This window comes from Rhodococcus sp. KRD175, from assembly GCF_017168275.1.
GTDB lineage: Bacteria > Actinomycetota > Actinomycetes > Mycobacteriales > Mycobacteriaceae > Rhodococcoides > Rhodococcoides fascians.
In genome coordinates this window covers 115,344-173,014 of the sequence record NZ_JABFAQ010000002.1, presented here as the reverse complement: position 1 = coordinate 173,014, position 57,671 = coordinate 115,344, and the positions used below count along the sequence as shown (strand labels likewise).

Genomic DNA, 57,671 nt, shown 5'->3' with positions numbered 1-57,671 from the left:
GATCCGTGACCGCCCCTGCTAGCGTCGTCGAGTCGTTCTCCCTCGGGCCAACGCCGAGACGATCGGGTATCCCACGAGGATGCCCAGCGATCCCCACGCGATACCACCGAGTTCGACCGATCCGACGGAGAGCGTCAGGTCGCCGATTCCGGCGACGAGTGCGGCGGCGACGACGGTGAGGTTCACGGGATCGGTGAAATCCACCTTGGCATCGGTCCAGATTCGAACGCCGAGCAGTCCGATGAGGCCGTAGAGCACGAGTGTCGCTCCACCGATGACACCGTCCGGGACGGTGAAGATCAGCGCACCGAACTTGGGCGAGAACGCCAACACGATCGCGGTGATCGCGGCAACCCAGTACGCGGCGGTCGAGTACACGCGGGTAGCGGCCATGACGCCGATGTTCTCCGCGTACGTGGTGGTTCCCGATCCACCGGCGGCCCCGGCGAGGGTGGTCGCCAACCCATCGGCGATCAGAGCGTCACCGGCAACGTCGTCGAGGTTCTTTCCGGTCATCGCCGCGACGGCTTTGACGTGTCCGACGTTCTCGGCGACGAGGACGATCACCACCGGCAGCGCCACCAGAATCACCGACAGCTGGAAGGACGGGCCACGGAACTCGGGTAACCCGATCCAGCTCGCGGCGCTCAGAGCATCGAGTCGTGGTTGCGCGATACCGCCGGTGACGGCAGCGAATACCCAGCCCACGACGACGCCGAGCAGGATTCCGAGCCGACCCACCAGACCGGGACCGACGGCCGTCGCGAGGAGAATCGCCACCAGGGTGACGGCCGCGACGAGCGGTTGCGCCTCGAACGAGGTCGTCGCGGCAGGGGCCAGATTGAGCCCGATCAATACGACCACCGCACCGGTGACGACGGGCGGCATCGCTGCGTCGAGTACCCGCGCTCCGGCGAACTTCACGACGAAGCCGATCGCAGCCAGCACGACGCCGACACACAGAACGGCACCGAGCTGCGCGGCGGGTCCGTCGGCTGCGGTCGCACCGAGCGGCGCCAGGAAGGCGAACGACGACCCGAGGTAGCTCGGCACCCGCCCGCGCGTGATGATCAGGAACAGCGCAGTACCGATGCCCGAGAACAGCAGCGTCGTCGAGACCGGGAACCCGGTGATGGTCGGAACCAAGAGTGTCGCCCCGAACATCGCGACGACGTGCTGCATCCCGATGCCGACAGTGCGTGGCCACGACAAGCGTTCGTCCGGTGCGACCACCGCCCCCGCGTCGACGGTTCGTCCGTTTCCGTGCAGCGTCCAACCCATAGTTCTCATGATGGGAAGAGACTATTGCGTCAGCCCAGGATCGCGCTCACTGCCTCACGGGCTGCGGCGGTGCTGTCGGTCTTCAGTGCAGCGGCAGCTGCGGCCTTGCACTGATCGAGGGTCACGGTCGCCAACTTGGACCCGACGTGGGCGACGGCGGCGGAGGCCGCGGACAACGACGTGATGCCCATTCCTACCAGCACACAGGCCAGCAGGGGGTCGGCGGCAGCCTCGCCGCAGACACCGACGGGCTTGCCCACCTTCGCGCCGGCCGCGGCCGTGTGCGCCACCAGTGCGAGCACGGCCGGTTGCCACGGATCGGTCAGACCGGCCAGCTGGGCCGACATCCTGTCGGCGGCCATCGTGTACTGAGCCAGGTCGTTGGTACCGATGGACAGAAAGTCCACGTGCTCGAGGATGTGCTCGGCGAGCAGAGCGGCAGCGGGAATCTCGATCATGACGCCCGGGGTCAGTCCGCGTTCGCGCACATCCGCGGCGAAGTCCTGTGCTTCCTGCGCGGTGGCAATCATCGGTGCCATCACCCACGGGGACGAATCGGTCGCCTTCGCTGCCGCGGCGATGCCGTCGAGCTGGCGGTACAGAATGCCGCGGTCGGCTTCGGCGATACGGATACCGCGGATGCCGAGCGCCGGATTGGCCTCGTCGGGGTGGTTGGCGAAGCGAAGTGGTTTGTCCGAGCCGGCGTCCAGGGTGCGGACGACGACCTTCTTACCTGCGAAGGCGTCGAGGACCTGGCCGTAGATCTCGGCTTGCTCGTCGACGGTCGGTTCGGAATCGCGGTCCAGGAAGCACAGTTCGGTGCGGAACAATCCCACCCCGTCGGCTGCGCTGGAGCGCGCTGCGCGGGCACCGGCACCGTCCTGGACGTTGGCGAGGATATCGACGGAATGTCCGTCGGAGGTCGCGCCCGGCCCGGTCCACCGAGACACTCGGTCCAATTCGTCCCTGGCCGAGACGACTGCTGCGCGGGCGGTGTCGGCATCCGGTTCCAGTTCGATGCGTCCACTGGTTCCGTCCACGGATGCATGCGTGCCGGCGGCGATGTCGTCGAGGCCTGCGACGGCCACGATGCAGGGAATCCCCAGCTGTCGCGCGATGATCGCGGTGTGACTGGTCGGACCGCCCAGTGAGGTGGCGAGGCCGACGATGAGGGTGGGGTCGAGGCCCGCCGTGTCGGCGGGTGCCAGGTCGTCGGCGAACAATACCGCCGGTTCGGCCGGCACGGGAACACCCGGCTCGGGCACACCGAGAATTTCGGCGATGACGCGATCGCGAATGTCGCGCAGATCGGTCACTCGTTCGGCCATCAATCCGCCGAGCTGGGTGAACATGGCGGCGAACTTCTCGGTCGCGGCAGCAGTGGCGGTGACGGCGGTGCTGCCCTTGGCGATCGAGGATCGTGCGGCCCCGAGCCAACCACGGTCCGATGCCATGGCCGCATTCGCCGACAGCACCTCCGACGCTGCCCCGGTCGCCAGCTCCGCGCGTCCGCGCAATCGAGTGGCGACGGCGTTCGCCGCTGCATCGAACACAGCCTTCTCGGACTCCCGATCGGCCTCGGCCACCTCACCGGTGTCGGCCGGGATGGCCGGACGTGCCCCGGGACGGATGACGGGTCCGTAGCCGACTCCGGGCACGACGGGTGTGCCGCGCAGTGTCGTGGACTCCGCTCCGATCGACGACGTCCCATCTGCAGCAGGTGCTGCATCGGTGTGTCCGGTCGATGCGGTGCTGACCGATCCCGTCATGTGGTCCTCCTCGGATCCTGCGTGTACGTCTGTCGTCCCGAATGTCAGATGAGTGTGCCGCACCTGGCTTCCCGATGATGTTGTGACCGAGATTACTCCAAACCCTTGACATGTCAACACACACGGGCGTAAAACAACATAAAGCAACATCAACCGGGAAGGAGACGCAGGTGTACGCAGAAGAAAGACAGCACGCCATCGCTGAGCTGATCAGCACGCAAGGACGCGTCTCCGTCAACGACCTGGCCGCCAACTACGGCGTCACCACCGAGACCGTGCGACGCGATCTGGCCACCCTCGATCGACTGGGAGTGGTACGCCGCGTGCACGGTGGAGCGGTACCCGCCTCGGCGCTGACCACACTCGAGCCGGGCGTTTCGGAGCGGGAATTCACCCGCGCAGACCAGAAGGACGCGATCGCAGCTGCAGCGTTGTCGTTCCTCCCACCCGTCGGCGGCAGCGCCGTCTTCGATGCAGGCACCACCACCGGCCGCCTGGCGGGACTGCTACCGCACGATCGCGAACTCACCATGGTCACCAACTCCGTACCGATCGCAGCCCGGGCCGCAACCATGCCGAGCATCAGTCTTCGATTGCTCGGCGGGCGTGTTCGAGGAACGACACAGGCCGCTGTGGGCGACGAGGCACTGCGCGCCCTCGAATGGCTACGGGTGGACGTTGCGTTCATCGGAACCAACGCCATCAGCGTCGGACACGGACTGTCCACCCCCGACAGCGACGAAGCCGCGGTCAAGCGCGCCATGGTCGACGCCGCGAACCATGTTGTCGTGCTGGCAGATTCGTCGAAGATCGGCCGCGAGCACCTGGTGAGTTTCGCCCGAGTAGACACCATCGACGTCATCGTCACCGACAGCGACATCTCGAACGAAGACCGTAAACAACTCAGCAACAAAGGAATCGAGGTGGTGATCGCATGATGGTCACGCTCACGGCCAACCCGAGCATGGACCGCACGGTCACGCTCGAGACGCCACTGACCCGCGGCGGAGTGCACCGGGCGTCGTCCTCGGCCGTCGACCCGGGCGGCAAGGGCGTCAACGTCGCTCGCGTCATCGGCGGATCGGGAGTAGAGGCGCTGGCCGTCCTGCCGGCCAACGTCGGCGATCCATTACTCGACGCGATGTCCGCCAAAGGCGTTCGATACTCCGCAGTTCCGACGTCCGGACCGGCGCGCACCAACATCACCGTCAGCGAAATCGGTGGCACGACCACCAAGATCAACGAGCCGGGTGCAACGGTGTCGGAGCAGACACGCGCCGAGCTGCGAGACCGGATTCTCACGCTTGCTGTCGATGCCGAGTGGGTGGTGCTGTCGGGTTCGCTTCCTCCCGGCCTGCCCGTCGAGTGGTACGCGGAACTGGTTGTCGCCCTTCGCGCTACCACGGCCAAAGTTGCGGTGGACACCTCCGACGAGCCGCTGCTCGCTCTCGCGGATCGGTTTCCGGAATCGGCACCCGACCTGATCAAGCCCAATTCGGAGGAACTCGCCCAGCTCACCGGGTACGATTCCGTGGAGCTGGAAAGCGCTGCGGCACAGGGTGATCCATCGGCCGCTGTCGCCGCCGCAACGATTCTTCTCGGCCGAGGAGTAGGTGCCGTACTGGCGACGCTCGGCAGCGCCGGAGCAGTCCTGGTCACCCAGGGCGGTGCCTGGTACGCCAGCCCACCTACGATCACCGCCGTCAGCACCGTCGGCGCAGGAGACTCCTCGCTGGCCGGCTACATTCTGGCCGACGTCGAGAACTGTTCCGACGCAGACAAACTTCGCCGCGCCGTCGCCTACGGAACGGCAGCCACCGCACTTCCAGGCACCACGCTTCCCCTGCCCGAGCAGACCCATCCGACTTCGGTGACGGTTCGCGCGCTCGACATCTCCACGTCCGTCACCCCGTCCACGCTCTCCCCTTCTTCGAACCGTCTCTAGGAGCCCCCATGTCCACCCCCACCGAAGATCAGCCGATCATCGCCGAGGATCTGATCCTCCTCGACGCCGATCTGGGCGAATCCAAAGCTGCCGTCATCGAACGCCTCGCAGGCGTGCTGGCCCACGCGGGTCGCGCAACCGACACCGACGCCCTGCGCGACGCAGCCCTTGCGCGCGAAGCCCAGTCGGCCACCGGCCTGCCCGGCGGCATCGCAATTCCGCACTGCCGTTCCGAGGCGGTCACGAGCGCCTCGCTCGGCTTCGCCCGCCTGAACCCCAAGGTCGACTTCGGCGCCCCCGACGGCCCCGCCGACCTCGTCTTCCTCATCGCTGCACCGGCCGGAGCCGGTTCGGCGCACATGAAGCTGCTCTCCAGCCTGGCTCGGGCACTGGTCAAGCCCGAATTCGTCACCTCACTGCGCAACGCGTCCTCGCCCGCCGAGATCGTCTCGCTGGTCGACGGAGTCATCAACCCGGCCGCCAAGCCGGTTGCCGCAACCGCTGCAGCTGCGCCGGTCGACACCGCGAAGCACAGTGCGCCTGCAGCCACCCCCGAGACGGCAACATCCGCCTCGCCCAAGCACATCGTGGCAATCACCGCCTGCCCCACCGGAATTGCGCACACCTACATGGCTGCCGATTCACTCGTCGCCGCAGGCGAGCGCGCGGGTGTCACGGTGCACGTGGAGACTCAGGGCTCGAGCGGCAGCACGCCCCTCGACCCCGCACTCATCGCCGGTGCCGAGGCCGTCATCTTCGCCACCGACGTGGGCGTCAAGGGCCGTGAGCGATTCGCCGGTAAGCCCGTCATCTCTTCCGGCGTCAAGCGCGCCATCAACGAGCCCGACGTCATGGTCACCGAAGCGCTCCGCGCAGCTCTCAATCCGGATGCTGCTCGCGTCGGCGGCACCGCTGTCGCGGCCGGCTCCACCGACTCTGCCGGTGAGCTCGGATGGGGCACCCGCCTGCGTCAGATCCTGCTGACCGGTGTCAGCTACATGATTCCGTTCGTCGCCGCCGGTGGACTCCTGATCGCCCTCGGATTCCTGCTCGGTGGGTACGAAATCAAGGATGTCGCCGAGGACATCGTCGTCAACAACTCCATCACTTCGCTGCCCGACGGCGGAATCGCCGCCTACCTCGGTGCCGTGCTGTTCCAGATCGGCGCGCTGTCCTTCAGCTTCCTGGTGCCCGCGCTGGCCGGTTACATTTCCTATGCCATAGCCGACAGACCAGGTCTGGCACCAGGTTTCACCGCCGGCGCAGTGGCCGTGTTGGTGGGCGCAGGCTTCATCGGCGGTCTCGTCGGTGGCCTGATCGCCGGCTTCGTCGCACTGTGGATCAGCAAGTGGAAGATCCCCGCGGTTCTGCGTGGCCTGATGCCGGTTGTCATCATCCCGCTGTTCGCCACCCTCATCGTCGGCGCGATCATGTTCCTGCTGCTCGGCAAGCCGCTCGCCGCGATCACCAGTGGACTGACCGACTGGCTCAACGGACTCAGCGGTTCCTCGGTCATCATCCTCGGCATCATTCTCGGCCTGATGATGTGCTTCGACCTCGGCGGACCGGTCAACAAGGCGGCCTACGCCTTCGCCACTGCAGGCCTGTCGGTCACCGACACCGCCTCACTGCGCATCATGGCAGCGGTCATGGCGGCCGGAATGGTGCCGCCCCTGGCCATGGCACTGGCCTCGACCGTTCGTTCGCGTCTGTTCACCGAGGCCGAGCGCGAGAACGGTAAGGCTGCATGGTTCCTCGGAGCAGCATTCATCTCCGAGGGTGCCATCCCGTTCGCCGCGGCCGATCCGTTCCGCGTCATCCCCTCGATGATGGCCGGCGGCGCAGTCACCGGTGCCATGATCATGGCCTTCAACGTCACCCTCAGCGCGCCCCACGGCGGGATCTTCGTGTTCTTCGCCATCGGAAACATCCTGTGGTTCATCGTCTCGCTGGCCGTGGGCACCATCGTCTCCGCATTCCTGGTGGTCTCCGCCAAGCAGTTCATCAAGGGCAAGAACGCACCGACCGACGCCGAACTCGACCCGGCACTCGCCACCGTCTGACGCTCGATACGATCCAACGAACCCACTACGCAAGGAGCAGCACATGCCCAGCACCACAGTCGCAGTCGGATCCTCGATCGGCCTGCACGCCCGCCCCGCAGCACTGATCGCCGATGCCGTCGCCGAAGCCGGAGTCGACGTCACGCTGGCAACAGCGGACTCCGAGCCGGTGGACGCCGGTTCGGCCCTGATGATCATGACGCTCGGCGCCACCAAGGGCACCGAAGTCACCGTCACCAGCGACGACCAAGCAGCACTCGACAAGGTTGCAGCACTCGTCGAAGCAGACCTGGACGCCTAACCAGAGCGCATCGATCGCCGGACGGTGAATCCCACCGCTCCGGCGATCAGCACCACCCCGGCAGCGACGGCAGCTCGGAATTCCCATTCCGAGTCCGTCGCTGTCGTCGTCTGTGCGGGTGCCGCAGGAGCAGCAGGATCGAGGGTCGGCGACGCCGGCGCAACCGCGGCGGACGATGGTGTCGACAGCTCCACCGACGTCATGTTCGGGATCTTCAGAATGGGCGGCAGCGTTCCGTCGGTCGGTCCGAACCCGGCTTCCGACGCGAGCAGAAGGGAACCGTCGTCCAGGAACGTCGCCGCCTCGCCCTGCGGCTGAGCCGGTAGCGCGACGACGGCTCGGGGTGAGGTGGGGTCGACCAGCGCCGACGCGACGTCCCCGTCGGGCGGACGGAACACATACGCATCGGTGTACGTGCGCACCACGGCGGTCGATCCGTCTGCACTCACCGCTCCCCCGGTCGCCAGGATCGAGCCGACCACGAACGGCGGCCCACCGGCCGTCTCGGTGGCCGTGAAAGCCAGCTCGCCGACCTTGCGTAGCGGCGTCGGGCCCGGACTGCTCAGATCGGTGACGGATTCGTCTCCGGTCGGTACGTACACCCCGCTGACACCCGAGAGTTCCTTGGTGACGATCACCGGCCGACCGCCGGGTTCGATGAGCAGTGTCTCGGCGTCGTGTGCGCCGTCCGGGTAGGTCAGTCGATACAGCTCCCCCGCGCCTGTTTCAGGGTCCATTCGCGTCAGTGCCACAGTGTCGCGGCGCAACTGATTGTCGCCGATGTCGGCCAACCACAGTGAGCCGTCGTACGACGCCATGTCCTCCACGTCGTACGGGTCGACGGGAACGTCGATCCAACGCTGCACCGCACAGTTCGCGTCGAGCACCGCGACCCGATCGTCGGCACCGCTGTCGCCGATCCCGTACACGGTGCCGTCGAGCACCGTCGCACCGGACAGCTCTTCGAGTCCGGGATCGGTTGGTAGACAGTAGGTTACAACGTCGACCGGCGCGGCCAGGGCGGTCGAAGCACAAGTCAGCACGATCGCCGTGCCGACCACGGCCGCGGCGCCACCACGCACCACTGCGCGCGGATTCACCGAACTCAGGCGCTGGGTACGGTCGCGGTGAACTCGACGAGGGCGGCCGCAAGTGATTGCGGCACACGAGCTTCGACGCGCGTGCCGTCCGCCTCGTGCGTCGACGACACTATTCGGCCATCGGTGTGGATCCTGGCGACCAGGTCGCCGCGGGTGTACGGGACGAGAACGTCGACCAACACATCGGGCTCGGACAGTATGTCGCCGAGGTGATCCCGCAGCGCATCGATGCCTTCACCGGTCTTGGCCGAGACGAATCGTGCGCCGTCGAGCAGGCCACGCAACTGCGTCAGCTGGACCGGATCTGCGGCGTCGATCTTGTTGACCACCAACAACTCCGGTGGCATCTTCGCGTCCTGCTCGCGGACCACCTCGGTGATCACTTCGCGTACTGCTTTGATTTGATCGATCGGTAGCGGATCGGAACCGTCGACCACGTGCAGCAACAGGTCGGCGTCGGTCACTTCCTCCAGCGTGGAGCGGAAGGCCTCGACCAGCTGGGTCGGCAAATGCCGGACGAATCCGACGGTATCGGTCAGCACGATCGCGCGGCCGTCTTCGAGCGTCGACTTCCGCGTCGTCGGATCGAGGGTTGCAAACAGCGCATTCTGAACCAGCACACCGGAACCGGTCAGCGCGTTCAACAGACTCGACTTGCCCGCATTGGTGTATCCGACGATCGCGATCGACGGCACCGTGCCACTGAGCCGCTGCTCGCGTTTGGTGTCGCGAGCCTGCTTCATGCCTTTGATCTCACGGCGGAGCTTGGCCATGCGCTCACGGATGCGTCGGCGATCGGTCTCGATCTTCGTCTCACCCGGTCCACGAAGACCCACGCCGCCGTTGCTACCGGCGCGTCCGCCGGCCTGACGCGACATGGATTCACCCCAGCCGCGGAGCCTGGGCAACATGTATTCCATCTGGGCGAAGGCGACCTGTGCCTTGCCTTCTCGTGACGTCGCGTGCTGCGCGAAGATGTCGAGGATCAGTGCGGTTCGATCGATAACCTTGACCTTGACGACCTTTTCCAGCGCATTGAGCTGGGCGGGCGTCAGTTCGCCGTCGCAGATCACGGTATCGGCCCCGGTCGCAAGCACGATGTCGCGCAGTTCCTTGGCTTTGCCCGAGCCGATGTAGGTTGCCGCGTCGGGTTTGTCCCGACGCTGCATCAGCGCCTCGAGTACTTCGGAGCCTGCAGTCTCGGCGAGCGCGGCCAGTTCGGTCATGCTGGATTCGGCCTGTGCCGCAGTACCGGTGGTCCATACTCCGACCAGTACGACGCGTTCGAGGCGCAACTGCCGGTACTCGACCTCGGTGACGTCGGCGAGCTCGGTCGACAGTCCGGCGACTCGTCGCAGCGCAGTCCGCTCCTCGAGTTGCATATCGCCCGAGGACGGGGAGTCGTCGTCGAGGGGTGAGCGCGCCATCCGCCTCGACCATGCGTCGGACTCCTCGCGGGTCCATGCAGATGCGGTATCGGGTGAACCGTCGGCATCATGGTCGACCGGTTCGCCCGCAGGTGATGTTTCATGTGAGTTCGTCATACAACTCCCATGATCCACGAAAAGCCCAGCGTGTGCACGCGGGTTTCGCTCGAAGCCGGTGCGACGGTCAGGACTGACCGGCGAACCAATGGTCGTCGACCTCTCCCCGGGCGAGCAGTACCGACGGTCCGCGCAGGGTTGCACCGACGTGGTCGATGGCCACTCGGACCCGACCGCCGAGCACACCGACACTCACGTCTCCGGTCTCGAGCCCCTCGTAACTGAGCGCGGCAGCGGCGGCAGCGACGGTTCCGGTGCCACACGAGCGTGTCTCTCCGACGCCGCGTTCGAAGACGCGCATCTCGACTGCACCGTCGTCGAGCCGGGTCAGAATCTCGACGTTCGCACCGTGGGGAAAGAACTCGGAATCGAGAGTCGGCGGAGCGGTGAAGTCCAGCGCCCGCAACGCGGTGCGGTTCATTGTGGGATCGACGCAGGCCAGATGCGGGTTCCCGACATCGACACCGATCCCCTCGTACGCTGCACCGGCCAGGGTCGTCGCGCTCGAACCCAGCAGGGTGACGTCGCCCATGGCCACGGTCACGTCGGCATCGGTCTCGTCGTACGAGTGCACCGTCACCGCACGTGCGCCTGCGCGAGAGCCGACCACGAACTGATCGCGCTGCTCGAGATCGTGGACTCGCAGGTAGTGCGCGAAGACTCGGACCCCGTTTCCGCACATCTCGGCGATGGTGCCGTCACCGTTGCGGTAGTCCATGAACCAGTCGTCGGCCTCGACACCGGCCGGGATTCGATCGAGTACACCCGCGTCCCGCAGCACCCCAGCGCGCGCGACACGCAGTACCCCGTCGGCGCCGATCCCCTGCCGTCGATCACACAGCACCGTGACCGCCGACCTGGTGAGTTGTAGCTCGGCACCGGGATCCGGCAGCACGACGAAATCGTTCTGCGTTCCGTGGCCCTTGGCGAATTCCATGTCGGCGAGTCTACGGGGACCGACCTAGCCGAGTTCGATCGCGGACAGCGCATCCGACCGCAGGGTGGGCGATGCGCCGTCGAGCCACCGCACTCGTTCGTCGCGGCGGAACCACGACCGCTGGCGGCGCACATAGCGCCTGGTGCCGATGAACGTCCGCTCACGTGCATGGTCGACGTCGTACTCCCCGGCCAGCACATCGAGCGCCTGGGCGTATCCGATCGCCCGTGACGCCGTCACTCCGTCGCGCAGGCCGAGATCCAGCAACGCTTCGACCTCGTCGAGCAACCCGGAATCGAACATGCGCCGAGTACGCAGATCGATCCGCTCGTCCAACTCTGCGGTCTCACGGTCGACGCCGAGCACCACCGTGCCCCAGCGCGGTTCACCGATGACGGGGGCCGAGGCCGCGAAAGGCCGACCGGTCAATTCGACCACTTCCAAGGCCCGCACCATTCGCCGTCCGTCCGTGGGCAGGATCGACGCGGCAGCGTCCGGATCGACCTCCGTCAGAGCGCGGTGGATCGCGTCGACTCCGTCGCGTTCGAGCACCGCCTCCCACTTGGCCCGGACGACCGGGTCCGTGGCAGGAAAGGCCCATTCGTCGAGCAGTGATTGGACGTACATCATCGAGCCGCCCACGATGATCGGCCGACGGCCACGGGATCGAATGTTCTCGACGTCGGCGACGGCAGCCGATTGGTAACGCGCCACCGTCGCGATATCGGTGACCTCGAGCACATCGAGCTGATGGTGCACGATGCCGCGGCGCTCCGGCACGGTCACTTTCGCGGTACCGATGTCCATCCCCCGGTATTGCTGCATCGCGTCGATGTTGACGATCTCCCCGCCCAGCTCCTCGGCCAGGTCCAGCGCCAGGTCCGATTTGCCCGCAGCGGTCGGTCCGATCACCGCCACCGGTGTCGTGGCCGAATCCTCGGCGGTCGCCCCGGTTTCGTCAGCCACGGGACCAGACTCCGACGAAGTATCCGACACCGAACGGTGCGCCCCGATACAGCTCGGTCGTCGAGACGGCGTCGGTTCCCACGAGTGCGGCGAGCATCTGCACGGCCGGTCGGCCCCGCACGCCGATCGCTGCGCAGAGGCCCTCGTCGAGCTCCGCGAGGGCGTCGACGTCGGCGGTGGCAAGAGCATCGTCGATGCGACGCTGCACGTCCGCGGCGCGCGAATCGAACGACCCCGGTGCCTTCGGGGTGAGGGTGTTCGCGCCGTCTGCCAGCACCAACACTCCCCACCTGTCGTCGGACGCGTCGAGTTCGCGGCGCAGTTCCATCCCGGTGTGCGAGCACCACCGTGCGCTCGCGTCCGCGGGTACCGTGCGGACCTCGATTGCCCTGTCGGCCGCCGCCGCACCGCGCAGCCAGCCGGCGAGGAGAACCGCCAGCGGCAACTCGGGGTCCGGCCCGGACCGTGCCGGCGAACCGGACAGCCGCACCTCCACATCGACGCCGTACCCACGCAGGGTGCCGACCGTCGTCTCGTCGTACCGCCCCTCGCCGTCGTCGACGCCGACCGCGAGCCACCGGTCGGCCACCGCGGACAGCTGCTCGACAGCAGACACAGCAGCGGCCCGAAGCTCGGTTGCCTCGGCTGCTGCCCGGCCCATCAGTTCGGGGACCAGTAACGGCGGAGAGGGCACCAGGGCCGCGGCACAGAACACACGTATCACGCTAGTCGGTGACGCGACTTGGCCGGACGAGTCCACCTCGAACCGTCTGAGCTGTTTCAATGGTCCGATCGGTCGTCACCGAGTTCAATGGTGTCCAGATCGCGATCGTAGGCAGCCGTGACGCGCGGCAGAGATGAGGAACCCCCCGACGCCCCGTCGTCGGTTGCACCCGCCGATCATTCCGGTGGTGACGCGACCATTACACCTTCGACCGGAGGACCCAAGCCAGGTGGCGGCCCCAAGCCCGGCGGCGGACCGAAGCCCGGCGGACCGAGTTCTGCTTCTCCTCGTCCCGGCGCACCCCGCCCCGGTGGCTCCTCGGCAGCCAAGCCACACCCGACGGCCGCGCATGTGCCCACCGTGGTCGCGCCGGCGAGCGATCCGAGCAAGTACGGCCGGGTCGACGACGACGGCACCGCGTGGGTGAGCACCTCGGACGGCGAGCGTCAGGTCGGCTCCTGGCAAGCGGGCGACGCAGCGGAAGGCCTCGCGCATTTCGGGCGGCGCTACGACGATCTGGCCACCGAGGTCGGACTGCTCGAAGCCCGACTGACGTCGGGTACCGGTGATGCCAAGAAAACCAAGGCTGCGGCCTCGGCGCTGCTGGAGAGCCTTCCGACGGCTGCGGTGATCGGCGACCTCGATCTGCTGGCTCGCCGACTCCACGCCGTCGTCGAGCACTCCGACGCAGCAGCGGCGGTCGCCAAGCAGGAGAAAGAGCTCGAACGCGCCGAGCACACTGCCCGCAAGGAAGCCCTCGCCGCCGAAGCCGAGCAGATCGGCAGTGAATCGACGCAGTGGAAGCATGCCGGGGATCGGCTGCGCGAAATTCTGGACGAATGGAAGACGATCCGCGGGGTGGATCGAAAGATCGACGATGCGCTGTGGAAGCGGTACTCGAAGGCCAGGGAGAACTTCAACCGGCGTCGTGGTGCGCATTTCGCCGATCTCGATCGGGAGCGAGGAGCAGCCAAGACCCGCAAGGAAGAGCTGGTCGAGCGCGCAAAAGCGTTGTCCTCGTCCACCGATTGGGGTCCCACTGCAGCCGCATTCCGAGACCTGTTGGTGGAGTGGAAAGCGTCGGGCCGAGCTCCGCGGGACGCCGACGACGCATTGTGGAAGAACTTCAAGGCCGCCCAGGACGTGTTCTTCGCGGCACGCAACGCCGCGGCGTCGGAGCGCGACGCGGAATTCGAGGCCAACGCCGAGGCCAAGGAAGCGTTGTTGGCGAAGACACATATCGATCCGAGCAAGGACCTCGACGCTGCTCGTGCGGCGCTGCGCGATCTGCAGGACAAGTGGGACGCCATCGGCAAGGTTCCGCGCGAGAAGATGCAGGAACTCGAAGGCAAGCTCCGCGCGATCGAGAAGTCCGTCCACGACGCCGTGGAGTCTCAGTGGCGTCGGTCCGACCCCGAGGCGGTTGCCCGCGCGGCTCAGTTCCGTGAGCGAGTGGCCCAGTTCGAGGATCAAGCGGCCAAGGCGACGGCGGCAGGCAAGACCAAGGACGCCGAGCGGGCGCGTGCGCAGGCCCAGCAGTGGCGTGAATGGGCCGATGCCGCGGAAAGTGCCGTCGACGAGTTGTGACCTGCGGTGCGGGCGGCCACACGAACTCAGGGGTTCGAGTGGCCGTCCCACAGGCGTAGCTTCTGCTCGCCCGACGCCGCCGCGATACGGCGCTGTTCCTGAGCGGCGAGCTGAGAGTTGGTCTTGTTCCATACGGCTTTGAGCCAATGGAACGTCAGCACCATCACCGCGATCCACGCAATGACGAGACCGATGCCCGGTCCGCCGCCCTGCAGGTTGTCCGGCACGGTCTGCCGCGTCCAGATCGAAAGCATCCCGTACACCGACGACACCGCACACCCGGCGAGGGCGGCCCAGGCCAGCGCCCAGACGCGGGTGACCAGCGCGAGCACCGACATCACCACACCGAACGTCAGCACCAGCACGACGAAAACGCGCGACGGCAGGGCAATCGATTCCGCGACCGCTGCGTCGCTGCCCGTCAGCACGTCGAATCCGGTGGCCGATCCGGTGTGCGGCAACGCGAACGTGACCAACAGGACCAGCACAAGACCGGCCACCACCATGGCTCGCGCTCCCGGATCCAGCTCGGTCATCACCGCCCGCTCGGTTCGTCCGAGTTCCTCGGCGGTTCGCGAGGGTACGACGCGATCGGGTCCATCTGTGTCTGTCATACGGTGCATCCTGTCTGAACCGGAAGCGGTGCCGGGGCACCGATCGAGGGAAGTCCGAGACCGACCCCGATCGGGGCCGTCTTCGGCATGATGCCGCGTTCGTGGGCGTCGCCTGCCGCGGTCCGTCGGTGCGTCAGCACTCCGGCGTCGGCGATCAGGTGGTACGGGGCCGCGGCGGTCAGGGTCGTCGTGACGACGTCGCCCGGGCGAATGTCGCCCGCCCGCTCGGCGTCGACGGCGAAGTGCACCAGTCGGCCGTCCCTGGCGCGTCCGCTCATCCGATGAGTTGCGTTGTTCTTGCGCCCCTCACCGGTGGCGACGAGCAATTCGACCTCGGTGCCGATCAGGGCCTGATTCGCGGCCAGGACGATCTCCTCCTGCAACGCGATCAACCGCAGATACCGTTCCTGTACAACCTCTTTCGGTACCTGATCGGGCATGTCGGCCGCCGGGGTGCCCGGCCGCTTGGAGTACTGGAAGGTGTACGCGTTGGCGAACTTCGCACGCCGCACCACCTCGAGCGTCTGCTCGAAATCTTCTTCGGTCTCGCCGGGGAAACCGACGATGATGTCGGTGGTGATGGCCGCGTGCGGCATGGCCGCGCGAACCTTGTCGATGATGCCCATGAACTTCGTCTGTCGATAGGACCTGCGCATCGCCTTGAGGATTCGGTCCGAGCCGGACTGCAGCGGCATATGCAGAGTGGGACAGATGTTCGGGGTCGATGCCATCGCCTCGATGACGTCGTCGGTGAACTCGGCCGGATGCGGAGACGTGAACCGCACTCGCTCGAGTCCTTCGATGGATCCGCACGCGGTCAGCAGCGCGGCGAACGCCCCGCGGTCGCGAGGCAGATCGGGGTCGGCGAACGAGGCACCGTAGGCGTTGACGTTCTGCCCCAGCAGCGTCACCTCGAGCACGCCCTGGTCCACCAAAGCCTGTACCTCGGCGAGGATGTCGCCCGGCCTACGGTCGATCTCCTTGCCGCGCAGCGCCGGAACGATGCAGAACGTGCAGGTGTTGTTGCAGCCCACCGAAATCGATACCCAGCCGGCGTACGCGGACTCCCGCTTGGCCGGCAGGGTGGACGGGAAGGCGTCGAGAGACTCTAGTATCTCGACCTGAGCCTGCTCGTTGTGCCGGGCGCGCTCGAGCAGTACCGGCAGCGACCCGATGTTGTGCGTACCGAAGACCACGTCCACCCACGGAGCCCTGTCCACGACGGTGTTGCGGTCCTTCTGTGCCAGGCAACCGCCGACGGCAATCTGCATGTTGGGGTTCCGCGTCTTCGCGGGCCGGAGCATGCCGAGGTTTCCGTACAGCTTGTTGTCCGCGTTCTCGCGTACAGCGCACGTGTTGAACACGACGAGATCTGCGTCGGTACCGGCGTCGGCGGGCACGTAACCGGCCTCTTCGAGCAGCCCGGACAGGCGTTCGGAATCATGAACGTTCATCTGGCAGCCGTGTGTGCGCACCTCGTAGCTGCGGGCACCTGCCGCCGATGGGGCACTGGCCGTCTCGGGGTCGACGCTCCCGCGATCGGTCACGTCCACGGTCGAAAAAACACTCGTTTGCACCTCTTCAGGGTACGTCCATCGCACGGGCGGACACGCCGGGGTCACGGGGCCCTCCGCGGACTGTGCAGGCGCTATGCGTGCCGACAGTAAAGTTTCCATTACATAATCGAAGACTGCGGGCGAAAACGCCGGTCGGCGAGGAAACTACGCATAGGGTTTCCACCTATGACGCACGCCACCGACGCCCCGGCAGCGACACCACCGCCGGGCGCCCCTTCGATGATCTCGCTCAAATCCGTCGACAAGCACTTCGGTGATCTGCACGTACTCAAGGACATCAATCTCGAAGTGCCGGCCGGCCAGGTCGTCATCGTCGTGGGTCCGTCCGGATCCGGCAAGTCGACGCTGTGCCGGACGATCAACCGGTTGGAGCCGATCGATTCCGGTGCCATCGAGGTCGACGGGGATCTACTCCCCGCCGAGGGCAAGGCCCTCGCTGCACTGCGTGCGGATGTCGGCATGGTGTTCCAGTCGTTCAACCTCTTCGCACACAAGACCATTCTGCAGAACGTCATGCTGGCACCGATGAAGGTGAGAAAGCTCAAGAAGGACGAGGCCGAGAAGAGCGCACTGGCTCTGCTCGAACGCGTCGGCATCGCCAACCAGGCTGACAAGTACCCAGCTCAGCTGTCGGGTGGTCAGCAACAGCGCGTGGCCATCGCCCGCTCGCTCGCCATGAACCCCAAAGTGATGCTCTTCGACGAGCCCACCTCGGCCCTGGATCCGGAGATGGTCAACGAGGTACTCGACGTCATGACCTCGCTGGCCAAAGAAGGCATGACAATGCTCGTCGTCACCCACGAGATGGGCTTCGCGCGCAAGGCAGGCGACCGAGTCATCTTCATGGCCGACGGTGCCGTCGTCGAGGACACCGATCCCGAAACCTTCTTCAAGTCCCCGAAGTCCGAACGCGCCAAGGACTTCCTCGGCAAGATCCTCGGTCACTGATCAGATTCACCGCTCGTCCCATTACGTACGACCTATCCGAAGGACATTCACTGTGAGAATCACCCGACCGCTTCGCCTCGGTGTCGCCATCGCCGCTCTGTCCATCGTCGCCACCGCCTGTGGCGGCGGAGAAGAAGCGCGCACCATCTCGAGCAGCGCCGAGAACGGCAGCCTCATCGTCGGCATCAAGTTCGATCAGCCGGGCCTCGGCCTCCGCAATCCGGACGGCTCGTTCAGCGGCTTCGACGTCGAGGTGGCCAAGTACGTCGCAGGCAAGCTCGGTGTCGACGAGGCGAACATCGAATTCAAGGAATCCCCGTCCGCGCAGCGCGAGACGCTGATCCAGAACGGTGAGGTCGACTACATCGTCGCCACTTACTCCATCACCGACACCCGCAAGGAGAAGGTCGGCTTCGCCGGACCGTACTTCGTGGCAGGTCAGTCGCTCCTGGTGAAGCAGGACAACACCGACATCACCGGTGCCGATTCACTCGAGGGCAAGAAGCTGTGCTCGGTCACCGGTTCCACCCCGGCACAGAACATCGCCGACGAGTACCCGGGAGTCCAGCTTCAGCCGTACGACACCTACTCCGCCTGCGTCGAAGCACTGCGCAACGGCACCGTGGACGCCGTCACCACCGACGACATCATCCTTGCCGGTTACGCCGCTCAGTCCCCCGGTCAGTTCAAGGTGGTCGGTGAGCCCTTCACCACCGAGAACTACGGCATCGGCCTGAACAAGGACGACACCGACGGACGCAACAAGATCAACGACGCCATCGAAGAGATGGTGACCAGCGGTGCCTGGGAGCAGGCGTTCAACGACACCGTCGGCGCGTCGGGCTACCCGCTGCCGAGCCCGCCCACCGTCGACCGCTACTGATCGACTGCTACTGATCGACCACGCCGTCGTGTCCCGCTCGTCGCGGGCAGGACACGACGGCTCGATCTCGCCGAGCCGTGAGGATCAACAAGCACCGTGAACCTATTGAGCAAGTACGGCGATCAACTGATCGACGCGTTCCTCTCGACCATCTACCTGACGTTGGCATCCCTCGTCGGTGCGTTGGTCATCGGAACGATCATCGCCGCGATGCGCGTATCACCCATTCCGATTGCGCGCGGAATTGCGGCGACGTACGTCACCATCTTTCGTAACACCCCCTTGACCCTGATCATTCTGTTCACCTCGTTCGGGCTGTATCAGACAATGGGCGTTTCTCTGGCGTCGGAGTCCTCACCGACGTCACTCGACGACAACAACTTTCGATTGGCAATCCTCGGGCTGAGCATCTACACCGCGTCGTTCGTGGCCGAGTCACTGCGATCGGGCATCAACACCGTCCCGGTGGGGCAGGCCGAAGCGGGCCGCTCGCTGGGAATGACGTTCACCCAGAACATCTCGATCGTCGTTCTTCCTCAGGCGTTCCGCGCGGTGGTCGGCCCGCTGGGAAGCGTCGTGATCGCGTTGACGAAGAACACGACCATCGCATCGGTCATCGGCGTCGCCGAGGCGTCGTTCCTGATGAAGAACATGATCGAGAACGAGGCCGCGATCTTCGTCGTCGGCGGAATCTTCGCGCTCGGCTTCATGATCTTGACGCTCCCGACCGGGTTGCTGTTCGGCTACATCAGCAAGCGATTGGCGGTGTCATGATGAGTGATGCAGTAGCAGTTCTGTACGACGTTCCCGGACCCAAAGCGGTACTGCGATACCGCATTCTGACTGTCGTCGTCGCGGTGATCTCGCTCGGAATCGCATTTCTGATCTACCGCGCCCTCGACTCGAAGGGGCAGCTCACTGCCGAGAAGTGGGACCCGTTCCTCGAATCGACAACGTGGACCACGTATCTGTTGCCCGGTATTCAGGGAACTCTGGTCGCAGCGGCATTGTCGATCGTGTTCGCCCTGATTCTCGGTGCCGTCCTCGGCATCGGCCGCCTCTCGGATCACCGCGCTGTACGGATCGTCAGCGGTGCGATCGTCGAATTGTTCCGTGCAGTTCCCGTGCTGATCCTGATGATCTTCCTGTACGCGGTGTACGCCGATTACGAGGTCTTCAAGGTCAAGTACCTGGCGTTGGCCGCGGTGGTCACCGGCCTCACTCTGTACAACGGATCGGTGATCGCCGAGATCGTACGTGCCGGAGTCAATTCACTGCCGAAGGGTCAGCGCGAAGCCGCCTCGGCGCTGGGCATGCGCAAGAGCCAGGTCATGACCCTGGTACTGCTCCCCCAGGCCGTGACCGCGATGCTGCCCGCCATCATCTCGCAGATGGTGGTGGCACTGAAGGACTCGGCGCTGGGATACATCATCGGGTACGTCGAAGTAGTCCGTTCCGGTCAGCAGGTCGGCGCGTTCTACAGCAACTACCTCCCGTCGCTGATCATCGTCGCCGTCATCATGATCATCATCAACTCGGCGTTGACGAAACTGGCGACCGTGGTCGAGCGGCGTCTGCGATCGCGAAAGCGTAAGGGCGGCACCGCCGCTGTCGTGCCTGCACTCGACGGCGGTCAAGCGGCCTGAGCTCCGCACCGTTCGGCTGCACAGCAGTATGGCCCGCAACACCGATGGTGTTGCGGGCCATACTGTTTCTCGACTACCTGGACTCGATGTGGACGATCACATCGAATCTGGGCCGTCGAAGTCTTCGGTGTCGGCTCCCACGCGATCGAGTTGTTCCTTGACCACGGCGAATGCCATTCCCTGCGAGTAGCCGCGGCGGGCCAGCATCCCGACCAACTTGCGCACCACTTTGTCGCGTTCGACTCGTGCGTCGGGCCCGTTCGGATCCGGCAGATGCAGCGTTCGGAATCGTTTGCGCACCAACTCCGCAGCACGCTGACGCTCGTCTTCGGCATCGATCAGATCCAGGGCGTTCACGGCCAACTCGTTGCTGACGCCTTTGTTCCGCAGCTCCATGCTCAGAGCGCGTTTGCCCTTGCCGGAGTACTTGTGCCGAGATTGAACCCACTGCTCCGCAAACGACTCGTCGTCGACGAGTTTCGCCTTCTCGAGTCGGTCGAGCACTGCGGTGGAGACCTCGTCGGTGAAACCCTTCTTGGCCAAGCTGGCTTCGAGTTCGTGTCTGCTGCGGGCCCGGTCGGTCAGCAGCCGAAGGCAGACGTCTTTCGCCTGCGCTTCGGTGCCGCCGCCGTTGTCTCGCTGCTGCACAGCGAACCCAGGTTAGAAGTCGACCGGAGCAGCTGCGGGCTCCTCTGCGGTGACGTCCGCACCGATCTGCAGCTTCTCCATAATCTTCTTCTCGATTTCGTCACGCACATCGGGATTCTCGAGCATGAACTTACGGGCGTTCTCCTTGCCCTGTCCGAGCTGATCGCCTTCGTAGGTGAACCACGAGCCCGACTTGCGGATGAACCCGTGCTCGACACCCATGTCGATCAACGAGCCTTCACGGCTGATGCCCTTGCCGTAGATGATGTCGAATTCGGCCTGCTTGAAAGGCGGCGCGACCTTGTTCTTGACGACCTTGACACGGGTGCGGTTACCGATGGCCTCGGTTCCGTCCTTCAGCGTCTCGATCCGACGGATGTCCAGACGTACCGAGGCATAGAACTTCAATGCCTTACCACCGGTGGTGGTTTCGGGGGAACCGAACATGACGCCGATCTTTTCGCGCAACTGGTTGATGAAGATCACGGTGGTACCGGAGTTGCTCATGGCACCGGTGATCTTGCGCAGCGCCTGGCTCATCAGACGGGCCTGCAGACCCACGTGACTGTCACCCATCTCGCCTTCGATCTCGGCGCGCGGTACCAGTGCGGCCACCGAGTCGACGACGAGGATGTCGAGGGCACCGGAGCGAATCAACATGTCGGCGATTTCCAGGGCCTGCTCACCGGTGTCGGGCTGCGAGACCAACAGTGCGTCGGTGTCGACACCGAGCTTCTTCGCGTAGTCGGGATCGAGCGCGTGCTCGGCATCGATGAACGCGGCGATTCCGCCGGCACGCTGAGCGCTGGCCACCGCGTGCAATGCGACGGTGGTCTTACCCGAGGACTCAGGACCGTAGACCTCGATGACTCGGCCGCGGGGCAGACCTCCGATGCCGAGTGCCACGTCGAGCGCGATCGATCCCGTGGGGATGACGGCGATGGGCTGACGGACCTCGTCGCCGAGGCGCATCACCGAGCCCTTACCGAAATTCTTGTCGATCTGCGCGAGTGCGAGATCGAGCGCTTTGTCGCGGTCGTATGCAGCCATCGTGAGCTCCCTGTGTCGTTTCGTTCAGCTGTGTCTGTCGATCAGCTTGTTGGCGGTAACGCTAGAACGGGGTACCGACAAGAAGTTCTTCGAGACCGGCCAGCAACCGTTGACATCAGCATAGGCGAACACGTGTTCGAGTCAACTACCACAGCTTTCGACACGCCGAGCGACTCGCGCCGATGCGGTGGAGCTACCAACGTTCCTTGGGCACATCGAACTCGTAACAGATCGACCGCCATACTTCCCGCGGGTCGACACCGTCTTCGATGGCCTGCGCGCCCGTCCGTCCGAAACCGGACAGCACATGATCGGCGAGCAGGGAATTGCCTCGAACGGAGCCGAACTCCTCGGTGAGCAGTTCACGAAATTCGGTCAGACGCACATCGATCAGCCTAACGCCCGCCCTCGGCGTCGCTACCGGCGAGCACCTCGCGGCAGACCGAGACAGGATCCTCGACGTGATGCGCGCCTGCAGCCGCCGAGGTCGCTGCCGCCGCATGACGAGGGTCGGACAGCACGGCGGACACGGCGTCGGCAATTGCACCCGCGGTGGCGGGACGCACCAGTACGGCACTCCCCTGCCGAGCGGCCCGGTTCGCCAGCTCCCACTGATCGCCGCCGCCCGGCACGGTGACCACTGGAACTCCGTGGATGAGCGCCTTGGCCAACATGCCGTGACCACCTCCGCACACCACGACATCGGCGCGGCGAAGCAATTCGTCCTGGCGACCGAGTCCGGCATTCGCCCATTCCGGCACGTCGTCGGGCCCCCCGTCGAGCACCGAGGCCACTACCCGGACGCCTGTGCCGTCCAATCCCTTCAGAGCCATCTCCAACATTCCCTCGGCCCCGGTGAACGCCGTCGACGGGGCCACCATCACCAGCGGCGTATCGCCGGCGGGGACGTCGAGCAATTCGTCGGTGGGCTCCCACAGCAGTGGGCCCACCACATGGGCATCCCTCGGCCAGTCGGGCCGCGGCACTTCGAGTGCGGGAATGGTGGCGATGAGCCGAGCAGCCGGCCCGGGATCGCGTGCGGCTAGTCCGATGCTCACTCGGGCGTCGGCGCGCTGTTGCTGCCCGCGGGCGATAGAGCGCGCCGTCAACGCGCGCATCACCGTATCGCGAAGACGACCCCGAACACCGCGTCCGGGCGCGAGCCCACTTCCGATGGGCGGCAACCCCTTCGATGGCGAATAGAGCGGGTGGGGCGAGAGCTCGACCCAGGGAATTCCCAATCGCTCGGCAGCCATTCCGCCTCCGGCGGTGAGAATATCGGAGACCACCAGATCGACGTTCTCGCGCTCGAGGTCCGGCAACAGTTCTGTCGCGACAAAGGCTGCGCGCGAATGAATGCGCTGCCCGGCATCGAGATCGTCGTCCTCCGGTCGCGGCAGCAGGCCACCCAGTGGGAGCGTGCGAATACCGGCCGCTCTGGCGTCGCCGACCCACCGGCTTCCGGTGAACAGGACCGGATCGTCACCCGCCCGCTCGAACAACAGCGACAAGGCGATAGCGGGAAACGCATGTCCTGGGTCCGGGCCGGCCACCACTGCTACTCGCACGCGCTCAGCGTGCCACATCGCCGCGCTGGACGATCACCGATCGTGCCGGGCCGCGGTGCCGACGGTCAGGCTTTGTCGGGACGAAGGTAGGCGTCGACGGCGTCCGCCATCTGGCGTACCACCTCGCCACCCGGAACCCGTTCGGACACCATCTCGGCGGACTGGACGGCGGACTGGACCATGAGCAGGACGAGCGTCGCCAGGGTATTCGGATCCCCGTCGCGGATCGACGAATCACGTTGTCCCGCTTCGACAAGACGCGCCACCGCATCGATGATCAACGATTGGCTGGTACCGAGGCGGTGCAGAATGTAGGTCGCGAGCACGTCCGAGTCCGACCGCAGAATCTTGACGAACAGCGGATGCTGCCTTATTCGATCTCCCGCCTGAACCACAGCAACGACGATCTGCTCGCGTCCGGACGCGGTGGCGTCGAAGTCGGGAATCAGGGCAGCGATCTCACGGGTGAGCAGGCTCGACACCACTGCTCGGGTATCGGCCCACCGCCGATACACCGTGGGCCTGCTGACTTTGGCGCGTCGTGCGATCTCGGCGAGGGTCGTGCGCTTGACTCCTCGTTCGAGGATGCACGAGCGTGCGGCGTCGAGAACGGTGTCCTCCACCGACTTCTCGGGTGCTGCCTCCAGGGAGGACTCGACCGAGGCGGGAGTCGACACCTGCTGCTCGATCACAGATCACCCTTCGCACAACGGTCGGAAGTAAAGTACTTCACTCGGAAACATTTCGTGTCGTTACTATACCTCACAGTAACAGCGACACCATGTTGCACAGTGACCGTCGGCCCGTCCGTCCGTATTCTTCGGTGCCATTGTCGGGTGCCGATCACGCCGCCGACCTGCGCAGGAAACCTCGACCCTGGCAAGCTGATCGAGTGACCGACGAATTCGAGCTTGCATGACGCGATCGGTGACCGTCCTGACCAATCCCACGGCCGGCGGTGGTCGAGCAGTCCACGCGTCACGGCGCGCCGTGACGCGTCTGCGCGAGCGCGAACTCGACGTCTCGACCGTCGAGGGCCGAACGGCGGGTGATGCGCTGGAGTTGTTGAAGCGAGCCGTCGGGTGCGGGACGGATGCCGTCGTTGCCGTGGGCGGCGACGGGGTCGTCAATCTCGCGTTACAGGTGATCGCGGGAACCGACACTCCGCTCGGACTGATTCCTGCGGGCACAGGCAACGATTTGGCCCGGACGCTCGGGGTCCCCCTCGACGATCCCACCCGCGCAGCGGATCTCGTGGTCGACGGAGTCGTGAGGTCGATAGATCTCGGTAGGGTCGGGACGCGCTGGTTCGGTACGGTCCTGTCGAGCGGCTTCGATTCACTGGTCACCGAGCGCGCCGGCCGCCTGCAGTGGCTTGCCGGCCCGGTGCGGTACAACGCGGCCATGATATTGCAGTTGGCTGCTCTCCGAGCACTTTCTTACACAATAGAATTGGATGACGCCGAGCTGCACCTGGATGCCGTTCTCGTCGCCGTCGGAAATGGCAGCAGCTACGGCGGCGGCATGGCCATCTGCCCGACCGCACAAGTGGACGACGGGCTGTTCGCCATCACTGTCGTCCGGGATGTGAGTCGAACGCGACTGCTTGCGCTGTCGCCGACGTTGTATCGGGGTGCCCACGTCGACCTTCCGGAGGTCGAGGTCTACAGCGCCCGGAACGTGACCGTGCGCTGCGACGACATGGTGGCGTACGCAGACGGCGAACGCATCGCAGAATTACCCGTCACGATCGAATGCGTGCCGCGTGCGTTGCGAGTGTTCGTCGGAGCGGATTCCCCACTGCGCACGTAACGCGGTCGGCAGTCAGTATTTCAGCGACGAACGGTCGTGACCGGAGGAGATGGCCTTGTACAGCCACACCAGCCCGAAGACGATGGCCCCGGCCACGACCAACCAGAACAAGCCCTTGATGATGCTGCCCAGCAAGGCAAGTGCGATCCAGACGAGAACGATGAATCCGAGAATCTTCCAGAACATGAACGGCTCCTACCGTGTGACGCGCACCGGGTCGTATCGCGTTATGTCGATACTGGCAGCCGATCTCGGCGAACACATCGGGGTGAACCCTGATCTTCTCACCGGTGTCGTGACCGGATCTCGTCGAGTTCGGTGAGCGCGTCGGCCCACCCTTGCAGTCGATCGGTGGCAGACAACAATTCTCGGCGATGAGATTCCACCACGTTCTTCGACGTAGACCCGGCCGGTCCGGTCATCCGGGCTGCAGCGGCGACGAGATCCTCGTACTGATCCACTCCGGCAGCGAGATCACTTGCTGCAGCCTCGATTCCGGGCCGTAGATGCGTGCGTGTCGATGCGCTTGCCGCTCCCGCACGTTCGAGGGCCGCAATATAGACGGCAACACCTTCCAAGCCCCTCACCGCATCCGAGGCAACGCCGATCATCTCTTCGACGTCCTCGGCGGCGATGATGCCCGATCGCGCCAGAATTCCGAGCAGCTCGAACAGACTCTGCTCTGCGCCCGCCAATCGTGACATCGGCTCGAAGGCGGCAGATCCACGCTGCGGTAACGAACGCCTGCCGGGCAGTCCCACCGGAACCGGTTGACCTCGCAGTCGCCGCAAACGACCGAAGGCGTACACAGCAGGAACGGCCAAGAGCGCGGCAGAACCACCACCGACGAACAGAGTCCATTCCGGAGCCGACAAGGCTGCGATCCCCGCAGTACTCACCGCAGTGGTCGTCGACGCGGCCCCGAACCTGATACTTCGCCGGCGAGCCCGTCGAATCTTCTTCAGGTGCTTGGCACGTGGGTCCTTGCGACGGCCGGCGGCATCGAGCAGTGAGGTTCCTGCGGCCCGCGCTGTCTCGGCCAGAGACCGGACCACCGCTCCGGATTCGGCAACGGCGGCTGTCACCGTCTCCCTGTCCAGCGAAACGGCCGGCCGCTTACGCGACCGGCCGGGTTCGTGATTCTTGTTGCTCATGTGTCGGAACTACTGTCTACTCGAACGAACTTCGCGTTCGGTCGATCACGCCTGTGCCGGCGGCTCGGGCGTTGCGTCCGGGGCCTTGGCGATCGACGGCTTGGCGGCGGAATTACCCGTGGGCAGGGAGTCACCGGCCATGGAGGCACGGATCTGCTCGAGCCGACTGTGACCGGCCATCTGCACAGATGCCTGCTGAACCTCGAGCATGCGTCCGGACACGGAGTTCTGAGCGAGCTCGGCGGAACCGAGCGCGTCTGCGTAGCGACGCTCGATCTTGTCGCGCACCGCATCGAGACTCGGGGTGTTTCCCGGTGCCGACAACGTGCTGTCCATCGAGCGCAGCGATTCGCTGACCTTCTCCTGCATCTTCGCCTGCTCGAGCTGGCTGAGCAGTTTGGTGCGCTCGGCGACCTTCGATTGCAGGGCCATCGCGTTCTGCTCGACGGCTTTCTTGGCCTGTGTGGCAGCCTGCAGAGACTGGTCGTGCAGAACCTTGAGGTCCTCGACGCTCTGCTCGGCAGTCACGAGCTGAGCCGCGAACGCTTCGGCCGCGTTGGTGTACTGCGTGGCCTTCTCGACGTCACCTGCTGTGGCGGCCTGATCGGCCAGCGTCACGGCCTGACGAGCGTTGGCGTTGAGCTTCTCGACCTCGTCCAGCTGCCTGCTGAGCTTCATCTCGAGCTGACGCTGATTGCCGATGACGGACGCCGCCTGCTGCGACAGCGCCTGGTGCTGCCGCTGCGCGTCTTCGATCGCCTGCTGAATCTGAACCTTGGGGTCGGCCTTCTCGTCGATCTTGGAATTGAAGAGCGCCATCATGTATTTCCAGGCCTTGACGAAAGGATTAGCCATGGGGTGGTCCTGCCTCCATCTGTTGCGCCGCGGTGGCCGCGTACGGGTCGGCTGCTGTCGCAGTGACCGAAATGAACCTGTCAGTGCAGTGATGTTCGGGTGATTCGGTGGGGCCGGCAGCCGACTTCGGCTACTCCTTCGATCTTAGGCGGCGGCGAGAGCTCTGGCAGCAGGTGCCGGAATCACGACTCGTGTATCTCCGTCGATGCGGGTGGCCACAGCCGATTCCTCGGCACGGACAGCAGCGGTGGATGCATCCGACAGCGTGATACTCACGTCGCTCATCACGTCGGAGAGAGGAACGGCGAGAGCATCGCAGATCGCTGCGAGCAGTTCGCTCGACGCTTCCTTGCGACCACGCTCCACCTCGGAGAGGTAGCCGAGGCTCACGCGCGCGGTGTTCGAGACTTCACGCAGGGTGCGGCTCTGTGCGACGCGAGTACGCCGCAAACTGTCGCCGAGTGCTTCACGCAATAGCAGCGCCATCTCGCTCCTCCTCGTTGGTGCTGTTGCCGACGACTGTGCCGTCGAGACGACCACGTTCGTATCGTTCGTTCGGAGCCGTCGTAGGGTCAACGTCCCAGCCGGCCCGATTGGTTCCCGACCCTATATGCCCGTCGCCTCCGACACGCGCCGAAGGGGCTCCGACACGGCTGTCGGAACTGTAACTTCCCGCATCGCCTCGTGGACGCCCGTCGAATGCACTCACACCGAGGACACACCCCGGCGCAACCGAATCGCCTGAACGACGTAGTCCAGGCCGGTGTACACGGTCAGCAGAACCGCCAGAGCCATCAGCGCCACCGCCACTGGATCGACTGCGCTGGGCAGCGGACACAGATACACGCCGATCGCGAATGTCTGAACCAGTGTCTTGACCTTTCCGCCACGACCGGCCGGAATGACTCCGTGACGAATGACGGCGAAACGGACCGCGGTGATGCCTATTTCGCGTACCCCGATGATCGCCGTCACCCACCAGGACAGATCGCCCAACATCGACAGCCCGACGAGGGCAGCGCCGATCAGCGCCTTGTCGGCGATGGGGTCGGCCATCTTCCCGAAATCGGTGACGAGTCCATACTTGCGGGCGAGTTGGCCGTCGATCCGGTCGGTGATGGCCGCTGCGGCGAAGATCGCCGTCGCCGCCAACCGCCACGAGGTGTCGTGACCGTCTCCGACGAACAGTGCCGCAAGAAAGACCGGAACCAGAGCGATGCGCAGCACGGTCAACACATTGGCGATGTTGAGCAGCGGGACGGCGTCCGATCCGCCCGGAGCAGCGTTGCCGTGCGGCAGCCCCGCACTGCGCGAGGCACCGCCGGACGGAACACCGTGGCCAGGCACTGTCGGGCCGGTCACGAAGCCGCTTCTCGGCCGCGGACCGGGCATTCGTTGCTGTGTCGGCGTTCGGGCAGCACCGACCCGTCGAGACGGGGACACTGCTCGCTGAACGACACACGGAAAGTTTATCGGTTGCATCGGTGACTACTGTTCACCACATGACTTCTGGGCCGAATCGGGCGAGTCGCGACACTGCCGATCCCGAATCCGACGAGTATTCCGACACCGTGGACGGCACGTCCATCGGCGACGCCACCCTGGTCGTGCGTCGAGCCCGAACCTCCGACATTCCCGAGATCAAGCGGCTGATCGACATCTACGCGGGCCGAATCCTGCTCGAGAAGAACCTGGTGACGCTGTACGAGGCAGTGCAGGAGTTCTGGATTGCCGAGCGCGCAGGCGAAGTCATCGGATGCGGAGCTCTGCACGTGCTCTGGGCAGACCTGGGTGAGGTACGCACGGTGGCAGTCGACCCCGCAGCCAAGGGGCACGGAGCCGGCCACCTGATCGTCGCCAAACTCATCGAGGTGGCACGCGAGCTCGCGCTGCAGAAGGTGTTCGTGCTGACATTCGAAGTGGATTTCTTCGCCCGGCACGGCTTCTCCGAAATCGAGGGAACGCCCGTCACTGCCGAGGTGTACGCGGAGATGTGCCGGTCCTACGACACCGGCGTCGCAGAGTTCCTCGACTTGAGCTACGTCAAGCCGAACACATTGGGCAACACGCGCATGCTGCTTTCGCTCTGACAGAATTCTCCGGACACCCCTCGAATCCGGAAGTGAGCTCCATGCCCCTGATCGCCGTCACCTACACCTACTCCCCCACGACCACCGAGGGCCGCGACACCCATCGCGCCGCACACCGGGCGTGGCTGGCCGACTTGTTGGAGAAGAAGACGCTCGTCTCCAGTGGCCCGTTCGCCGACGACAGCGGCGCACTGCTGCTCGTGGATGGCACGGACGCCGCATCCGTGGAATCACTGTTCGCCCAGGATCCCTTCGCGGTCGAGAACCTCATCGAGTCGGCAGACTTCCACGAATGGACACCGGTGATGGGCGCGTTCACGGCCTGAGTCTGCTCGCCCACCCGTTCTGCGTGAATGGACCATTGCACCGCCCAGACGGCTGTGCAATGGTCCATTCACGCAGGTGTAGAGCCCGTCAGAACTCCTCGGACGCCGGCTGCTCGTCCGGGTCCCCGCCCTTGATCGACCACAGCAGTCCGTCGAGTTCGTCGGGCTTGACGAGAACTTCACGGGCTTTCGAGCCCTCGCTCGGACCCACGACGCCGCGGTTCTCCATGAGGTCCATCAGTCGTCCTGCCTTGGCGAATCCGACCCGTAGCTTGCGTTGCAGCATCGACGTGGAACCGAACTGGCTGGTGACGACGAGTTCGACGGCCTGGAGCAGCACGTCGAGGTCGTCACCGATGTCGGGGTCGACGTCCTTCTTGTCCGAGACCTTCGCGGCGGTGACGGTGTCGTTGTACTCGGGCTCGGCCTGATTCTTGGCGAAGTCGACGACGGCCGAGATTTCCTCGTCCGTGATGAACGCACCCTGCAGACGCGTCGGCTTGCCCGCACCCATCGGCAGGAACAGCGCGTCGCCCATGCCGATCAGTTTTTCGGCTCCGGGCTGATCGAGGATGACTCGCGAGTCGGTCAACGACGACGTGGCGAACGCCAGACGTGAGGGCACGTTCGTCTTGATCAGACCGGTGACGACGTCGACGGACGGACGCTGCGTGGCGAGCACCAGGTGGATACCTGCGGCGCGCGCCTTCTGGGTGATGCGCACGATCGCTTCCTCTACGTCGCGAGGAGCGGTCATCATCAGGTCGGCAAGCTCGTCGACGATGGCCAGGATGTAGGGGTACGGCCGGTAGACGCGCTCGCTGCCCAACGGCGCGGTGATCTCGCCGGACCGCACCTTCTTGTTGAAGTCGTCGATGTGCCGGACCTTGTTGATCTGCATGTCCTGGTAGCGCTGCTCCATCTCCTCGACCAGCCAGGCCAGGGCCGCGGCAGCCTTCTTCGGCTGCGTGATGATCGGCGTGATGAGGTGCGGAATGCCCTCGTACGGCGTCAACTCGACCATCTTCGGGTCGATCAGAATCATCCGGACCTCGTCGGGTGTCGCACGTGCCAGCAGCGACACGAGCATCGAGTTCACGAAGCTCGATTTACCCGAACCGGTGGATCCCGCCACCAGCAGGTGCGGCATCTTCGCCAGGTTGGCACTGACGAAATCGCCTTCGATGTCCTTGCCGAGGCCGATCACGAGAGGGTGGTGATCCTTGCGTGTCGACGGGGCGGTCAGCACATCGGCGAGGCGGACCATCTCGCGGTCCGAGTTCGGCACCTCGATACCGACGGCGGACTTGCCGGGGATCGGGGCGAGCAATCGCACGTTGTCGGTCGCGACCGCGTAGGCGATGTTGCGAGCCAGCGCAGTGATCTTCTCGACCTTGACGCCCGGTCCGAGCTCCACCTCGTAGCGGGTGACCGTCGGTCCGCGGGTGAATCCGGTGACCGCAGCGTCGATCTTGAACTGCTCGAGGACCTCGGAGATGGCCTCGATCATCGCGTCGTTCGCCTGGCTGCGCGTCTTGGGCGGATCGCCGTCGATGAGCAGCGACAACGACGGCAGCGTGTAGTCGCCGTCGACGACGCGATCGACGACGATCTTGTCGTCGTCGGCAGCCGGCTTGGGTTCGGCGGCCTTGACGATCGGCTTGGGCTTCGGCCGTGGGGGCGCGGCAGGCTCGGGCACCGGGACCGGCGCGGCCGCGGCAGGCGTCATGACCTCGGTGGGGGCCTCCGGTGCCGGTGCCGGGGTCTTGCGAGCGCGTGATGGCTTGACGACCGGGATGTACTCCTCGGTCGGATAGTTGTCGTACGGGTCGGTGGTGCCGTGCACCGGGTATCCGTCGGCATCGAAGTTCGAGTCGTAGTCTCCGTAGCCCTCGTCGCCGAATTCCGAACCGAAATCGGCCGGGTCGTACTCGTCGTATTCGTCGCCTCGACTGTCGGTACCGAACAGTGCCCGCATCCGGTCCGGTACGTCTCGTACCGTGGTGCCGGTGAGCAGCAGCACGCCGAACAGGCCGGCGAGCAGCAGCAACGGTACGGCGAGCCACACCGTCAGGCCGTCGGCGATGGGTCCGCCCGCAACGAAGCCGACGAAGCCCGCTCCCTCGGACCGACCGGTGGCGTCGGTCGGTGACCCCGCCGCCATGTGCCACAGCCCGAGAACGGGCAAGCCCAGCAGTATCGAGCCCAGAACCAGGCGTGGTCTCACGTCGGGGCGAGGCTCCGAACGCATCAGCACGACGGCGATCGCGACCCCCAGCACGGGTGCGACGTAGCCGGCGTCGCCGATGACGGCACGGATCCCTACCTCGATCCACTCACCGACCGGGCCGCCGGCACTGAACCAGACGCTTGCGGCGACGACGACGCTGACGGCGATGAGCCCGAGGGCGATTCCGTCACGTCGGTGACCGTGCTCGATGTCCGCGGCCTTGCTGACGGTGCGTGTGGTGGCACCGACACCTCGTGCCGCCATCGACCACGTGGACGCGATTCCGCGACCGATCGCGTCGAGCGCACCGCGGGACTTCTTCTTCGCGGGGGGTCGCCGCGACGCAGCACCTCTCGCGGGTGCCTTACCGCGGGACGATGCGCTTGCCCGCGTGGTCGCCGGGTTGCGCGGTGCGGTGGGCTTCTTGGGTGTCGTGACGGTTCGAGCCGTGCGGCCGGTACCGGACTTACGAGAGGTACCGGACGCTCGCGAGGACCCGGATCCGCTGGATCCGGCCCTGGCGGTGGAGGTGCTGGTCTTTCCTGCCATGCCCCCAGGCTAGTCGCAACAGCCCCGTCGAAACCATCCGCAACACCAGTAACAACGACGGATGTGCGTCAGAAACTCAGGTCGAGCGCCTTCACGGCGGCGACATCGTTCGCGGAACCTTCGTACACGACCTCTACCTGGTCCCGACCGAATGCATAGAGAAGGAGTTCGGAGGGTTCCCCCACCACCGTCACACCCGGGCCCGAGCCACCCTTGAAGGTGGCCTGTCGGCCGTCCGGGGTGCGGACATGCACCGGAACCGGTGCCGAGCGGTGCCCTGCTCGTCCGATCAACCGCACCTGGGGCCACAGTCGGGACTCGACCGCGCTGGGCAGAACCCGTCGGGTCCACTTCCCTTCCGCGCGGCGCAGATCCTCGTGATGCACGAACATCTCACCGAGGTTGATCAGCGGATCCAGCAGGGCGAACGGCGACCACATCGGCGGCCCGGTGCGAACGTCCTCGACCACCGCCGCGAACGGTCGATTCGCGACGGAACGCTGCACCCGCTCCGTGTATCCGGACAACGGACCGAGAAAGATACCCGGCGACGCATCGAGCCGCCGTTCACGAACGACGAGGTGCGCGGCCAGATCGGCAGCAGTCCACTCACCACACAGTGTCGGCGCATCGGGACCGACGTCGAGAAGGGTCCGAACAAGTTGGGAACGTTCATCCTGGGCAAGGCTCACGTACTCCAGGCTACGGCTACACCGAAGGAGCGGCATCCTGCCGGGAGCCCTACTCCTTCGTCTGGGTAACCTCCCAACAGTGCCGGTATCGGAAGTTCTCGTCATCCTGCTCGCCGGCCTCGGGGCCGGCGCAATTAACGCCGTCGTCGGTTCGGGCACGTTGATCACGTTCCCCACCCTGGTCGCGTTCGGCTATCCCCCGGTGGTCGCCACGATGTCCAACGCCATCGGACTGGTGGCGGGAAGCGTCTCGGGCACCTGGGGGTATCGCCGGGAACTTCGCGGGCAATGGCACCGACTGCGTTGGCAGCTTCCCGCCTCTTTCTTCGGCGCACTCGGTGGCGCATGGCTGCTGTTGCATCTGCCCGAAAAAGTATTCGCCTCTGTCGTTCCGGTGTTGCTCATCGGTGCGTTGATTCTCGTTGTCGCACAACCGAAGATCCAGGCCTGGGCCAAACGTCGATCCGAGGCGGCCGGCAAGGCGGCCGGCCACATCGGCCGCGGCCGCATGGCGCTGGTCACCGTCGGCACTCTGCTGGTCGGAATCTACGGCGGCTATTTCACTGCAGCACAAGGAATCCTGCTCATCGGAGTGATGGGCGCACTGCTCCCCGAATCCATGCAGCGCATGAACGCTGCCAAGAACTTGCTCTCGCTGGTGGTGAATGTCGTTGCAGCAGTTGCTTTCACGATTTTTCGATTCGACGACATCAGCTGGCAGGCCGCCGGTCTGATCGCGGTCGGCTCCCTCATCGGCGGAGCGGTGGGAGCACGCTACGGCCGCCGGCTGTCGCCGGCGGCCCTGCGCGGTGCCATCGTCGTCCTCGGCCTCATCGGCCTGTGGCGACTGCTCGTCTGAACTCTAGGACTGCGGTTGCGGCTTGACCGCGATGATCGTCGGAACGATCATCGGTTTACGCCGATACTTGTCCGCTACCCATCGGCCCACGACGCGGCGGACGGCCTGAGCGATCCGGTGGGTATCGGACACTCCGTCCGAGGCCAGCCGCTGCAGCTCGGCCTCCACGAGCTGGCCGGCCTCTTTCAGGGCCGCCGGGTCGTCGGAGAAGCCGCGACCGGACACCTCGGGTGCGGTCACTGCACGGCCGGTGGCCGAATCGACGGCAACGCTGATCGCGATGAAGCCGCCCTCGCCGAGCACCAGACGATCCGACAGCGTCGAATCTCCGACATCGCCGACCGACAAGCCGTCGACGTAGACGTGACCGACCGGGACCTGCCCGACGATCTCGGCGAGCCCGTCGACCATGTCGACAACGACGCCGTCCTCGGCGAGCACGATCCGGTCCTCGGATACACCGGTCGCCTTTGCCAGAGCGGCATTGGCCCGCAGGTGACGCCACTCGCCGTGTACCGGCATGGCGTTGGTCGGCCGCACTGCGTTGTAGAGGTACAGCAATTCGCCTGCCGATGCGTGACCCGAGACGTGCACCTTCGCGTTCTGCTGCGTCACGACGGTCGCGCCACGCTTGGCGAGGCCGTTGACCACCGCGAACACGGAGTTCTCGTTGCCCGGGATCAGCGACGACGCCAGCACCACGAGATCGTTGGCCTTGACGTTGATCTGACGGTGCTCGCCGCGAGCCATCCTGGACAGCGCCGACAACGGCTCGCCCTGCGAACCGGTGGAGATGAGTACCAACCGGTCGTCGGGAAGCGTTGCGGCGGTATCGACATTGACCTCGAGGCCGTCGGGCACCCGCAGGTAGCCGAGGTCCTGGGCGATCTGCATGTTGCGCACCATGGAACGACCGACGAATGCCACTCGGCGGTTGTACCGCTCGGCCACGTCGATGACCTGCTGGATGCGGTGCACGTGACTGGCGAACGACGCGACGATGACCCGCTGCTTCGCCTTGCCGATGACGGTGTCGAGCACTCCGCCGATCTCCCGTTCCGGCGTGACGAATCCGGGCACCTCGGCATTGGTGGAGTCGACCAGGAAGAGGTCCACGCCCTCGTCACCGAGCCGTGAGAAACCGGCCAGGTCGGTCAGACGACCGTCGAGCGGCAGCTGATCGAGCTTGATGTCTCCGGTGTGCAGCACCAGACCGGCGTCAGTTCTGATGGCGATCGCGAGGGCGTCGGGAATGGAGTGGTTGACGGCGAAGTACTCGCAGTCGAACGGTCCGTGCTGTGTGTGTTGACCCTCGATCACCTCGACGAGATTCGGCCGCAGCCGGTGCTCACGACACTTGGCCGCGACCAGCGCGAGGGTGAACTTCGATCCGACGACGGGCAGGTCGGGACGCAGTCGAAGCAAGAACGGGACTGCGCCGATGTGGTCCTCGTGACCGTGCGTCAGTACCACCGCCTCGACGTCGGCCATGCGGTTCTCGATGTGCCTGAAGTCGGGCAGGATCAGGTCGACGCCCGGCTGCTGGTCCTCGGGGAACAGGACGCCACAGTCGATGATCAGCATCTTGCCCTGATGCTCGAAGACGGTCATGTTGCGACCGATTTCGCCGATTCCGCCGAGCGCGACCACTCGTAGGCCCTTGAACGGAGCCTTCGGCGGTGTGCCGAGACGCTCGGTCGGGTCGAACTCACGACGCTTGTCGGGACGCTGCGTCCGAGCGGAATTCTGCACCATCGGCTTGCCCTGGCGGGCACCCGAAGGTTGGCCCTGCTTGGCAGCGGGACGCTCGGACGGCGGTCCGGCGTTTCGGGTTGCGCGTCCGCGCGATCTGTTAGGTCGTGTCATACAAGAACTCCTGCCGCCCGCAGCTCGGCTGCGAGCAATTCGATGTGATCGATGCTCGGTGGCACCTGGGGAAGTCGTGGTTCGCCGACATCGAGTCCGATGAGGCGCAGTCCTGCCTTCGATGCGCTGACGCCGCCGAGGCGCGCCACCGAACGGATGACCGGGATGAGGCTGACGTTGATCGCTTGGGCGCGGGCGATGTCGCCCATCATGAATGCGGTGTGGAGTTCGCGCAGACGGGCCGGAACGAGGTGCCCGATGACGCTGACGAACCCGGTGGCGCCGACCGAAAGCCAGGGCAGGTTCAGCGGGTCGTCGCCGGAGTAGAACTGCAGACCGGTCGACGCGATCAGCTCGGCACCGGCGTTGAGATCGCCCTTCGCATCCTTGACGGCAAGAATGCGGGGGTGCTCGGCGAGCCGACGCAGCGTTTCGGTCTCGATGGGGACGACCGATCGAGGCGGAATGTCGTAGAGCATCACTGGCAGATCGGTGGCGTTGGCGACCGCAGTGAAGTGGGCGTAGAGGCCCGCCTGCGGTGGCCTGGAGTAGTACGGGGTGACCACGAGGAGGCCGTGCGCACCGGCGCGAGCGGCATCACGGGCCAGTTCGACGCTGTGTGCGGTGTCGTTGCTCCCGGCCCCGGCGATGATCCGAGCCCGATGTCCGACAGCCGCGATCACGGCGCGCAACAGCTCGAGCTTCTCGTTCTCGGTGGTGGTGGGCGACTCACCCGTCGTCCCGGCCAGCACCAGCCCGTCGTTTCCCTGTTCGACGAGATGATGCGCGAGCCGAACGCCTGCGTCGATATCCAACTTCCCGTCGGCCGTGAACGGGGTCACCATTGCGGTGAGCACCGTACCGAACACAGGCGCAACGGAAGGAGCGGCGTCACCGTAGGTCATGGCAGCAGATTACCCGGTGCTTTACCCACTCCTACGCAGCGGGACTCCCCGCTGACACCGGTGGTCCGCGCCGGTCCGTTCGAGCCTCGAACGCGATTCCTAGACCTCGGTGACGAAGGGGCTGCGCGCGACTTCCGTTCCGTCCGGCTGGGTCGTGATCTCGAAGTCGCCGAACACGTCGGGCGCCACGTCCACGAGCTTACGCAGACATTCGACGGCGACGCGGCGAATTTCGACGTCCGCGTGCTCCGAGGCCCGCATCGACACGAAATGCCGCCAGGCGCGATAGTTACCACTCACCACCACGCGTGTCTCGGTCGCGTTCGGCAGAACCGATCTCGCGGCCTGCCGCGCCTGCTTGCCCCGCAAGGCAGCATTGGTGACCGACTCCAGTTTTCCGTCGAGGGCAGCGAGCAACTCGCTGTACGCGGCCCGACTCGCCTCCGTCGCCGATGCGAACAGGGCCTCGAGCTCGGGATCGCCCTCCACGGCCGGCGGAAGCACCACGTTGGCATCGTGTTCGGGCACGAAGCGCTGCGACAGCTGCGAGTACGAGAAATGTCGATGCCGAATCAACTCGTGTGTGCACGACCGGGAGATACCGGTGATGTAGAAGCTCACGCTCGCGTGCTCGAGCACCGACAGGTGTCCGACGTCGAGCAGATGACGCAGATACGACGCATTGGTCGCAGTGCGAGGGTTCGGTTTCGACCAACTCTGGTAACACGCTCTGCCTGCGAATTCCACCAACGCCTGCCCACCGTCCGCGTCGGTCTCCCACGGGATGTCGGCGGGTGGGACGAACTCGGTTCGGGCCACCAACTGCACGTTCAGCGCGACTGTTCGAGGCGCAGCTCGACCTCTGATTTCTGACGACACCGCCCAACCCTAAACGGCGACGACCGCACCCTGCCGCGCACGACGCCACCGCTGGTGCCTTCGTGACGTCGACCTGACATCACCAGACGCCTTGACTGACGCCATCCAAGACGTCACACTGGCGTCATGGAACTGAGCCAGTACACCGACACGCTGCGCACCGATTTGATGGCCGCGGCGGCGTTGGGCGATGAACACACCCGGCAGACAGCCGAGGCCCTCGGCAAGACCGCGGAAGCGTCGGCGCGGTTGATGCTGCTGACCGCCCTGTCGGACTTCGCGGCCGAGGTGTCGAACGCACTGGACGATCGAACCGTGGTCGTCCGCCTGGACGGTGGGCAGGCACACGCAGACGTTCGACGCAACGATTCGGCATCGGACCACGACGGCGAGCCCAAAGAGCCTGTTGCCGAGGAGTATCCGACCATGGACGACGTCTCAGGCGAGGTACGACGCGTCACGCTCCGACTCGTCGAGCAGATCAAGGAACGAGCCGAGGACGCAGCGAACAACAGCGGGGTGTCCCTGAACTCGTGGCTCTCCCAAGCAGTTCAGGGCGCGCTACGAGATCAGATGCGCAAGGACCGCGGTTGGAACAACTGAGGGCTCACTCCCCTGTTTGTTTTCGCGCCTCTACTTCTTCTCTCTCCACTGTCGCTCGAACGGCAGCCGCCAGGCATGCGGCGCGATGAGTTGATGAATTGCGTTGGGGCCCCACGACCCCGGTGAGTACTGGCGCACCGGCGGTGGATCGGCAAGCAACGGCTCCGATACCTGCCACAGTCGTTCGATACCCTCCGCCGTCGTGAACAGCGTGTGGTCGCCGTACATGGCGTCGAGAATCAACCGCTCGTAGGCCTCGAGCACGTCGCCGGCGCGTTCGGTTTCGTGTGTGGCGAACTGCATGCTCAGTTTGTCCAGCCGCATCCCGGGCCCGGGCCGCTTGCCGTAGAACGACAGCGACACCTTGGATGCGTCCGCCAGGTCGAAGGTGAGGTGGTCGGGACCTTGCGCTCCGACGCCCGAGCCGGCAGGGAACATGCTCTTGGGTGGCTCTCGGAACGCTATCGAAATGATGCGTTGGCCTTCGGCGAGACGTTTCCCGCTACGGAGGTAGAACGGCACACCGGCCCAGCGCCAGTTGTCTATTTCGCATTTCAGGGCCACGAATGTGTCGGTGTCGGAATCGGGGGCGACACCTTCCTCCGAGCGGTAGCCCGTATATTGGCCGCGCACAACATTTTTCGGGTCCAGCGGGACCATCGATCGAAACACCTTGTTCTTCTCTTCACCGATCGCACGCGGTTCGAGTGCCGTCGGCGGTTCCATCGCCATGAACGCGAGCACCTGGAACAGGTGAGTGACGACCATGTCCTTGTACGCACCGGTGGACTCGTAGAACCCGGCCCGACCGTCGAGGGCGAGCTCCTCCGGGATGTCGATCTGAACGTGATCGATGAAGTTGCGGTTCCAGATCGGCTCGAACAACCCGTTGGCGAAACGGAACGCCAGGATGTTCTGCGCCGGTTCCTTGCCGAGGAAGTGATCGATTCGATAGATCTGTTCTTCGTCAAAGGTCTCGTGCAGGCGAGCGTTCAGGTCGATTGCGCTCTGCAGATCGGTTCCGAACGGCTTCTCCATGATGATGCGCGATCGCTTGACCAGGTCTGCGGAGGCGAGCGTATCCACTACGGCCAGTGCAGCTCTCGGCGGAACCGACAGGTAGTGCAACCGCCTGGCGTTGCCTCCGAGTTCGATCTCGGCCTCGGCTACCGCGGCACCCAGCGCCGCCGGCCCGGCTTTCTGCTAGACGTACGTCAGCCGCGACGCGAACTGCCGCCACTGTTCGTCGCCGACTTTACGGCTGGAGTACGCATTGATCGATTCGCGAGCAAGGGCTCGAAATTCGTCGGTGGACATCTCTTCGAGCGAGGTACCCACCACGCGGATGTTCGGTGCCAGCTCGGACAACGCCAAATGCATCATCCCGGATAGCAATTTCCGTTTGGCCAGATCTCCGGTCGCCCCGAACAGGACGACGACCTGGGGTGGAAGTTCGGTGTCGATGCCTGTCGGAAAAGTGGTCATGCTCGAAAATACTGGCATCGATCCGGATCGAGCGCACGCCGGATCATGTCATCGCAGCGCAGCGACGAGATCACCTCGGGTACCCACCACCACGCGTTCGAGTTCGAGCCACTCCGCCATCTCGTGCAGGACGTCGCGCAACCGGGGTGCGATGTCGCGTGGATCGCGGTCGCCTTCGACGTACGCCGCTATGACGTGTAGTTCCGAGTTGGCCCGCACGGCCTTGAGATCGACGCGCGCCACGAGATGGCCGTCCAGCAGGAAGGGAAATACGTAGTACCCGTGAATTCGCTTGTGCTGCGGGGTGTATATCTCGATGCGATAGTGGAAATCGAAGATTCTCTCCACACGCGGCCGATAGAAGATCATCGGATCGAACGGGCACAACAGGGTTGCGACGGTGGCAGTCCTCGGTGTTCTGGCGTCGCGGTGCACATAGGCCGGCGCGTTCCACCCTCGGACGGACACCTGCTCCAGGACGCCGTCTTCCACGAGGTCGGCGATTGCGGCCTTGGACTGCTTCTGGGAGAGCCGATAGTAGTCCCGCAGATCCGGCTCGGTGCCGATTCCCAGTGCACGAGAGGACTTTTCGATCAGGGCCCGCACCGCATCCGCTTCGTCGACCTGCCTGCGGAGAACAGCGTCGGGAAGCACCCGTTCGCTGAGCTCGTACTGCCGAACGAACCCGGACCGTGCCGGCACGCTGACCACTCCGGCAGCGAAGAGTTGCTCGCACACGACCTTGACGTCGCTTCGATCCCACCAGGGACCCTTGCGCCCGGGCTTCTCGACGTCGAGATGCTTCTCGATCTCACCCGCACTGGCCGCGCCGTGCTCTGCGATCACGGCGAGAACATCGTCCACCAGTGTGGGTTCACGATCGAGAATGCGGGCGGCTCCACCCCATCGACCGTGTCGGTACAACTCCATGCGCCACCGCATCAGCGGCCAGTCCTCCACCGGGAGCAACGCTGCCTCGTGCGCCCAGTATTCGACCAACCGCCTCGGGCGTCGGGTGGTGTCGGTCCAGGCGGCGTCGTCGAGGATTTTTCTGTCGTAGGCACCGACGCGACTGAACACCGGCGCGTAGTGCGCGCGCACCACCACCGACACCGAATCGATCTGCAACAACCCGGTGGTGTCGATGGCTCCGTGCACCGCGCTCTTGCTCGCCGGCCGCGTGCGCGATCGGGCCGACGCCAGTCCTTGGGCGGCCAAGGCGGTGCGGCGCGCCATGGCAGCGCTCATGTCTCGCATCGGGCCACCCTGTCACGATCCACCGACACGGTGGTTCAGGTGCTGAAGAGATTCTTGGCCTTGAGGATCAGCTCGTACAGTCCGTAGGCGAACGGCACGGACACCCAGAGCCATGCGATCACCATCGTTCCCTGCATTCGCGCGGTGGTCATGCCTTGGCTCCTGTCGAGGTCGTCGAATCGGCGGCGTCGGCCGAATCGGATTCATGGAATTTCGACGCCACCGGTTTGATGGCTTCGTTGGCCAGGAACCCGACGACCAACAAACCGATCATCACGTAGAAGGCCGGGAGGTACCGGCCGGTGGTTCCCGCCTCGCCGGCGTCGGCGATGGCGTTGACGATCAGTGGTCCCAGAACACCTGCCACCGACCATGCGGTGAGCAGTCGTCCGTGGATTGCGCCCACCTGGTACGTACCGAAGAGGTCCTTGAGATAGGCCGGAACGGTTGCGAATCCCGCGCCGTAGAACGACAGGATCAACAGCGCCGACACCATGAAGAGGATCTTGTTCGTGTTGGTGAACAGGGCGATGTACAGGTACAGGAGCGCGCCGACACCGAGGTACAGACGATAGATGTTCTTGCGACCCACCACGTCCGAGACCGAGGACCAGACGAAGCGACCGATCATGTTGGTCAGAGACAGGAACGCCACGAAACCAGCGGCCGCCGCGGCCAACGATTCCGGGGAGGTGGCGTCCGGAAAGAAGTCTTGGTAGATCCCGGAGCCGCGTTCGAGGATGCCGATGCCGGCAGTGACGTTGAAGCACAACACCACCCACAGGAGCCAGAACTGCGGAGTCTTGACGGCGTTGGCCGCGGAGACGTTGTGCGTCGAGATCATCGCCGACGCCGCGGGAGGCGTCCAGCCTTTCGGTGTCCACCCCTCGGCCGGGACTCTGATCAGCACGACTCCCAGCGCCATGAACACCGCGTACCCGACGCCGAGGGTGAGGAACGTCTTGGCGATCGAACCATCGGTGAAGCCGCCGAAGTTCACCATCAGTTGGCTGGTGAGAGGTGACGCGATCAGGGCGCCGCCGCCGAAGCCCATGATCGCGATACCGGTCGCCATTCCCGGCCGGTCCGGGAACCACTTCATCAGCGTCGACACGGGCGAGATGTATCCGATTCCGAGGCCGATACCGCCGATGAAGCCGTATCCGAAGATCACCAGCCAGAACTGGCCGAGTGCCATGCCGAGTGCGGAAATCAGCAGTCCCGATACGAAGAAGACAAGTGAAACGGCCATCGCCCAACGCGGGCCGTTCTTCTCCACTCTGGTGCCGAAGATCGCGGCCGACAGGCCGAGCATGACGATGGCGAGCTGAAACGGTATGGCGGTGACCGTTCCGCTGAGCCCCAGGGCGTCGGGCTGTGAGATGGCGTTCTTGAATACGCTCCAGGCGTACGCAGATCCGATCGCCAGGTGTATCGACAGGGCTGCCGGGGGTATCAGCCAGCGACTCCACTCGGGCGTAGCAACGATTCTGGAGCGGTCGAGAATGGGGAGGGTCATCGAAATCCCTTGGTATGGAGAGCGGTACAAATGTCGACTATCCCCTGCAGTCAAACACGAGCACGACCCTGCCTGCTCACAATCGGACATAGTTTCTTCACCGAACTCACTACATCGAGCCGCGTATCCTCGCGTGAGTGGATGTCGAGCGGTGGCGTAGCAGATTGCCGGTGAAACGAGCCTCGGACGGCGAGGTGATCGGATGGACCGTCGCACACAGCGCGGGTGAATCGTCCCCGTACGACGAACACGACGAGGGATACCTGGTCGATGCCGTCAATCCGGTGGGTATCACTGTTGCGCTGGGTGTGTCGCTGGAGGACGCGATTGCCGCCCTGGAGGAACGCGGACTGGCGTCCCTGTCGTTGCCGCACTGGACGAAAGCCCCACTGCCGTTGCAGCCCGAGACCGATCTGCTGACACCGCAGGACGATTGGCAGTGGCGCCGGGTGTTGATGACTCAGCTCGACGACAACCGTGTCTGGATCAGACCCGCGTACCCGAGTTGGCCGGAACGACTTCTGGAAATTCCGTTGTCGATCCCAGCCGACGACGTGCTGCGATCCCACTCCCCTGTCGAGTCGGACTGAGTCGGTACTCGCGCGGCCGCAGCGTGCCGAGACGTACACGCCGACTCGGGCCGCAGTCAGTCGGACAGACCGGCCGCGATCGTCCCGCCGAGTTCGTAGCAGCGCTCCCGCGACTCCTTGCCGCTGTCCACCAGGTGAGCGGTCTCGGCAACCTTGTCCAATCCCCAACCCGCTGCAATACTTTCCATTGCCCGCCCGGCACCAGCGGTGTCACTGTTTCCGTACACCCACGCACCGTAGGGCTTTCCGGATACCGCATCGAGACTCGGGTAGTAGACGGTGTCGAAGAAGTGTTTCAGGGCACCACTCATGTAACCGAAGTTCGCCGGGGTACCGAAGAGAAAGCCATCGGCGGCAAGCACATCCGGGACAGTCGCGCCGAGCGCAGGCACACTGCGCACGTCCACACCGCTGATCTCGGGATCACGGGCTCCGGCGAGGACCGATTCGAGCAGTTCCCGCATCGGCGGGCTCGGTGTGTGGTGAACGATCAGCAGAGTGCGCGCCATGTCCGTCAGCTCTCGGCACGTTCCAGTGCCACAGCACGTTTCATCGTCTCGCGAGCTCGCCCGCGATCACCCGCGTAATCGTAGGCCCGCGCCAGCCGATACGAATTTCGCCAGTTGTCGGGATCTTTTTCCCATTCGGCCTTGACCTGTTGGAAGAGTTCGTCGGCCGCGTCTCGTTCGATGCGCCCCGACGGCCTCCTCGGCAGATCGTCGACGTCGAGTTCGAGGCCTTCCTCTCGGATGCGCGACGCCAGCCGCTGATGGTCGAATCCTGCTCTGAGCGTCGCCCACACGATCCACAACCCGACGATCGGCAGCAGGATGACCCCGATCCCCAGGGCAATACTGGCCACCCCGCCGTTCTGGATCAACGTCACTCCGCGCTGTCCGAGCAGGAAGAAGTAGAAGCCGAGGATCAACACCATCACTGCAATGATGGCGACGACTTTGGTCGCTTTGTTCACTGTCGATCAGCTCACAGATCCAGAAGCGGGTCGAGGCCGACGGTCAGCCCCGGCCGGGCAGCGATCTCTCGGACCCCGAGCAGTACACCGGGCGCAAAGGACGTCCGGTCCAGCGAGTCGTGTCGGATGCTCAGCGTCTCGCCCTGTGTCCCCAGCAGAACCTCTTGGTGCGCAACGAGTCCCGCCAGTCTGATGGAGTGCACGCGCACTCCGTCCACGTCGGCTCCGCGAGCACCGTCGAGCTCCGTCGTCGTCGCATCGGGACTCTTCGGGGTGCCCGCTGCCGCCCGCGCTTCGGCGATCAGCGCGGCGGTACGGTACGCGGTCCCCGAGGGCGCATCGGCCTTGTTCGGGTGGTGCAGCTCGATCACCTCGACGGAATCGAAGAATCGGGCTGCCTGCTGAGCGAAGCGCATCGACAGCACCGCTCCGATGGCGAAGTTCGGTGCAATCAACACACCCGTCTGTGGGGATCCGGCCAACCACTCACGAACCTGCTCGAGCCGCTGCTCGTCGAAACCCGTCGTGCCGACGACAGCATGGATGCCGTGCTCGACCAAGAACTGCAGGTTGTCCATGACCACATCGGGATGGGTGAAATCTACGACCACCTGCGCACCGCTGTCGACGAAGTTCGCCAGCGGATCGCCCTGGTCGACAGTTGCCACGAGCTCCAGATCGCCGGCTGCGTCGACTGCGGCGCAGATCGCCTGACCGACCTTGCCGCGTGACCCCAGTACCCCTACTCGAACAGGTGCCGTTGCACTCACGTCGTTCCCACACTCGTTTCGTCGTCGTCTTGTCGTCCTACCGAAGACCGAGCCTACTTCCAGGCCCCCGACACCGGCAGCTACGGTCGGTCGGTGAAGTCCAGCGTTCTGTTCGCCGACCGCGTCGATCTCGTCCGTGGCGGCCGCTATCTCCTCAGTGATGCGACCGTGCGGGTCGACGAAGGCGAGCACTGGGTGTTGCTCGGTGCCAACGGTGCCGGCAAGAGCACCCTGCTCAGCTTGCTGGGAGCCGTCGTCCATCCCACGCGGGGCGCGGTGCACGTACTGGGCCACCGCCTGGGCCGCGTGGACATGCGCGAATTACGCGCGCACATCGGACACGTCGACCCTCGTCTGAAGATCGAGGCCCCGCTGACTCTGCTCCAGGTCGTCCTGACGGGACTGACCAACACGCCCGATCTGATCCCGAGGTGGTCGGCCACCGAGGACGAGGTCGCTCGCGCCCACCGGCTCGTCGAGTCGCTGGGAGTTGCCCACCGCGTGGACGCGTCGTGGCACACCCTCTCCCAGGGCGAGCGGGGCCGGGCACTGATCGCTCGCGCACTGCTGCCCGATCCGGCGCTGCTGCTACTCGACGAACCCGCCACCGGCCTCGATCTCGCTGCCCGCGAACAACTCCTGACGGCGCTGGACTCGCTGCGTGCCGAACATCCCGGGCTCGCCAGCATCCTGGTCACCCACCATCTCGAGGAAATCCCCACCTCGACCACCCACGCATTGCTGATCCGCGACGGGCGCGTGCACGCTCAGGGGCCTGTCGACACAGTGCTGACGACGGACAACATCAGCACGTGCTTCGACCATCCGATCGAGATCTCTCGCCGTCGCGGGCGGTGGGTGGCCACCGCGGCCCACCGCTGACGGTCAGTCGAAAACGATGACCTGACGGATGGCGTTGCCGTCGGCCAATTCGTCCATGCCGCGGTTGATCTCGTCCAACGTGATGCGCGAGGAGATCAGCTTCTCGACGGGCAGTCGACCCTCGCGCCACATCTGGGCGTACGTCGGAATGTCGCGTGCCGGGACGGCCGAGCCGAGGTAACTACCAATGATCGTGCGCGCCTCGGCTACCAGACCGAGAGGAGAGATCGACGAACGGGCGTCGGGAGCAGGCAGGCCCACGGTGATCGTCTTTCCGCCGGGAGCCGTTGCCGCGACTGCAGTTTCGAATGCACGGGCGTTGCCCGCTGCCTCGATGACGATGTCCGCCTTGATCCCCTTCTCTGCGAGATCCGCAGGTGAATAGACCTGCGTTGCACCCAGATCGGTTGCGGCGACGAGCTTTTCGGGGACGCCATCGACACCGATGACCTCACCCGCACCGATCGAGACCGCGGTCAGTACGGCCGCCATGCCCACTCCGCCGAGGCCGACCACCATCACCGACTGCCCCGGCTTCGGAGTTCCGGCGTTGAGGACAGCGCCGCCGCCGGTGAGCACTGCACAACCGAGGACCGCTGCGATGTCGGCTGGGATGTCGTCGTCGACCGGTACCACCGACTTTCTACTGACCACTGCGTGTGTGGCGAAGCCGGAGACTCCGAGGTGATGCTTGATCTCGGCACCGTCGCGGTGCAATTTGATGTCTCCGCCGAGCAACGTGCCCGCATTGTTCGACGCGCTTCCCACGACGCAGGGCATCTGGCCGTCGGTGGCGCACCCCGCGCAGTCACCGCAGCGCGGCAGGAACGTCATGACCACACGGGTTCCGACTGCTACGTCGTCGACGCCCGCGCCGACTTCCTCGACGCGGCCCGCGGCCTCGTGGCCGAGCAACATCGGTACCGGACGAACGCGATTACCGTCGACCACCGACAGATCCGAGTGGCACAGTCCGGCCGCTTCGATCCGGACGAGCAGTTCCCCGTCACCCGGTGAGCCCAGTTCGAGTTCGGAGACGGTGATGGGATGCGAGTCCGCGAAGGGACGAGATCGGCCGATTTCTTCGAGTACAGCGCCGCGAATCTTCATCCCGCCAGACTATGCGGCTGCGCCGCATGTGCGTGGAACTTCGTAGCCCACTACGAAGTTCCACTCACATGGGCCGCAGGCCCTCACAGCGGCAGACGTGGCCTGAGCAGGTGCGCGACCAACGCCGTCCAGCCGGTTTGGTGTGTTGCTCCGAGTCCCTCGCCGGTGTCTCCGTCGAAGTACTCGTTGAAGGTCGGGTGCTCACTCCACAGTGGATCGGCACTCGATTCGATCCGCCGACCGTCGGCAGGCCTCTTGCCGTCGACAGGACGGAACAGTCCTGCCAAGCCGTTGTCGATCAAGTCTGCGGCATCGGTGAGAGTGCGATGGTTTCCCGAGCCGGTGGGAATTTCGATGGTGAACGAGTCGCCGTAGTAGCGCCCGTAGGCGCGCAGCTTGTCCGCCAGCAGCACGTTCACCGGGAACCACACCGGCCCTCGCCAATTGGAGTTGCCCCCAAACATTCCGGTGCGCGACTCCCCCGGCTCGTACTCGATGGACAGGCTTCGACCGTCGACGTCGAACGTGACCGGCTCGCGGTACGAAGCCGACAAGGAACGAATACCGAACTCCGACAGGAACTCTTCCGAGTCGAACATGCGAGAGAGGATCCGCTTGAGACGTTCGGGCTGCACGAGGGTGAGCAGAAGGCGCACCTCGTTGCCTTCCCGACGCGCCAGCAGCGGTGAGACCATTTCCGGCCGACGGTGCTGAACCCACCGCAGCCGCGCCGCGAGGTCCGGGCACTCCGCCTCGACCCAGGGCGGAATTTCCGTGGCCCCGAGAATGGGAAGCAGACCGACCATGGATCGCACTCGCATCGGTACCGCGTCGCCCTCGGGTTGCACGAGAACGTCGTAGAAGAATCCGTCTTCCTCGTGCCACAGCGAAATGTGCTGCGAACCGAACGAGTTGACCGCCTTCGCGATCGAGAGGAAATGCGAGAAGAACTTGGTCGCGACGTCGTCCCAGGCGCTGTCGTGGCGCGCGAGCTCGAGTGCGATCTTGAACATCTGCTGGCAGTAGAACGCCATCCAACTCGTGGCGTCGGACTGTTCCAGACGGAAACCGGGCGGCAGCGGAGCGGAGCGATTGAACAATCCGATGTTGTCCATACCGAGGAACCCGCCCTCGAAGATGTTCGACCCCTCGGAATCCTTACGGTTGACCCACCACGCGAAATTGAGCAGCAACTTCGTGAACACCCGGACCAGGAACTCGCGATCCCGGTACCCGTCGATCCGATAGACGTGCCAGGCCGCCCAGGCGTGGACCGGAGGGTTGACGTCGCCGAACTCCCACTCGTAGGCCGGCAGTTGGCCGTTGGGATGCATGGCCCATTCCCGGCACATCAGTACCAACTGCTCCTTCGCGAAGTCCGGGTCCACATGTGCCAGAGGAATAGCGTGGAAAGCCAAGTCCCAGGCGGCGAACCACGGATATTCCCACTCGTCGGGCATCGAGATCACATCGGCCAGTGCGAGGTGACGCCAATGGGCGTTGCGCCCCTTGGGGTCCTGACGCGAGTGCGGAGCCGGGGCTCCCACCTTGTCGCCCTCGATCCACTGCTCGACGTCGTACCGGTAGAGCTGCTTGGTCCACAACAGCCCCGCGTAGGCCCGCCGCGCCACGTGCCGATCGGCATCGGTGAGGTCCGCACCGATCACTGCGCCGTAGAACTCGTCCGCCTCCGCACGACGGTCTCCGGTGACCGCGTCGAATCCCGCACCGAACGTCTGCTCGTCCGGCCGATGGGGCGACAAGCGCAGTCGTACCGATTCGGTTGCGCCCGAGGCGATGTCGTCGAACCGATACCAGAATGCAGCCTTCGTCCCGGTCTGCTCGGGGTTCACCGCACCCTGTTCGCCGTCGACGACGTGTCGGCCGATGCCGTCCTTGGGGTACTTCGAGAGGTTGTCCTGCCCCCACAAGGACTCGGCATTGGTTTCGTTGTCGCAGAACAACACTGACGGCGATCCTTCGGCACTGAGGTAGTACCGACCGAGAAAGCCGTGATCGGCGGCAACGGCCTCGAGGCCGCCGGCCAGAAGTTCCGGTCGGGTCAGCTGGGTGAGCGATCCGCCGCGATCGTCGCGCCCCCACGACCAGGTGTTGCGCAGCCACAGTTGCGGCAGCAGATCGACCGATGCCGCCTCGGGTCCGTGATTGGTGATGGAGATCGTGATGCAGATGTCGTCGGGCGACGCTTTCGCATACGTGACCTGAACGTCGAAGAACCGGTTCTCGTCCAGGATCCCGGTATCGGCCAATTCGTATTCGCGGTCGTCTCGGCCGCGTCGGGCACTCTCCTCGCGCAGGTGCGCGTACGGATACTCCGCATGCGGGTAGCGGTAGAGCCACTGCATCCAACTGTGCGTCGGAGTGCCGTCGATCGCCCAGAAATACTCCTTGACGTCCTCGCCGTGATTCCCCTCCTCGTTGGCCAACCCGAAGAGTCGTTCCTTCAGAATCGGATCCTTGCGATTCCACAGGGCGAACGCGAAATTCAGGAAACCGAATCGATCGCAGATTCCACCGATTCCGTCCTCACCCCAGCGGTAGGCACGCTTGTGCGCCTGATCGAACGGAAACGACGCCCACGCGTTTCCGTCCTCGGAGTAGTCTTCGCGCACCGTGCCCCACTGCCGTCCCGCCAGATACGGGCCCCACTGACGCCATGGCCCGCTGACCCCTGGTGACTCCGCCAAACGGTTGTGTTCGACGGTGGACGGGGTGGGAACGCTCACGGGATTGGTGGTCACGGCACACAGTCTGGTGCTTCCCGGTCAGCGATGCACGCCGACATTGGCGGCGAGGTACCCGACTCGGCGTTGCACCGCGGCGATCTCTCGGATGCCGTCGGTGAGCAGACTGCGCTCGAGCGGTGAGAGATCGGCCATGATCAGCACATCGCCGGGCCGATGGCCTGCCGTCATCTGATCGATCTGGTGTGACAGCCGCAGCCGCTGAAGCAGCGCGAACACCTCGGTCAACGTGGTGACGTCCCGTTCGGAGAGCATCCCGTTGCCCGACGCGGCCGCCAGACGCGCCGGTGTCGAGGCCGAGGCCATTCCCACCGACAGTCCACCCCATCGAGCGAGGTTGACGATGGGAGTCAATGCATGGGCCTTGAGGTCGAACGTACCGCCGCGCCGCGCCAGCACGTCTCGCAGCGAACGCAGCCTGGCCCGTCCGGCGAGGGCATCTCTGAGTTGCAATCGCAGAGCATCGGGGTTGTCCACCAGCAGTCGGCGATAGGCCTCGGGAACGGTGTTCAACTCCCTCGGGCCCCACACCACCCTGCCGTCGATCATCAGCGAGGACATGATGAGGCCGGAGTCCCCAGCCGGAGTGGAGCCTGCGGAACGACCAGAGGTTCCTGCTTTGCCACGATCGCCGAAGGGGTTGCTGAGCCAGTGGGCAGCGGCACTTTCCCACTGTCCGGCCGAGCGTGCGAATCTCGGCGAACTCGCAACCGCACCGTTGGTGTCGGACGGCAACCCGGCACCGTCGAGGCTCGCGTGTACCCGCGCGGCCAGGCCCATCAGCACTTCGTCGCGAGTTCTCGGCACCGAGTTCGATCGTCCACGTACGTAGGGGTCGGCGGTGGTATCCGACCAAGTCAGAGCGCTGTCGACGTCCGAGGAGGGCATCGCCTCCCGTCGGGCGACGCTGCCCAGGGTGATCCAGGCGAAGTTGTGTCGCGGTACTTCGGGCCGCGCCGCCCATTCGATCTCCACGGCTCGGCGAACGAGGCTGTCGACCACGACGGACAGAATCGCGCTGACGGCCAGGGCGTCGGTCCCACCCCGGAACAGGTCCGCCACCAATCCCGGAACGAGCCTTCCTGCGTCGGCGAGTTCGGCCGATGTCGTTGCCGAGGTCACCGCGCGACGAACCACGAAGCTGCGACGCGTGGACGCGGCATGCAGATCGGAGTCCTCGACGACGCCGAGAACCTCGCCTCGGCTGGACACGACGGGCATGTGCCGCAGTCCCAGCTCGAGCATGTCCATCAGGACGGTGCCGGCCAACCGGTCCGCGGTGACCGTCTCTGTGGGCGACGTCATGACGTGCTCGACCGGAGTGTCGACGCCGATTCCCGCGGCGACCACCCGCACCCTGAGGTCACGGTCGGTGAATATTCCGTAGCGCGAACCTCGCAGCGGAACCAGGACGTACGAGCTGCCCTGTTCGGTCATGTGCCGAACTGCGTCTCGGACGGAGGTTCCGACAGAGACGAACACCGGTGGGGCCGACAGCAGTTCGCCGACGGCGCGGCCGGCACTACCCTCGGCCGCCCCACCGCGATGCGTGCTGGCCGAGGTGACGGCGTCGGCCAGAAACGCCAGCCCGGTCGGCGTTGCGAACAGCGGTCGAATCAGCTCCCCGGGCAACCGAAGAACGGTGCTCGGCTCGGTTGCGCGCGCACAGAATTCGACCGTCCCGCCGACAAGCAACGCCGAGAAACCGAAGACCCCGCCCGGACCGATGGTGTCGATCGGTACGGCGGCGGGCGAGGTGTCGTCGGAGTGCACGATCACCACTCGACCGGTACGCACCACCCACACGGTGTCGGCCACATCGAGCTTCGACGTCGGGCCCACAACCCATGCGCCACTGGCATAGTCGAGTTCGACGGCAGCTCCGGCGATGTCGGTGAGTACCGCAGGTGACGCGCCTTGGAACGGTGGGTGCGCGCCGAGGAAGTCGGCAAGCTCCGATCTATCCGCCACGGATCAGGTCGGCGCACTTTTCCGCCATGGTCATGACCGTGATGTTGGGATTGACATACGGCAGCTTCGGCATCGCCGACGCGTCGACCACGCGTAGGTTCGAGATGCCCTTGACGCGCAACTCGGGATCGAGCACGGCCATGGTGTCGTCCACCGATCCCATCCGTGCCGTGCCTGCCGGGTGATAGACCGTGTTGTGGGTCTTGTGCACGTAGTCGAGCAGATCATCGTCGGTGACGGCATCGGGCCCGGGTGCGAGTTCGCGTTCGATCCAACCCGCGAGTGGACCGTCTGCGGCGATAGCGCGCGCCAGCTTCAGACCGGCGAGCATCACCGCGTCGTCGTGGCCGTCGGGGTCGGTGAAATAGCGCGGATCCACCTTGGCGCGATCGCGAAAGTCCCTGCTGCGCAACCGAACAGTTCCCCTAGAACGACCCTGGGTGACGTTGGGCGTCAAACAGAACCCGTTGTCGGTGCTCGGATAACCCCACCGGAGAGTGTTCATGTCGAACGGCACGCTGCCGTAGTGCATCATGATGTCCGGGTAGTTCAGCGACGAGTCGGTCTGCGCGAACACGCCGATCTCCCACCACTGCGAGGACGTGGTGACCATGGGCTTGCTCGCCTCCCAGAACACCAGCCCCTCGACGTGGTCGTCGAGGTTCTCTCCCACTCCCGGTGAATCGACCCGAACGGTGATTCCCATCTCCTGCAGCTGTGCCGCCGGTCCGATTCCGGAGAGCATCAACAACTTCGGAGTGTCGATGGCACCGGCGGTGACGATCACTTCGCGTCGCGCGGACACGGTGTCGTAACCGGTCAGGTCGGGGCGTTGGTACCGCACACCCGTCGCGGTCAGCGACTCGTCGATCAGAATCTCGCTGATCCAGCAGTCGGTGCGCACCTCGAGGTTGGGCCGCGATCCGATGATCGGGTGCAGGTAGGCATGGGACGTCGACATACGCGACCCGTCCTCACCCGCGTTGATCTGAAACCAGCCGGCACCGTTGAGTACCGGCGTCCCGCGGTTGAATGCAACGGTGGGAAGCCCTACTCCGGCGGCCGATTCGAGCACTGCTGCACCGCATGGATCGTGCGGCGGCACGTCGCGGATTCGAACGGGTCCGTCGTGACCGCGGCCGGTGTCGTTGTTCTCTACGCGCGCAACGAACGGCAGGATGTCCGACGCGCCCCAGCCCGTCGCACCGGCCGCGGCCCAATCGTCGAGAGTTTCCGCCGGCGGATGAAAAGCGATGCAGGAGTTGTGCGACGAGCAACCGCCGAGCACTTTCGCACGCGCATGCCGCATGAAGCTGTTGCCACGTTCCTGCGGTTCGACGGGGTAGTCCCAGTCATAGCCGGAGTCGAGCAGATGCATCCACTCGACGAGTTCCAGGATCGCTTTGTCGCCGACGTCGGTGGGACCTGCCTCGACCAGGCAGACGCTGACGGAAGGATCCTCGCTCAGCCGCGCGGCCAGGACGCACCCCGCCGTGCCACCTCCCGCGACGACGTAATCGAACTGGGTGTCTGTCACTGCACGCTCCTTCTAGTTGCCCGTGGAGGCATGTGATTTCAGAGTGCCGATGTGTTTGCGCCCCTTGATTGCGTACCACAGCAGGCCCACGCCCAGGATGCCACCGATGTAGACGAACGCACCGAACGTGTTGTACCAGGGGGTTCCGTACACGGCCTCGCGCGGCCAGGCGAGGTTGAGCGCCATCCCGGCACCCCACACCACCGCCGCAATGTTGACCGGCAGGCCGAACTTACCCATCGTGAAGTATCCGCCGGGTTTGAGATCCTCCGGCGGCCACTCGCCTTTGATGCGCTTGACCAACAGTGGTCCGGTGACCATCAGATACGCGAGATAGATCATGATGATCGCGATCGAGGTGAGGACCGTGAAGATCTGCGGCTGACCGATGTTGACGACGAGGATCACGATGGCCAGCACTCCGATGGTCACCGCGGGCACCACCGGGGTCTGCGTCTTCGGATTCACCTTGGCCAGGCTTTCGCCGAAGGGCAACGCGTTGTCTCGCGCCATGGCGAACGTGAGCCGGATCGCCGCGGTGTGTACTGCCAGTGAGCAGACGAAGACCGCAATGACGATGCAGATGAGGAAGACGGTGCCGAGCGGGCCCCACATCACCGATTCGACGATGGATTGCAGGCTGCCGTCGGGGCTGCCGAGGGAAGGATCGTTCAGGTCCGGCGCGGCCATGACGGCGAACACCAGGATGGCTCCACCGATGACGAACGAGGCGAGGATGGCGCGAAAGATCGCTTTGGGAGCGGTGCGCCGAGGTTCGACGGTTTCCTCCCCGAGCGAGCTCGCGGTGTCGAATCCGTACATGACGTATCCCGACGCCAGCGACGCGACCAGGAAGGCACCGAGGTAGCCGCCGCTCTCACCGGCACCGTAGCCGTTGGTGGAGAAGAACACCTCGGGTCCCCGAGTGATGTTGGCCGCGAGCAAGATCGCGATGAGCACGGCCGCGATGAGTTCGATGAACACACCCGCACTGTTGATCATCGCCATCAATCGAACGCCCAGCGCGTTGATCGTGGTGGTGATGGCGATCAGAATCGCACCGAGCAGCACTGCATTGGCCGCGAAGTCGGTGGCACCCGAGCCGTCACCGATGATCTGAAATCCGCTCCAGATACGTGGCAGATTCAGCTGCAGAGCGAGGGCAACGGCGGCCAGTGTCACGATCGATGCCGTGAGCATCAACCAGCCCGCCGACCAACCGACGATCCTGCGGCCCAACAGCTTCGCCCAGTTGTACACCGATCCCGCCACCGGATACTTCGCGGCCAACTCCATGAAGCACAGTGCCACGCAGAGCTGACCGACGAAGACCGCAGGCCACGACCACAGGTATGCCGGTCCGGCGGTGCCGAAGCCGAAGTAGAACAGCTGAAAGGTGCCGGTGAGGATCGAGATGTAGCTGACGCCTGCGGCGAAGCTGGCGAATTTGCCGAGACTGCGGTCGAGCGATTCCTTGTAACCGAAATCGTCCATTCCGCTCGAATTGTCGTTCAGTATTGCCATGCCTGTGGCCTTTCCCATCGTGCTCTATCGGGTACCGAACCACCCCGCCGCTGTAGGTGAGGTGTTGTGCCAAATATGCTTCGCTTCTTGATATTCGGACATACCGGACGGTCCGAGTTCGCGGCCGTTCCCGGACTGCTTGAAGCCGCCCCATTCCGCGGCCGCCGTGTAGACACCGAAGTCGTTGAGCCACACCGTTCCATGACGAAGCCCACGCACCATTCTTTCGCCTCGCGCGGCGTCGGACGTCCGAACACCCGCGGCGAGACCGTAATTCGTATCGTTACCCAGTAGAAGCGCCTCGGCCTCGGTATCGAATCGCTCCACAGTGAGTATGGGCCCGAACGTCTCGTCTTGCACGATATTCATCGACCGATCGCAGTGATCGAAGATGGTGGGCAGGAAATAGCTACCTTTGCTCAAGGACGGATCGTCCGGCTTGGTACCTCCTATGACCAAGGTGGCCCCCTCCTCGATACCCGTCGCCACGAAGCCTTCGATCTTCTCGCGCTGCGCCTGCGACACCAGCGGTCCGGTCTCACTGGCCGGGTCCATACCCGGCCCCATCACGATGGTCTTCGCGCGCTCTGCCACGGCGGCCACGAACCGGTCGGCCACTGATTCCTCGATGATCAGTCGGGTACCGGCCGAACACACCTGACCGGAATGTAGGAACACACCGGTCAGCACGTTGTCGACCGAATCGGCGAACGACTGCTCGTCGGCCACCGCGTCGGCGAAGACGATGTGTGGATTCTTTCCCCCGAGTTCCACCGCCACCTTCGTGACGTTCTCCGCGGCCGCGGCAAGAATGTGCCTGCCGGTGGCGAGTCCGCCGGTGAAGGAGATGAAGTCGACGTCGCGGTTCCTGGTGAGCGCATCCCCGAGCGTTGCGCCGCTGCCCTGCAGCAGGTTGACCACACCGGCAGGCACTCCCGCTTCTTCCACGAGCTTGGTGAACGCGATGGTGCTCAGTGGCGTCACCTCGCTGGGTTTGAGCACCATGGTGCACCCAGCAGCCAAGGCGGGGGCGATTTTCCACGAGATCTGCAACAGCGGGTAGTTCCAGGGTGCGATCATCACGCAGACACCGATGGGCTCGTGCACCACTCGGCTCAGAATTTCCGGACGGTCGACGTCGATCAGTCGATCTGCCTGCACCACAGCGAGATCGGCATAGAAGCGGAACACCGAGGTGACGTCGTCGATATCGATCTCACTCTCGCCGAACGTCTTTCCGGTATCGAGGGTCTCGATATGCGCCAACTTCGCCTTGTCCCGTTGGAGCAAGTCCGCGATGCGATTGAGCAGATCACTGCGCTCACCCACCGTCACCGAGCGCCAGGGGCCGTCGTCGAACGCTGCCCGCGCCGCGGCAACCGCAGCCAGGGCATCGTCGGGTGTCGCCTCGTCGACGACGGCCACCACGCTGCCGTTGGACGGATCGACGATGTCGCGGGTCCCGCCGTCACCGGCTCCCTGCCATTGCCCGTCGATGAACAACGACGGCCGCAGTGAGCTCGGGTCGAATCCTGCATCGGAGTCGGTCACTCGACACCTTCTTCCGTGTGGGGGCCTGTTGGTGTGTCTACGGTATGCCTCAGCGGCCGGTGACTCCATCGATCTGTTCTAGAACAATGATTGTCGAACATGCGTCGACAACTCGCAGGGGCTCGAGTGGAGCCTGCACGACGACCAGTGCGAATCCGGGATCGGGGACCGAGCAACAACCCATTCGGACAATTCACACTACGGTGGGATTCATGACAATCGAAGATGTGGGCGGCAGGCGAACGGTGACGGCGGATGAGCTTCTTCTGTTGGTGGGTGATCATCTCCTCATCGAGGAGGGTGTCGCGACCGGGTTCATCGAAAGCGCTGGGCAGGTTGCCGAGAACGTGGCGGTGACGGTCACCGACGGCGTCGACGGAACCACCACGACCGAGCGAGTTTTCCTTCCCGACGCCGAGGTGACCATCGAACCAGCCGACCGCGGACGCGCTCCGGTCACGATGTGACGATCGAGTTCAGCCGACACCGAAGTACATTCCTGTAACTCGAGCAACTCGGATCACACCAGCCACACTGGCACCGAACTGAGCTAGGGTGACGAAAACCCGTCATCGTTCAGGAGGGCAGCCGACAATGCGATCCGGCCGACAACAACCGTCGATTCGCGTTGCCGTGGTCTCTTGTATCGCCGTGTTCGGACTCGCCATGGGATCCAGTTCGGCGACGGCCGAGCCCGCTGCGCCGATCTCGACCCCAACGATTGCCGACGCAGTACGTTCGGCCGACGCGCAGCAGTACAACGATGCGCAGAATGCTCTGGTCAAGGGTCGCTACGAGGCCGGTTTCGCCGCACTGGACGCGGTTGCCACCGCCGCACCGAACGATGCCAATGTCGCAGCACTGCAGACGTTCTACGCCAACGCAACCGATGATGCCGACGCGCGAGCGCTGCACTCGGCCCGCCTGCGCGCCCTGTCTCCCCCGCTTGCCGATGCGGTGGATCGGGCTATCGAAGTCATCGACGAGGCGGCGACGGAGGCGATCGACTTCGCGCCTGCGACCGATGGCGTGAGGACGGCAATCGTGGTGCTCGGCCTGGGCCTGAACGACGACGGCAGTATGGCACCGGAACTGGTGCAGCGACTGAAATCCGCTGCCGCGGTCGCCGAGCGTTCCCCCGAATCACCCATCATCGTCACCGGTGGAAATCCGCAGCGCGGCGTCACCGAAGCCGAAGCGATGAAGAAGTGGCTGATCGACAACGAGATTGCGGCCGACCGCATTCACGCCGAGTCCACTGCGAATTCGACGGTGCAGAATGCGCAGCGCGCCACCCCACTGGCTACTGAGATCGGTGCTGTGAATCTGGTGCTCGCAACAACTCCCAGCCATCTTCGGCGAGCGATCTCCGACTTCGAGATCGCCGGTGCCGACGTGATCGGTGCCGCCACATCCACCCCCGACGATCTTCCGGCCCTGCCCGCGCTCGCTCCGACAGCACGGTTGGGCATGACCGTCGACGCCACCAAGATCATCGGGATACCGCGCACCTACTGACGCATCCACCCGCGCAGCACAGACGCCGCCCCGGCGTCGAACATCACCCGACGATCCTCGTCGTCGGCCATCCCGGGTATCGACAACTCGAGCGACACCAGACCGTGCACGATCGCCCAGAACGAGTGGCTGATCACGTCCACCGACGCGCCGCTCATCGTGCCTGCCTCGACGGCGCTCGCCACCGCCGCCCGAAGCGGATCCATCGCGGCGGCCGCGAGGTGTGCCTGATCGGATACGTCGACCGA

54 protein-coding genes and 1 pseudogene (1 of these 55 only partly in view) are annotated in these 57,671 nt (G+C 64.9%); 18 read left to right on the top strand and 37 right to left on the bottom strand.

Annotation, left to right across the window (positions count from 1 at the left end):
• Nucleotides 1-18: 18 nt before the first annotated feature.
• Together J1M81_RS01465 and ptsP are read right to left on the bottom strand one after the other, a co-directional pair.
• Nucleotides 19-1,290, bottom strand: a complete 1,272-nt coding sequence (locus J1M81_RS01465) for a uracil-xanthine permease family protein (RefSeq protein WP_032400221.1) — start codon at nt 1,288-1,290, stop codon at nt 19-21.
• Nucleotides 1,291-1,310: 20 nt separating this feature from the next.
• Nucleotides 1,311-2,978 carry a phosphoenolpyruvate--protein phosphotransferase gene (ptsP, locus tag J1M81_RS01460; protein ID WP_206497588.1) on the bottom strand — a complete coding sequence of 556 codons (1,668 nt, stop codon included), beginning with the start codon at nt 2,976-2,978 and terminating at the stop codon, nt 1,311-1,313.
• Nucleotides 2,979-3,220: 242 nt separating this feature from the next.
• Here ptsP and J1M81_RS01455 point away from each other — a divergent pair, with 242 nt between their 5' ends.
• From J1M81_RS01455 to J1M81_RS01440, 4 genes are read left to right on the top strand one after another with little or no spacing between them, the layout of a single operon-like run.
• Nucleotides 3,221-3,988, top strand: a complete 768-nt coding sequence (locus J1M81_RS01455) for a DeoR/GlpR family DNA-binding transcription regulator (RefSeq protein WP_027496851.1) — start codon at nt 3,221-3,223, stop codon at nt 3,986-3,988.
• Nucleotides 3,985-4,995, top strand: coding sequence for a 1-phosphofructokinase family hexose kinase (locus J1M81_RS01450; protein WP_206497496.1), 1,011 nt, complete (start codon nt 3,985-3,987; stop codon nt 4,993-4,995). The genes J1M81_RS01455 and J1M81_RS01450 overlap by 4 nt, the downstream gene beginning before the upstream one ends.
• A gap of 8 nt (nt 4,996-5,003) precedes the next feature.
• A complete protein-coding gene (locus J1M81_RS01445) occupies nt 5,004-7,058 on the top strand; it encodes a fructose-specific PTS transporter subunit EIIC (protein ID WP_032366477.1) in 2,055 nt (684 codons plus the stop codon).
• Between the two features lie 43 nt (nt 7,059-7,101).
• Nucleotides 7,102-7,359: an HPr family phosphocarrier protein gene (locus J1M81_RS01440; RefSeq protein WP_027496848.1), complete on the top strand. Its 258-nt coding sequence runs from the start codon at nt 7,102-7,104 to the stop codon at nt 7,357-7,359.
• Here J1M81_RS01440 and J1M81_RS01435 read toward each other — a convergent pair.
• From J1M81_RS01435 to J1M81_RS01415, 5 genes are all read right to left on the bottom strand, one after another.
• Nucleotides 7,356-8,459 carry a hypothetical protein gene (locus J1M81_RS01435; RefSeq protein WP_206497495.1) on the bottom strand — a complete coding sequence of 368 codons (1,104 nt, stop codon included), beginning with the start codon at nt 8,457-8,459 and terminating at the stop codon, nt 7,356-7,358. The genes J1M81_RS01440 and J1M81_RS01435 overlap by 4 nt on opposite strands.
• Before the next feature lie 5 nt (nt 8,460-8,464).
• Nucleotides 8,465-9,886, bottom strand: coding sequence for a GTPase HflX (gene hflX, locus J1M81_RS01430; protein ID WP_052053315.1), 1,422 nt, complete (start codon nt 9,884-9,886; stop codon nt 8,465-8,467).
• Between the two features lie 184 nt (nt 9,887-10,070).
• A complete protein-coding gene (gene dapF / locus J1M81_RS01425) occupies nt 10,071-10,940 on the bottom strand; it encodes a diaminopimelate epimerase (protein WP_206497494.1) in 870 nt (289 codons plus the stop codon).
• A gap of 24 nt (nt 10,941-10,964) precedes the next feature.
• Complete coding sequence (miaA, locus tag J1M81_RS01420; protein ID WP_045841802.1) at nt 10,965-11,906, bottom strand: tRNA (adenosine(37)-N6)-dimethylallyltransferase MiaA; 942 nt, start codon at nt 11,904-11,906, stop codon at nt 10,965-10,967.
• Entirely contained in the window at nt 11,899-12,621 is a 723-nt protein-coding gene (locus tag J1M81_RS01415; protein ID WP_167327813.1) for a class III extradiol dioxygenase subunit B-like domain-containing protein, read from the bottom strand. The genes miaA and J1M81_RS01415 overlap by 8 nt, the downstream gene beginning before the upstream one ends.
• A gap of 207 nt (nt 12,622-12,828) precedes the next feature.
• Between J1M81_RS01415 and J1M81_RS01410 the strand changes: the two genes are divergently transcribed.
• Nucleotides 12,829-14,217, top strand: a complete 1,389-nt coding sequence (locus tag J1M81_RS01410) for a DUF349 domain-containing protein (RefSeq protein WP_032370151.1) — start codon at nt 12,829-12,831, stop codon at nt 14,215-14,217.
• A gap of 26 nt (nt 14,218-14,243) precedes the next feature.
• Here J1M81_RS01410 and J1M81_RS01405 read toward each other — a convergent pair whose 3' ends face one another.
• Together J1M81_RS01405 and miaB are read right to left on the bottom strand one after the other, a co-directional pair.
• Nucleotides 14,244-14,831 (bottom strand): hypothetical protein, encoded by a 588-nt coding sequence (locus J1M81_RS01405; RefSeq protein ID WP_032366619.1) that lies wholly within the window; start codon nt 14,829-14,831, stop codon nt 14,244-14,246.
• Nucleotides 14,828-16,378, bottom strand: coding sequence for a tRNA (N6-isopentenyl adenosine(37)-C2)-methylthiotransferase MiaB (gene miaB / locus J1M81_RS01400; RefSeq protein ID WP_072692104.1), 1,551 nt, complete (start codon nt 16,376-16,378; stop codon nt 14,828-14,830). Before miaB ends, J1M81_RS01405 begins: the two co-directional genes overlap by 4 nt.
• A gap of 249 nt (nt 16,379-16,627) precedes the next feature.
• On the opposite strand from miaB, the gene J1M81_RS01395 reads away from it, so the two are divergent.
• The 4 genes from J1M81_RS01395 to J1M81_RS01380 all read left to right on the top strand — a co-directional run bounded on the left by J1M81_RS01395 (nt 16,628) and on the right by J1M81_RS01380 (nt 19,885).
• Nucleotides 16,628-17,356: an amino acid ABC transporter ATP-binding protein gene (locus tag J1M81_RS01395; RefSeq protein WP_174557262.1), complete on the top strand. Its 729-nt coding sequence runs from the start codon at nt 16,628-16,630 to the stop codon at nt 17,354-17,356.
• A gap of 52 nt (nt 17,357-17,408) precedes the next feature.
• Nucleotides 17,409-18,239 (top strand): glutamate ABC transporter substrate-binding protein, encoded by an 831-nt coding sequence (locus tag J1M81_RS01390; protein ID WP_206497493.1) that lies wholly within the window; start codon nt 17,409-17,411, stop codon nt 18,237-18,239.
• A 96-nt stretch (nt 18,240-18,335) separates the two neighbouring features.
• Nucleotides 18,336-19,013, top strand: coding sequence for an amino acid ABC transporter permease (locus J1M81_RS01385; RefSeq protein WP_027496837.1), 678 nt, complete (start codon nt 18,336-18,338; stop codon nt 19,011-19,013).
• Complete coding sequence (locus J1M81_RS01380) at nt 19,013-19,885, top strand: amino acid ABC transporter permease (protein ID WP_027496836.1); 873 nt, start codon at nt 19,013-19,015, stop codon at nt 19,883-19,885. The genes J1M81_RS01385 and J1M81_RS01380 overlap by 1 nt, the downstream gene beginning before the upstream one ends.
• A gap of 96 nt (nt 19,886-19,981) precedes the next feature.
• Here J1M81_RS01380 and J1M81_RS01375 read toward each other — a convergent pair whose 3' ends face one another.
• The 5 genes from J1M81_RS01375 to J1M81_RS01355 all read right to left on the bottom strand — a co-directional run bounded on the left by J1M81_RS01375 (nt 19,982) and on the right by J1M81_RS01355 (nt 23,798).
• Nucleotides 19,982-20,533 (bottom strand): regulatory protein RecX, encoded by a 552-nt coding sequence (locus tag J1M81_RS01375; RefSeq protein ID WP_032372568.1) that lies wholly within the window; start codon nt 20,531-20,533, stop codon nt 19,982-19,984.
• Nucleotides 20,534-20,545: 12 nt separating this feature from the next.
• On the bottom strand, nt 20,546-21,583 hold the full coding sequence (recA, locus tag J1M81_RS01370) for a recombinase RecA (RefSeq protein WP_027496834.1): 1,038 nt from the start codon (nt 21,581-21,583) through the stop codon (nt 20,546-20,548).
• Nucleotides 21,584-21,776: 193 nt separating this feature from the next.
• Complete coding sequence (locus J1M81_RS01365; protein WP_206497492.1) at nt 21,777-21,968, bottom strand: DUF3046 domain-containing protein; 192 nt, start codon at nt 21,966-21,968, stop codon at nt 21,777-21,779.
• 10 nt (nt 21,969-21,978) lie between these two features.
• Nucleotides 21,979-23,151, bottom strand: a complete 1,173-nt coding sequence (locus J1M81_RS01360) for a glycosyltransferase (protein ID WP_206497491.1) — start codon at nt 23,149-23,151, stop codon at nt 21,979-21,981.
• A gap of 65 nt (nt 23,152-23,216) precedes the next feature.
• Complete coding sequence (locus J1M81_RS01355; RefSeq protein ID WP_032372827.1) at nt 23,217-23,798, bottom strand: TetR/AcrR family transcriptional regulator; 582 nt, start codon at nt 23,796-23,798, stop codon at nt 23,217-23,219.
• 268 nt (nt 23,799-24,066) lie between these two features.
• Here J1M81_RS01355 and J1M81_RS01350 point away from each other — a divergent pair, with 268 nt between their 5' ends.
• On the top strand, nt 24,067-24,963 hold the full coding sequence (locus J1M81_RS01350) for a diacylglycerol kinase (RefSeq protein WP_206497490.1): 897 nt from the start codon (nt 24,067-24,069) through the stop codon (nt 24,961-24,963).
• 12 nt (nt 24,964-24,975) lie between these two features.
• Here J1M81_RS01350 and J1M81_RS01345 read toward each other — a convergent pair whose 3' ends face one another.
• The 5 genes from J1M81_RS01345 to pgsA form a co-directional block, all read right to left on the bottom strand.
• Nucleotides 24,976-25,149 (bottom strand): hypothetical protein, encoded by a 174-nt coding sequence (locus J1M81_RS01345; RefSeq protein ID WP_027496829.1) that lies wholly within the window; start codon nt 25,147-25,149, stop codon nt 24,976-24,978.
• A gap of 98 nt (nt 25,150-25,247) precedes the next feature.
• Nucleotides 25,248-26,117, bottom strand: coding sequence for a hypothetical protein (locus J1M81_RS01340; RefSeq protein ID WP_241257582.1), 870 nt, complete (start codon nt 26,115-26,117; stop codon nt 25,248-25,250).
• Between the two features lie 45 nt (nt 26,118-26,162).
• Nucleotides 26,163-26,972 (bottom strand): PspA/IM30 family protein, encoded by an 810-nt coding sequence (locus J1M81_RS01335; protein ID WP_027496827.1) that lies wholly within the window; start codon nt 26,970-26,972, stop codon nt 26,163-26,165.
• 144 nt (nt 26,973-27,116) lie between these two features.
• Entirely contained in the window at nt 27,117-27,458 is a 342-nt protein-coding gene (locus J1M81_RS01330; RefSeq protein WP_027496826.1) for a helix-turn-helix domain-containing protein, read from the bottom strand.
• A 219-nt stretch (nt 27,459-27,677) separates the two neighbouring features.
• Nucleotides 27,678-28,271: a CDP-diacylglycerol--glycerol-3-phosphate 3-phosphatidyltransferase gene (gene pgsA, locus J1M81_RS01325; RefSeq protein WP_027496825.1), complete on the bottom strand. Its 594-nt coding sequence runs from the start codon at nt 28,269-28,271 to the stop codon at nt 27,678-27,680.
• 203 nt (nt 28,272-28,474) lie between these two features.
• Between pgsA and J1M81_RS01320 the strand changes: the two genes are divergently transcribed.
• Complete coding sequence (locus J1M81_RS01320; protein WP_228139205.1) at nt 28,475-29,062, top strand: amino-acid N-acetyltransferase; 588 nt, start codon at nt 28,475-28,477, stop codon at nt 29,060-29,062.
• A 41-nt stretch (nt 29,063-29,103) separates the two neighbouring features.
• Nucleotides 29,104-29,388 carry a YciI family protein gene (locus J1M81_RS01315; RefSeq protein WP_032387278.1) on the top strand — a complete coding sequence of 95 codons (285 nt, stop codon included), beginning with the start codon at nt 29,104-29,106 and terminating at the stop codon, nt 29,386-29,388.
• A gap of 88 nt (nt 29,389-29,476) precedes the next feature.
• Here the strand turns inward: J1M81_RS01315 and J1M81_RS01310 are convergent, their stop codons facing one another.
• Entirely contained in the window at nt 29,477-32,167 is a 2,691-nt protein-coding gene (locus J1M81_RS01310; protein ID WP_206497489.1) for a DNA translocase FtsK, read from the bottom strand.
• A 68-nt stretch (nt 32,168-32,235) separates the two neighbouring features.
• A complete protein-coding gene (locus J1M81_RS01305) occupies nt 32,236-32,859 on the bottom strand; it encodes a TIGR03085 family metal-binding protein (protein ID WP_179274009.1) in 624 nt (207 codons plus the stop codon).
• A gap of 79 nt (nt 32,860-32,938) precedes the next feature.
• Here J1M81_RS01305 and J1M81_RS01300 point away from each other — a divergent pair, with 79 nt between their 5' ends.
• A complete protein-coding gene (locus J1M81_RS01300; protein ID WP_206497488.1) occupies nt 32,939-33,718 on the top strand; it encodes a sulfite exporter TauE/SafE family protein in 780 nt (259 codons plus the stop codon).
• A 3-nt stretch (nt 33,719-33,721) separates the two neighbouring features.
• On the opposite strand, the gene J1M81_RS01295 is transcribed toward J1M81_RS01300, so the two are convergent.
• The 3 genes from J1M81_RS01295 to thyX all read right to left on the bottom strand — a co-directional run bounded on the left by J1M81_RS01295 (nt 33,722) and on the right by thyX (nt 37,368).
• Entirely contained in the window at nt 33,722-35,473 is a 1,752-nt protein-coding gene (locus J1M81_RS01295; RefSeq protein ID WP_032366466.1) for a ribonuclease J, read from the bottom strand.
• Between the two features lie 107 nt (nt 35,474-35,580).
• Entirely contained in the window at nt 35,581-36,489 is a 909-nt protein-coding gene (dapA, locus tag J1M81_RS01290) for a 4-hydroxy-tetrahydrodipicolinate synthase (protein ID WP_027496818.1), read from the bottom strand.
• A 99-nt stretch (nt 36,490-36,588) separates the two neighbouring features.
• Complete coding sequence (thyX, locus tag J1M81_RS01285; RefSeq protein WP_228139203.1) at nt 36,589-37,368, bottom strand: FAD-dependent thymidylate synthase; 780 nt, start codon at nt 37,366-37,368, stop codon at nt 36,589-36,591.
• A 126-nt stretch (nt 37,369-37,494) separates the two neighbouring features.
• Here thyX and J1M81_RS01280 point away from each other — a divergent pair, with 126 nt between their 5' ends.
• Nucleotides 37,495-37,971 (top strand): hypothetical protein, encoded by a 477-nt coding sequence (locus J1M81_RS01280; protein WP_206497487.1) that lies wholly within the window; start codon nt 37,495-37,497, stop codon nt 37,969-37,971.
• A 30-nt stretch (nt 37,972-38,001) separates the two neighbouring features.
• Here J1M81_RS01280 and zwf read toward each other — a convergent pair.
• The 3 genes and pseudogenes from zwf to J1M81_RS01265 all read right to left on the bottom strand — a co-directional run bounded on the left by zwf (nt 38,002) and on the right by J1M81_RS01265 (nt 42,232).
• A pseudogene (gene zwf / locus J1M81_RS01275) lies at nt 38,002-39,456 on the bottom strand (glucose-6-phosphate dehydrogenase).
• A gap of 48 nt (nt 39,457-39,504) precedes the next feature.
• Nucleotides 39,505-40,713 carry a winged helix-turn-helix domain-containing protein gene (locus J1M81_RS01270; protein WP_032372575.1) on the bottom strand — a complete coding sequence of 403 codons (1,209 nt, stop codon included), beginning with the start codon at nt 40,711-40,713 and terminating at the stop codon, nt 39,505-39,507.
• A 148-nt stretch (nt 40,714-40,861) separates the two neighbouring features.
• The gene (locus J1M81_RS01265; protein WP_027496813.1) at nt 40,862-42,232 is read right to left on the bottom strand and encodes an OFA family MFS transporter; all 1,371 of its coding nucleotides are present in this window, start codon (nt 42,230-42,232) and stop codon (nt 40,862-40,864) included.
• A gap of 170 nt (nt 42,233-42,402) precedes the next feature.
• On the opposite strand from J1M81_RS01265, the gene J1M81_RS01260 reads away from it, so the two are divergent.
• The gene (locus J1M81_RS01260; RefSeq protein WP_174557254.1) at nt 42,403-42,822 is read left to right on the top strand and encodes a hypothetical protein; all 420 of its coding nucleotides are present in this window, start codon (nt 42,403-42,405) and stop codon (nt 42,820-42,822) included.
• Between the two features lie 56 nt (nt 42,823-42,878).
• Here J1M81_RS01260 and J1M81_RS01255 read toward each other — a convergent pair whose 3' ends face one another.
• From J1M81_RS01255 to dapB, 3 genes are read right to left on the bottom strand one after another with little or no spacing between them, the layout of a single operon-like run.
• The gene (locus J1M81_RS01255; protein WP_032387273.1) at nt 42,879-43,331 is read right to left on the bottom strand and encodes a flavodoxin family protein; all 453 of its coding nucleotides are present in this window, start codon (nt 43,329-43,331) and stop codon (nt 42,879-42,881) included.
• A 5-nt stretch (nt 43,332-43,336) separates the two neighbouring features.
• Nucleotides 43,337-43,756: a hypothetical protein gene (locus J1M81_RS01250; RefSeq protein WP_206497586.1), complete on the bottom strand. Its 420-nt coding sequence runs from the start codon at nt 43,754-43,756 to the stop codon at nt 43,337-43,339.
• Between the two features lie 50 nt (nt 43,757-43,806).
• Nucleotides 43,807-44,565, bottom strand: coding sequence for a 4-hydroxy-tetrahydrodipicolinate reductase (gene dapB, locus J1M81_RS01245; RefSeq protein WP_027496797.1), 759 nt, complete (start codon nt 44,563-44,565; stop codon nt 43,807-43,809).
• Nucleotides 44,566-44,658: 93 nt separating this feature from the next.
• Between dapB and J1M81_RS01240 the strand changes: the two genes are divergently transcribed.
• Nucleotides 44,659-45,447 (top strand): ABC transporter ATP-binding protein, encoded by a 789-nt coding sequence (locus tag J1M81_RS01240; protein WP_032400602.1) that lies wholly within the window; start codon nt 44,659-44,661, stop codon nt 45,445-45,447.
• Between the two features lie 3 nt (nt 45,448-45,450).
• Here J1M81_RS01240 and J1M81_RS01235 read toward each other — a convergent pair whose 3' ends face one another.
• From J1M81_RS01235 to J1M81_RS01210, 6 genes are all read right to left on the bottom strand, one after another.
• Complete coding sequence (locus J1M81_RS01235; RefSeq protein WP_032400601.1) at nt 45,451-46,557, bottom strand: alcohol dehydrogenase catalytic domain-containing protein; 1,107 nt, start codon at nt 46,555-46,557, stop codon at nt 45,451-45,453.
• Nucleotides 46,558-46,640: 83 nt separating this feature from the next.
• A complete protein-coding gene (locus J1M81_RS01230; RefSeq protein WP_283348081.1) occupies nt 46,641-49,319 on the bottom strand; it encodes a glucosidase in 2,679 nt (892 codons plus the stop codon).
• Nucleotides 49,320-49,343: 24 nt separating this feature from the next.
• Entirely contained in the window at nt 49,344-51,293 is a 1,950-nt protein-coding gene (locus J1M81_RS01225; protein WP_032391504.1) for a putative nucleotidyltransferase substrate binding domain-containing protein, read from the bottom strand.
• Nucleotides 51,283-52,830, bottom strand: coding sequence for a GMC family oxidoreductase (locus tag J1M81_RS01220; RefSeq protein ID WP_032400600.1), 1,548 nt, complete (start codon nt 52,828-52,830; stop codon nt 51,283-51,285). Before J1M81_RS01220 ends, J1M81_RS01225 begins: the two co-directional genes overlap by 11 nt.
• A 12-nt stretch (nt 52,831-52,842) precedes the next feature.
• Nucleotides 52,843-54,354 carry an APC family permease gene (locus J1M81_RS01215; protein ID WP_032407077.1) on the bottom strand — a complete coding sequence of 504 codons (1,512 nt, stop codon included), beginning with the start codon at nt 54,352-54,354 and terminating at the stop codon, nt 52,843-52,845.
• Nucleotides 54,355-54,378: 24 nt separating this feature from the next.
• Entirely contained in the window at nt 54,379-55,905 is a 1,527-nt protein-coding gene (locus J1M81_RS01210) for an aldehyde dehydrogenase family protein (RefSeq protein ID WP_057474068.1), read from the bottom strand.
• A gap of 212 nt (nt 55,906-56,117) precedes the next feature.
• Here J1M81_RS01210 and J1M81_RS01205 point away from each other — a divergent pair, with 212 nt between their 5' ends.
• Together J1M81_RS01205 and J1M81_RS01200 are read left to right on the top strand one after the other, a co-directional pair.
• Nucleotides 56,118-56,372 carry a hypothetical protein gene (locus J1M81_RS01205; RefSeq protein WP_032370974.1) on the top strand — a complete coding sequence of 85 codons (255 nt, stop codon included), beginning with the start codon at nt 56,118-56,120 and terminating at the stop codon, nt 56,370-56,372.
• A gap of 127 nt (nt 56,373-56,499) precedes the next feature.
• On the top strand, nt 56,500-57,423 hold the full coding sequence (locus tag J1M81_RS01200; RefSeq protein WP_206497486.1) for a YdcF family protein: 924 nt from the start codon (nt 56,500-56,502) through the stop codon (nt 57,421-57,423).
• Here the strand turns inward: J1M81_RS01200 and J1M81_RS01195 are convergent.
• Nucleotides 57,417-57,671: the 3' end of a TetR/AcrR family transcriptional regulator gene (locus tag J1M81_RS01195; RefSeq protein WP_027496788.1), read on the bottom strand. The gene runs 339 nt beyond the window's last position; the window shows 255 of its 594 coding nt (coding positions 340-594); its start codon lies beyond the right edge, outside the window; it ends in the stop codon at nt 57,417-57,419. The two genes, J1M81_RS01200 and J1M81_RS01195, sit on opposite strands and share 7 nt — an antisense overlap.

Coding starts and splice junctions, on each gene's coding strand:
- J1M81_RS01440 (WP_027496848.1), top strand. CDS start 7,102: ATGCCCAGCACCACAGTCGCAGTCGGATCCTCGATCGGCCTGCACGCC.
- J1M81_RS01330 (WP_027496826.1), bottom strand. CDS start 27,458: ATGGCGCTGCTATTGCGTGAAGCACTCGGCGACAGTTTGCGGCGTACT.
- J1M81_RS01315 (WP_032387278.1), top strand. CDS start 29,104: ATGCCCCTGATCGCCGTCACCTACACCTACTCCCCCACGACCACCGAG.
- recA (WP_027496834.1), bottom strand. CDS start 21,583: ATGGCTGCATACGACCGCGACAAAGCGCTCGATCTCGCACTCGCGCAG.
- J1M81_RS01405 (WP_032366619.1), bottom strand. CDS start 14,831: ATGACAGACACAGATGGACCCGATCGCGTCGTACCCTCGCGAACCGCC.
- J1M81_RS01395 (WP_174557262.1), top strand. CDS start 16,628: ATGATCTCGCTCAAATCCGTCGACAAGCACTTCGGTGATCTGCACGTA.
- J1M81_RS01215 (WP_032407077.1), bottom strand. CDS start 54,354: ATGGCAATACTGAACGACAATTCGAGCGGAATGGACGATTTCGGTTAC.
- J1M81_RS01205 (WP_032370974.1), top strand. CDS start 56,118: ATGACAATCGAAGATGTGGGCGGCAGGCGAACGGTGACGGCGGATGAG.
- J1M81_RS01380 (WP_027496836.1), top strand. CDS start 19,013: ATGAGTGATGCAGTAGCAGTTCTGTACGACGTTCCCGGACCCAAAGCG.
- J1M81_RS01280 (WP_206497487.1), top strand. CDS start 37,495: ATGGAACTGAGCCAGTACACCGACACGCTGCGCACCGATTTGATGGCC.
- J1M81_RS01335 (WP_027496827.1), bottom strand. CDS start 26,972: ATGGCTAATCCTTTCGTCAAGGCCTGGAAATACATGATGGCGCTCTTC.
- J1M81_RS01345 (WP_027496829.1), bottom strand. CDS start 25,149: ATGTTCTGGAAGATTCTCGGATTCATCGTTCTCGTCTGGATCGCACTT.
- J1M81_RS01235 (WP_032400601.1), bottom strand. CDS start 46,557: ATGAAGATTCGCGGCGCTGTACTCGAAGAAATCGGCCGATCTCGTCCC.
- J1M81_RS01270 (WP_032372575.1), bottom strand. CDS start 40,713: ATGCGAGACATGAGCGCTGCCATGGCGCGCCGCACCGCCTTGGCCGCC.
- J1M81_RS01340 (WP_241257582.1), bottom strand. CDS start 26,117: ATGAGCAACAAGAATCACGAACCCGGCCGGTCGCGTAAGCGGCCGGCC.
- J1M81_RS01250 (WP_206497586.1), bottom strand. CDS start 43,756: ATGGTGTTGATCCTCGGCTTCTACTTCTTCCTGCTCGGACAGCGCGGA.
- J1M81_RS01445 (WP_032366477.1), top strand. CDS start 5,004: ATGTCCACCCCCACCGAAGATCAGCCGATCATCGCCGAGGATCTGATC.
- J1M81_RS01310 (WP_206497489.1), bottom strand. CDS start 32,167: ATGGCAGGAAAGACCAGCACCTCCACCGCCAGGGCCGGATCCAGCGGA.
- hflX (WP_052053315.1), bottom strand. CDS start 9,886: ATGGCGCGCTCACCCCTCGACGACGACTCCCCGTCCTCGGGCGATATG.
- J1M81_RS01465 (WP_032400221.1), bottom strand. CDS start 1,290: ATGAGAACTATGGGTTGGACGCTGCACGGAAACGGACGAACCGTCGAC.
- J1M81_RS01200 (WP_206497486.1), top strand. CDS start 56,500: ATGCGATCCGGCCGACAACAACCGTCGATTCGCGTTGCCGTGGTCTCT.
- J1M81_RS01255 (WP_032387273.1), bottom strand. CDS start 43,331: ATGGCGCGCACTCTGCTGATCGTTCACCACACACCGAGCCCGCCGATG.
- dapF (WP_206497494.1), bottom strand. CDS start 10,940: ATGGAATTCGCCAAGGGCCACGGAACGCAGAACGATTTCGTCGTGCTG.
- J1M81_RS01320 (WP_228139205.1), top strand. CDS start 28,475: ATGACTTCTGGGCCGAATCGGGCGAGTCGCGACACTGCCGATCCCGAA.
- J1M81_RS01295 (WP_032366466.1), bottom strand. CDS start 35,473: ATGGTGCAGAATTCCGCTCGGACGCAGCGTCCCGACAAGCGTCGTGAG.
- J1M81_RS01265 (WP_027496813.1), bottom strand. CDS start 42,232: ATGACCCTCCCCATTCTCGACCGCTCCAGAATCGTTGCTACGCCCGAG.
- J1M81_RS01450 (WP_206497496.1), top strand. CDS start 3,985: ATGATGGTCACGCTCACGGCCAACCCGAGCATGGACCGCACGGTCACG.
- dapA (WP_027496818.1), bottom strand. CDS start 36,489: ATGACCTACGGTGACGCCGCTCCTTCCGTTGCGCCTGTGTTCGGTACG.
- J1M81_RS01350 (WP_206497490.1), top strand. CDS start 24,067: ATGACGCGATCGGTGACCGTCCTGACCAATCCCACGGCCGGCGGTGGT.